63 protein-coding genes and 1 tRNA gene (1 of these 64 only partly in view) are annotated in these 53,940 nt (G+C 64.3%); 53 read left to right on the forward strand and 11 right to left on the reverse strand.

The genetic code is table 11. The annotated features are described in order from the left end of the window. On the reverse strand, positions 1-1,249 hold a 1,249-nt coding region (locus MTBLM5_RS05215), incomplete at its 3' end, for a zinc metalloprotease (RefSeq protein ID WP_173974734.1). Positions 1,250-1,641: 392 nt separating this feature from the next. Between MTBLM5_RS05215 and rpsJ the strand changes: the two genes are divergently transcribed. The 27 genes from rpsJ (at position 1,642) to rplQ (ending at position 15,813) form a co-directional block, all read left to right on the forward strand. Further along, positions 1,642-1,950, forward strand: a complete 309-nt coding sequence (gene rpsJ, locus MTBLM5_RS05220; RefSeq protein ID WP_002725423.1) for a 30S ribosomal protein S10 — start codon at positions 1,642-1,644, stop codon at positions 1,948-1,950. Between the two features lie 12 nt (positions 1,951-1,962). After that, a complete protein-coding gene (rplC, locus tag MTBLM5_RS05225) occupies positions 1,963-2,634 on the forward strand; it encodes a 50S ribosomal protein L3 (RefSeq protein WP_068497443.1) in 672 nt (223 codons plus the stop codon). A gap of 11 nt (positions 2,635-2,645) precedes the next feature. Next, the gene (gene rplD, locus MTBLM5_RS05230; RefSeq protein ID WP_173974735.1) at positions 2,646-3,266 is read left to right on the forward strand and encodes a 50S ribosomal protein L4; all 621 of its coding nucleotides are present in this window, start codon (positions 2,646-2,648) and stop codon (positions 3,264-3,266) included. Further along, positions 3,263-3,571 carry a 50S ribosomal protein L23 gene (locus MTBLM5_RS05235; RefSeq protein ID WP_068497439.1) on the forward strand — a complete coding sequence of 103 codons (309 nt, stop codon included), beginning with the start codon at positions 3,263-3,265 and terminating at the stop codon, positions 3,569-3,571. Before rplD ends, MTBLM5_RS05235 begins: the two co-directional genes overlap by 4 nt. A 4-nt stretch (positions 3,572-3,575) precedes the next feature. Beyond that, on the forward strand, positions 3,576-4,403 hold the full coding sequence (gene rplB / locus MTBLM5_RS05240; protein ID WP_173974736.1) for a 50S ribosomal protein L2: 828 nt from the start codon (positions 3,576-3,578) through the stop codon (positions 4,401-4,403). Between the two features lie 12 nt (positions 4,404-4,415). After that, positions 4,416-4,694, forward strand: a complete 279-nt coding sequence (gene rpsS / locus MTBLM5_RS05245) for a 30S ribosomal protein S19 (protein ID WP_068497437.1) — start codon at positions 4,416-4,418, stop codon at positions 4,692-4,694. A gap of 3 nt (positions 4,695-4,697) precedes the next feature. Then, on the forward strand, positions 4,698-5,084 hold the full coding sequence (gene rplV, locus MTBLM5_RS05250; protein ID WP_068497436.1) for a 50S ribosomal protein L22: 387 nt from the start codon (positions 4,698-4,700) through the stop codon (positions 5,082-5,084). Positions 5,085-5,088: 4 nt separating this feature from the next. Then, entirely contained in the window at positions 5,089-5,775 is a 687-nt protein-coding gene (rpsC, locus tag MTBLM5_RS05255; protein ID WP_173974737.1) for a 30S ribosomal protein S3, read from the forward strand. An 18-nt stretch (positions 5,776-5,793) separates the two neighbouring features. Further along, a complete protein-coding gene (rplP, locus tag MTBLM5_RS05260) occupies positions 5,794-6,207 on the forward strand; it encodes a 50S ribosomal protein L16 (RefSeq protein ID WP_068497430.1) in 414 nt (137 codons plus the stop codon). A 5-nt stretch (positions 6,208-6,212) separates the two neighbouring features. Next, positions 6,213-6,419 (forward strand): 50S ribosomal protein L29, encoded by a 207-nt coding sequence (gene rpmC / locus MTBLM5_RS05265; RefSeq protein WP_068497428.1) that lies wholly within the window; start codon positions 6,213-6,215, stop codon positions 6,417-6,419. A gap of 13 nt (positions 6,420-6,432) precedes the next feature. Beyond that, entirely contained in the window at positions 6,433-6,669 is a 237-nt protein-coding gene (rpsQ, locus tag MTBLM5_RS05270; RefSeq protein ID WP_173974738.1) for a 30S ribosomal protein S17, read from the forward strand. Positions 6,670-6,712: 43 nt separating this feature from the next. After that, complete coding sequence (gene rplN / locus MTBLM5_RS05275; RefSeq protein WP_068497425.1) at positions 6,713-7,081, forward strand: 50S ribosomal protein L14; 369 nt, start codon at positions 6,713-6,715, stop codon at positions 7,079-7,081. After that, positions 7,081-7,401: a 50S ribosomal protein L24 gene (rplX, locus tag MTBLM5_RS05280; protein WP_217424976.1), complete on the forward strand. Its 321-nt coding sequence runs from the start codon at positions 7,081-7,083 to the stop codon at positions 7,399-7,401. Before rplN ends, rplX begins: the two co-directional genes overlap by 1 nt. 17 nt (positions 7,402-7,418) lie before the next feature. Next, entirely contained in the window at positions 7,419-7,961 is a 543-nt protein-coding gene (gene rplE, locus MTBLM5_RS05285; protein WP_173974739.1) for a 50S ribosomal protein L5, read from the forward strand. Positions 7,962-7,974: 13 nt separating this feature from the next. Then, positions 7,975-8,280, forward strand: coding sequence for a 30S ribosomal protein S14 (gene rpsN / locus MTBLM5_RS05290; protein WP_173974740.1), 306 nt, complete (start codon positions 7,975-7,977; stop codon positions 8,278-8,280). Positions 8,281-8,293: 13 nt separating this feature from the next. Then, complete coding sequence (rpsH, locus tag MTBLM5_RS05295) at positions 8,294-8,692, forward strand: 30S ribosomal protein S8 (RefSeq protein WP_173974741.1); 399 nt, start codon at positions 8,294-8,296, stop codon at positions 8,690-8,692. A 13-nt stretch (positions 8,693-8,705) separates the two neighbouring features. After that, the gene (rplF, locus tag MTBLM5_RS05300; RefSeq protein WP_173974742.1) at positions 8,706-9,242 is read left to right on the forward strand and encodes a 50S ribosomal protein L6; all 537 of its coding nucleotides are present in this window, start codon (positions 8,706-8,708) and stop codon (positions 9,240-9,242) included. Between the two features lie 11 nt (positions 9,243-9,253). Next, positions 9,254-9,616, forward strand: a complete 363-nt coding sequence (rplR, locus tag MTBLM5_RS05305) for a 50S ribosomal protein L18 (protein WP_068497413.1) — start codon at positions 9,254-9,256, stop codon at positions 9,614-9,616. A gap of 12 nt (positions 9,617-9,628) precedes the next feature. Continuing rightward, on the forward strand, positions 9,629-10,273 hold the full coding sequence (gene rpsE, locus MTBLM5_RS05310; protein ID WP_173974743.1) for a 30S ribosomal protein S5: 645 nt from the start codon (positions 9,629-9,631) through the stop codon (positions 10,271-10,273). An 18-nt stretch (positions 10,274-10,291) separates the two neighbouring features. After that, positions 10,292-10,477 (forward strand): 50S ribosomal protein L30, encoded by a 186-nt coding sequence (rpmD, locus tag MTBLM5_RS05315; protein ID WP_068497507.1) that lies wholly within the window; start codon positions 10,292-10,294, stop codon positions 10,475-10,477. A 62-nt stretch (positions 10,478-10,539) separates the two neighbouring features. Next, on the forward strand, positions 10,540-11,019 hold the full coding sequence (rplO, locus tag MTBLM5_RS05320; RefSeq protein WP_068497411.1) for a 50S ribosomal protein L15: 480 nt from the start codon (positions 10,540-10,542) through the stop codon (positions 11,017-11,019). Between the two features lie 70 nt (positions 11,020-11,089). After that, complete coding sequence (gene secY, locus MTBLM5_RS05325) at positions 11,090-12,436, forward strand: preprotein translocase subunit SecY (RefSeq protein ID WP_173974744.1); 1,347 nt, start codon at positions 11,090-11,092, stop codon at positions 12,434-12,436. A gap of 58 nt (positions 12,437-12,494) precedes the next feature. Then, positions 12,495-13,154 (forward strand): adenylate kinase, encoded by a 660-nt coding sequence (locus MTBLM5_RS05330; protein WP_173974745.1) that lies wholly within the window; start codon positions 12,495-12,497, stop codon positions 13,152-13,154. Positions 13,155-13,334: 180 nt separating this feature from the next. Beyond that, entirely contained in the window at positions 13,335-13,712 is a 378-nt protein-coding gene (gene rpsM / locus MTBLM5_RS05335) for a 30S ribosomal protein S13 (protein WP_173974746.1), read from the forward strand. Between the two features lie 12 nt (positions 13,713-13,724). Beyond that, positions 13,725-14,120 carry a 30S ribosomal protein S11 gene (rpsK, locus tag MTBLM5_RS05340; RefSeq protein WP_173974747.1) on the forward strand — a complete coding sequence of 132 codons (396 nt, stop codon included), beginning with the start codon at positions 13,725-13,727 and terminating at the stop codon, positions 14,118-14,120. Positions 14,121-14,227: 107 nt separating this feature from the next. After that, positions 14,228-15,244 (forward strand): DNA-directed RNA polymerase subunit alpha, encoded by a 1,017-nt coding sequence (locus tag MTBLM5_RS05345; RefSeq protein WP_068497402.1) that lies wholly within the window; start codon positions 14,228-14,230, stop codon positions 15,242-15,244. Positions 15,245-15,393: 149 nt separating this feature from the next. After that, positions 15,394-15,813 carry a 50S ribosomal protein L17 gene (gene rplQ, locus MTBLM5_RS05350; RefSeq protein ID WP_068497401.1) on the forward strand — a complete coding sequence of 140 codons (420 nt, stop codon included), beginning with the start codon at positions 15,394-15,396 and terminating at the stop codon, positions 15,811-15,813. A 245-nt stretch (positions 15,814-16,058) separates the two neighbouring features. On the opposite strand, the gene MTBLM5_RS05355 is transcribed toward rplQ, so the two are convergent. Then, complete coding sequence (locus MTBLM5_RS05355) at positions 16,059-17,420, reverse strand: GH1 family beta-glucosidase (protein ID WP_173974787.1); 1,362 nt, start codon at positions 17,418-17,420, stop codon at positions 16,059-16,061. Between the two features lie 126 nt (positions 17,421-17,546). Here MTBLM5_RS05355 and MTBLM5_RS05360 point away from each other — a divergent pair, with 126 nt between their 5' ends. From MTBLM5_RS05360 to MTBLM5_RS05410, 11 genes are all read left to right on the forward strand, one after another. Then, the gene (locus tag MTBLM5_RS05360) at positions 17,547-18,269 is read left to right on the forward strand and encodes an ATP12 family protein (RefSeq protein WP_173974748.1); all 723 of its coding nucleotides are present in this window, start codon (positions 17,547-17,549) and stop codon (positions 18,267-18,269) included. Positions 18,270-18,534: 265 nt separating this feature from the next. Beyond that, complete coding sequence (locus MTBLM5_RS05365; RefSeq protein WP_068497396.1) at positions 18,535-20,073, forward strand: acyl-CoA carboxylase subunit beta; 1,539 nt, start codon at positions 18,535-18,537, stop codon at positions 20,071-20,073. Between the two features lie 14 nt (positions 20,074-20,087). Continuing rightward, positions 20,088-22,076 carry an acetyl-CoA carboxylase biotin carboxylase subunit gene (gene accC / locus MTBLM5_RS05370; protein WP_173974749.1) on the forward strand — a complete coding sequence of 663 codons (1,989 nt, stop codon included), beginning with the start codon at positions 20,088-20,090 and terminating at the stop codon, positions 22,074-22,076. Positions 22,077-22,186: 110 nt separating this feature from the next. Next, positions 22,187-24,664, forward strand: coding sequence for a PAS domain S-box protein (locus MTBLM5_RS05375; protein ID WP_173974750.1), 2,478 nt, complete (start codon positions 22,187-22,189; stop codon positions 24,662-24,664). A gap of 2 nt (positions 24,665-24,666) precedes the next feature. Further along, the gene (locus MTBLM5_RS05380) at positions 24,667-25,134 is read left to right on the forward strand and encodes a response regulator (protein WP_173974751.1); all 468 of its coding nucleotides are present in this window, start codon (positions 24,667-24,669) and stop codon (positions 25,132-25,134) included. A 214-nt stretch (positions 25,135-25,348) separates the two neighbouring features. Next, a complete protein-coding gene (gene soxX / locus MTBLM5_RS05385; protein ID WP_173974752.1) occupies positions 25,349-25,804 on the forward strand; it encodes a sulfur oxidation c-type cytochrome SoxX in 456 nt (151 codons plus the stop codon). Between the two features lie 24 nt (positions 25,805-25,828). After that, positions 25,829-26,290, forward strand: coding sequence for a thiosulfate oxidation carrier protein SoxY (soxY, locus tag MTBLM5_RS05390; RefSeq protein WP_173974753.1), 462 nt, complete (start codon positions 25,829-25,831; stop codon positions 26,288-26,290). A 22-nt stretch (positions 26,291-26,312) separates the two neighbouring features. Further along, entirely contained in the window at positions 26,313-26,633 is a 321-nt protein-coding gene (gene soxZ / locus MTBLM5_RS05395; protein ID WP_173974754.1) for a thiosulfate oxidation carrier complex protein SoxZ, read from the forward strand. A 29-nt stretch (positions 26,634-26,662) separates the two neighbouring features. Next, positions 26,663-27,481 carry a sulfur oxidation c-type cytochrome SoxA gene (gene soxA / locus MTBLM5_RS05400; RefSeq protein ID WP_173974755.1) on the forward strand — a complete coding sequence of 273 codons (819 nt, stop codon included), beginning with the start codon at positions 26,663-26,665 and terminating at the stop codon, positions 27,479-27,481. Between the two features lie 61 nt (positions 27,482-27,542). Then, the gene (gene soxB / locus MTBLM5_RS05405) at positions 27,543-29,228 is read left to right on the forward strand and encodes a thiosulfohydrolase SoxB (protein ID WP_173974756.1); all 1,686 of its coding nucleotides are present in this window, start codon (positions 27,543-27,545) and stop codon (positions 29,226-29,228) included. 4 nt (positions 29,229-29,232) lie between these two features. Continuing rightward, positions 29,233-29,955: a cytochrome c biogenesis CcdA family protein gene (locus tag MTBLM5_RS05410; RefSeq protein ID WP_173974757.1), complete on the forward strand. Its 723-nt coding sequence runs from the start codon at positions 29,233-29,235 to the stop codon at positions 29,953-29,955. 55 nt (positions 29,956-30,010) lie between these two features. Here MTBLM5_RS05410 and MTBLM5_RS05415 read toward each other — a convergent pair whose 3' ends face one another. The 4 genes from MTBLM5_RS05415 to MTBLM5_RS05430 form a co-directional block, all read right to left on the reverse strand. Beyond that, positions 30,011-30,451, reverse strand: a complete 441-nt coding sequence (locus tag MTBLM5_RS05415; protein ID WP_173974758.1) for a flagellar biosynthesis repressor FlbT — start codon at positions 30,449-30,451, stop codon at positions 30,011-30,013. A gap of 65 nt (positions 30,452-30,516) precedes the next feature. After that, a complete protein-coding gene (locus MTBLM5_RS05420; protein ID WP_173974759.1) occupies positions 30,517-31,119 on the reverse strand; it encodes a 2-hydroxychromene-2-carboxylate isomerase in 603 nt (200 codons plus the stop codon). 11 nt (positions 31,120-31,130) lie between these two features. Continuing rightward, positions 31,131-31,799: an SDR family oxidoreductase gene (locus MTBLM5_RS05425; RefSeq protein ID WP_173974760.1), complete on the reverse strand. Its 669-nt coding sequence runs from the start codon at positions 31,797-31,799 to the stop codon at positions 31,131-31,133. An 82-nt stretch (positions 31,800-31,881) separates the two neighbouring features. Continuing rightward, entirely contained in the window at positions 31,882-32,520 is a 639-nt protein-coding gene (locus tag MTBLM5_RS05430) for a hypothetical protein (RefSeq protein ID WP_173974761.1), read from the reverse strand. Between the two features lie 170 nt (positions 32,521-32,690). On the opposite strand from MTBLM5_RS05430, the gene MTBLM5_RS05435 reads away from it, so the two are divergent. Next, positions 32,691-33,374, forward strand: coding sequence for an HAD family hydrolase (locus MTBLM5_RS05435; RefSeq protein WP_173974762.1), 684 nt, complete (start codon positions 32,691-32,693; stop codon positions 33,372-33,374). Then, positions 33,365-35,374 (forward strand): AsmA family protein, encoded by a 2,010-nt coding sequence (locus MTBLM5_RS05440; RefSeq protein ID WP_173974763.1) that lies wholly within the window; start codon positions 33,365-33,367, stop codon positions 35,372-35,374. Before MTBLM5_RS05435 ends, MTBLM5_RS05440 begins: the two co-directional genes overlap by 10 nt. Here MTBLM5_RS05440 and MTBLM5_RS05445 read toward each other — a convergent pair. Beyond that, positions 35,366-36,556: a D-alanyl-D-alanine carboxypeptidase gene (locus MTBLM5_RS05445; RefSeq protein ID WP_254430920.1), complete on the reverse strand. Its 1,191-nt coding sequence runs from the start codon at positions 36,554-36,556 to the stop codon at positions 35,366-35,368. The genes MTBLM5_RS05440 and MTBLM5_RS05445 overlap by 9 nt on opposite strands. A gap of 202 nt (positions 36,557-36,758) precedes the next feature. On the opposite strand from MTBLM5_RS05445, the gene MTBLM5_RS05450 reads away from it, so the two are divergent. The 6 genes from MTBLM5_RS05450 to MTBLM5_RS05475 all read left to right on the forward strand — a co-directional run bounded on the left by MTBLM5_RS05450 (position 36,759) and on the right by MTBLM5_RS05475 (position 43,873). Continuing rightward, positions 36,759-37,433 carry a hypothetical protein gene (locus tag MTBLM5_RS05450; RefSeq protein WP_173974765.1) on the forward strand — a complete coding sequence of 225 codons (675 nt, stop codon included), beginning with the start codon at positions 36,759-36,761 and terminating at the stop codon, positions 37,431-37,433. Positions 37,434-37,602: 169 nt separating this feature from the next. Further along, positions 37,603-38,301: a phasin family protein gene (locus MTBLM5_RS05455; RefSeq protein WP_173974766.1), complete on the forward strand. Its 699-nt coding sequence runs from the start codon at positions 37,603-37,605 to the stop codon at positions 38,299-38,301. Positions 38,302-38,454: 153 nt separating this feature from the next. Continuing rightward, positions 38,455-38,787, forward strand: coding sequence for an ATP-dependent Clp protease adapter ClpS (gene clpS, locus MTBLM5_RS05460; protein WP_068503584.1), 333 nt, complete (start codon positions 38,455-38,457; stop codon positions 38,785-38,787). A 19-nt stretch (positions 38,788-38,806) separates the two neighbouring features. Continuing rightward, the gene (gene clpA, locus MTBLM5_RS05465; protein WP_173974767.1) at positions 38,807-41,098 is read left to right on the forward strand and encodes an ATP-dependent Clp protease ATP-binding subunit ClpA; all 2,292 of its coding nucleotides are present in this window, start codon (positions 38,807-38,809) and stop codon (positions 41,096-41,098) included. Between the two features lie 507 nt (positions 41,099-41,605). Then, positions 41,606-43,066, forward strand: a complete 1,461-nt coding sequence (locus tag MTBLM5_RS05470; protein WP_254430921.1) for a DUF6880 family protein — start codon at positions 41,606-41,608, stop codon at positions 43,064-43,066. Positions 43,067-43,228: 162 nt separating this feature from the next. Beyond that, complete coding sequence (locus MTBLM5_RS05475) at positions 43,229-43,873, forward strand: hypothetical protein (RefSeq protein WP_173974768.1); 645 nt, start codon at positions 43,229-43,231, stop codon at positions 43,871-43,873. Here the strand turns inward: MTBLM5_RS05475 and MTBLM5_RS05480 are convergent. Then, complete coding sequence (locus tag MTBLM5_RS05480; protein ID WP_173974769.1) at positions 43,856-45,403, reverse strand: hypothetical protein; 1,548 nt, start codon at positions 45,401-45,403, stop codon at positions 43,856-43,858. The two genes, MTBLM5_RS05475 and MTBLM5_RS05480, sit on opposite strands and share 18 nt — an antisense overlap. Further along, the gene (lipB, locus tag MTBLM5_RS05485) at positions 45,390-46,028 is read right to left on the reverse strand and encodes a lipoyl(octanoyl) transferase LipB (RefSeq protein ID WP_173974789.1); all 639 of its coding nucleotides are present in this window, start codon (positions 46,026-46,028) and stop codon (positions 45,390-45,392) included. Before lipB ends, MTBLM5_RS05480 begins: the two co-directional genes overlap by 14 nt. A 102-nt stretch (positions 46,029-46,130) precedes the next feature. On the opposite strand from lipB, the gene MTBLM5_RS05490 reads away from it, so the two are divergent. From MTBLM5_RS05490 to MTBLM5_RS05505, 4 genes are all read left to right on the forward strand, one after another. After that, positions 46,131-46,215 (forward strand) — tRNA-Leu (locus tag MTBLM5_RS05490). 227 nt (positions 46,216-46,442) lie between these two features. Beyond that, the gene (locus MTBLM5_RS05495) at positions 46,443-48,725 is read left to right on the forward strand and encodes an NADP-dependent malic enzyme (protein WP_173974790.1); all 2,283 of its coding nucleotides are present in this window, start codon (positions 46,443-46,445) and stop codon (positions 48,723-48,725) included. Between the two features lies 1 nt (position 48,726). Continuing rightward, positions 48,727-50,121, forward strand: coding sequence for a magnesium transporter (gene mgtE, locus MTBLM5_RS05500; RefSeq protein ID WP_254430922.1), 1,395 nt, complete (start codon positions 48,727-48,729; stop codon positions 50,119-50,121). Between the two features lie 109 nt (positions 50,122-50,230). Further along, positions 50,231-50,920, forward strand: a complete 690-nt coding sequence (locus MTBLM5_RS05505; RefSeq protein WP_173974771.1) for an RluA family pseudouridine synthase — start codon at positions 50,231-50,233, stop codon at positions 50,918-50,920. Here MTBLM5_RS05505 and MTBLM5_RS05510 read toward each other — a convergent pair. Next, positions 50,910-51,122 (reverse strand): hypothetical protein, encoded by a 213-nt coding sequence (locus MTBLM5_RS05510; protein WP_173974772.1) that lies wholly within the window; start codon positions 51,120-51,122, stop codon positions 50,910-50,912. The genes MTBLM5_RS05505 and MTBLM5_RS05510 overlap by 11 nt on opposite strands. Before the next feature lie 90 nt (positions 51,123-51,212). Then, on the reverse strand, positions 51,213-51,740 hold the full coding sequence (locus tag MTBLM5_RS05515) for a hypothetical protein (RefSeq protein WP_173974773.1): 528 nt from the start codon (positions 51,738-51,740) through the stop codon (positions 51,213-51,215). Positions 51,741-51,898: 158 nt separating this feature from the next. On the opposite strand from MTBLM5_RS05515, the gene MTBLM5_RS05520 reads away from it, so the two are divergent. From MTBLM5_RS05520 to MTBLM5_RS05530, 3 genes are all read left to right on the forward strand, one after another. Beyond that, positions 51,899-52,327 carry a response regulator gene (locus MTBLM5_RS05520; protein ID WP_173974774.1) on the forward strand — a complete coding sequence of 143 codons (429 nt, stop codon included), beginning with the start codon at positions 51,899-51,901 and terminating at the stop codon, positions 52,325-52,327. Positions 52,328-52,333: 6 nt separating this feature from the next. After that, the gene (locus MTBLM5_RS05525; RefSeq protein WP_173974775.1) at positions 52,334-52,708 is read left to right on the forward strand and encodes an Hpt domain-containing protein; all 375 of its coding nucleotides are present in this window, start codon (positions 52,334-52,336) and stop codon (positions 52,706-52,708) included. A 68-nt stretch (positions 52,709-52,776) separates the two neighbouring features. Beyond that, a protein-coding gene (locus MTBLM5_RS05530; protein WP_254430924.1) for a DegQ family serine endoprotease crosses the window boundary here: on the forward strand, positions 52,777-53,940 show its 5' portion. The gene runs 234 nt beyond the window's last position; 1,164 of the gene's 1,398 nt are visible here — the first part of the coding sequence; it begins with the start codon at positions 52,777-52,779; its stop codon lies beyond the right edge, outside the window.

Here is a 53,940-nt window from a genome sequence, read left to right on the forward strand (position 1 = left end):
GAATCCACATGGTGCCAGTGCCCGGCCGGTACAGGGCCATGTGGTCCAGCTTGCCGGAACTGTCGTAGTCGAAGGCGAAGGCCCGGTCCGCCGCCGACCGCAGGTCGTAGCCGCCGATGCCCTGCCCGGGGGAGTCTTGCTGGTAGACCGGGGTGAACGAGGTGCCCGAGCGCTTCAGGATCCACATGGTCCCGGTGCCCGGACGATAGAGCGCCATATGGTCCAGCTTGCCGGTGCCGTCGTAATCGAAGGCGAAGGCTCGGTCGTTGCCGGATTTGAGGTCGTAGCCGCCGATGCCCTGACCGGGATCGTCCTGCTGGTAGACCGGAGTGAACGGCGGCGAGAGCCCGGCACGGCTATTATTGAGCGCGTCACGCATCCGCGCCACCTGGCCCTGGGTGAACATGAACATCGCCGAATCGTGGGTATAGTCCATGTAGTTCATGAACATGTCGCCGTTGGGTCCGTTGGTGCAGGTGACGTGCGGGAAGGCCGGCGTGCCGTAGTTCGGGCCGGCTGCGTTGGGGGTGTCATCGACCCGGTCGGTTCCAAAGCAGGCGTCGCCGTCGTCGCCCCAGATGTGGAACAGGTCGAGCCAGTGGCCGACCTCGTGGGTGGCTGTGCGTCCCAGGTTGAAGGGCGCCGCCGCCGTCCCGTTGGTGCCGAAGGCGGTGTTGACGATCACCACGCCGTCGGTGGCCGCCGGCCCGCCGGGAAATTGGGCGTAGCCGAGCACGTTGTTATTCAGCGCGGGGGCTACCCAGATGTTAAGGTAGCGATCGGCCGGCCACGGAGCGATACCGCCGGTGGCGGCGGCCTTGATGGGGTTGCCGGCCTGCCCAAACGAGGCGACCGCGGTCTGTGTGCGCGTGATGCCGGTGGTGGACTGACCGTCGGGGGCCACCTTGGCCAAGTCGAACTCGATCATGGCGTCGGCGGCGAGCTCTCGCCACACCGCCGGAACGCCGCCGATGTCGCCGTTGCGCTTGCGGAAATCGGCGTTCAGCACGGCGATCTGGCTTTCCACCTGGGCGTCGGAAATGTTCTGTTCCGGCCGGTTCCACACGACGTGAACCACAACCGGAATGCGGGTGACCTGGCCGGGCGTGGTGCGGGCGGTCCCCCGTGCCGCCCAGGCGGCACTCTCTATTCTCTGACGCGCCGCAAGATAGGACGGATCCTCGGCCAGAAGGCGGTGATGCTCGGCATGTGCGCCGCACGAGCGCTTAATCGGATTGCTATCGGTCATATGGGATGCCCTCCCCTTTTCACAGAAGCAACTGCGGTTTAGCAACCAAGATGCGATGACTGAATACAAGCACATCCTAAAAAATTTCGTATCGGGTGGCTAACCCGGTTTTCGGGAAAAAATACAAGAACAACTCTACCATCTTTTATAATCGACAGGTTCGGCGGTGCCTGCGCGGCACGCGATTCTCGCCCGCAATTTGGTCCCAAGAATCGCCTTGCCAATCGGGAATGCTGGGGGTATAAGCACGCCCTCGGCTACGGCCTGTTCCGCAAGAGTGTGTGTCCCCAACGGGGCGCGGGCTGACTGCGGAAGGTTATTTGAACCGACAAGTTTCACCGATCGGCGCTCCGATAAGGGGGCGCCGATCCGATTTAACGGATGAAGTGAATATGGAAAGCCAAAACATCCGTATCCGCCTCAAGGCGTTCGACCATCGCGTGCTGGACCAGTCCACCCGCGAGATCGTCAACACCGCCAAGAGGACCGGTGCTCAGGTGCGCGGACCGATCCCGCTTCCCAGCAGGATCGAAAAGTTCACCGTCAATCGCAGCCCGCATATCGACAAGAAGTCGCGCGAGCAGTTCGAAATTCGCACGCATAAGCGTCTGCTGGACATCGTCGATCCGACTCCGCAGACCGTGGACGCGCTGATGAAGCTCGACCTGGCCGCCGGCGTCGACGTCGAGATCAAGCTCTAAGGAAACCAATCGATGCGATCCGGTCTCATCGCCCAGAAGGTCGGCATGACGAGGATCTTCACCGAGGACGGAACTCATGTTCCCGTCACCGTGTTGAAGGTCGACACCTGCCAGGTGGTCTCGACCCGCTCTGTGGAAAAGGACGGCTATGTCGCCGTTCAGCTCGGTGCCGGCCAGGCCAAGGTGAAGAACGTGGCCAAGCCTCAGCGCACCACCTTCGCCAACGCCAAGGTCGAGCCCAAGAAGCAGCTCGCCGAATTCCGTGTCGACCCCGAGAACGTTCTCGAGGTTGGTGCCGAATTGTCGGCCGCCCATTTCATCCCCGGCCAGTTCGTGGACATCACCGGCACCACCATCGGCAAGGGTTTTGCCGGCGGTATGAAGCGCTGGAACTTCCGCGGCCTGGAAGCGACCCACGGCGTCTCGGTCTCGCACCGTTCGCATGGTTCGACCGGTCAGCGCCAGGACCCCGGCAAGGTGTTCAAGGGCAAGAAGATGGCCGGCCATATGGGTGACGTTCAGGTCACCACCCAGAACCTCAAGGTGGTTTCCACCGACACCGAGCGCGGCCTGATCCTGATCAAGGGTTCGGTTCCCGGTTCCGAGGGTGGCTGGGTGCTGATCAAGGACGCGGTGAAGCGCAAGCTGCCCGAGGGCGTGCCGTTCCCGGCCGGCCTGAAGTAAGGAGCACCGCGATGAAGACCAAGGTTATCAGCCTGGACAACAAGGACGTCGGCGAGATCGAACTCTCGGACGCCGTGTTTGGCCTGGCCGCCCGTACCGACCTGCTGCACCGCATGGTGACCTGGCAGCTGGCCAAGCGCCAGTCGGGCAACCACAAGACCAAGGGGATCAGCGAGATCTCCGGCACCACCAAGAAGCCGTTCGCCCAGAAGGGTGGCGGTCGCGCCCGTCAGGGTTCGATGCGCAGCCCGCAGTTCCGCGGCGGCGCCACCATCTTCGGCCCGGTCGTTCGCTCGCATGCGTTCGACATGCCCAAGAAGGTGCGTAAGCTGGCTTTGAAGGTGGCTCTGTCGGCCAAGGCCGCGTCGGGCAAGCTGATCGTTCTCGATCAGGCCACCGCCGCCGCCCCCAAGACCAAGGACCTGGCCACCCGCCTGAAGGCGCTGGGCTGGAACTCGGTGCTGGTGATCGACGGCGCCAAGGTGGACGACAATTTCGCCCTGGCGTCTCGCAACATCCCGCATGTGGACGTGCTGCCGGAAATCGGTGCCAACGTGTACGACATCCTGCGTCGCGACACCCTGGTCCTGACCAAGGATGCCGTCGCCGCCCTGGAGGCTCGCCTGAAATGAGCAAGGTCACTCTCTCCAAGGAGCAGATGTACGACATCATCCGCGCTCCCGTGATCACCGAGAAGGCCACGATGGGTTCCGAGCACAACCAGGTCACCTTCAAGGTGCCGCTGGAAGCCTCGAAGCCGGAAATCAAGGCTGCCGTCGAAGGCGTGTTCGGGGTGAAGGTCACCGCCGTCAACACCATCGTCTCGAAGGGCAAGGTGAAGCGCTTCCGCGGCCGTATCGGTCAGCGTTCCGACGTCAAGAAGGCGATCGTGACGTTGGCCGAAGGCCAGAGCATCGACGTGACGACGGGAGTCTGAAGTCATGGCACTCAAGACGTTCAAGCCCACCACTCCGGGCCGTCGCCAGCTGGTGCTGGTCGACCGTTCCGAACTGTGGAAGGGTAAGCCCGAAGCCAGCCTGACCGAAGGTCTGCGCAAGTCGGGCGGCCGTAACAACACCGGCCGCATCACCGTCCGCTTCCGTGGCGGCGGGCACAAGCGCCGCTATCGCGTCGTCGATTTCAAGCGCGACAAGTTCGATATGCCGGCCACCGTCGAGCGGCTGGAATACGATCCGAACCGCACCGCCTTCATCGCTCTCGTCAAGTACGAGGACGGCGAGAAGCGCTACATCCTGGCCCCGCAGCGTCTGCAGGCCGGCGACGTGGTGATCGCTGGCGAGAAGTGCGACATCAAGCCGGGCAACGCGCTCCAGCTGAAGAACATCCCGGTCGGCACCGTGGTCCACAATGTGGAGCTGAAGGTCGGCAAGGGTGGTCAGATCGCTCGCTCGGCCGGCACCTTCGTCCAGCTGGTCGGCAAGGATCAGGGCTATGCCCAGCTCCGCCTGTCGTCTGGCGAGCTGCGCATCGTTCGCGCCGAATGCATGGCCACCATCGGTGCCGTGTCGAACCCCGACCAGCAGAACGTGTCGATCGGCAAGGCCGGTCGCATGCGCTGGCTGGGCTTCAAGCCGCATGTCCGCGGTGTCGCCATGAACCCCATCGACCACCCGCATGGTGGTGGTGAAGGTCGGACCTCGGGTGGCCGTCATCCGGTCACTCCTTGGGGCAAGCCGACCAAGGGCAAGAAGACTCGTTCCAACAAGAAGACGGATGGCCTGATTATGCGCCGCCGTCACGCTCAGTAAGGAGGGACGAGAATGGCTCGTTCCGTTTGGAAAGGACCGTTTGTCGACGGTTACCTGCTCAAGAAGGCGGACAAGTCGCGTGCGTCCGGCCGCAACGAGGTCATCAAGATCTGGTCGCGTCGGTCCACCATCCTGCCGAACTTCGTGGGTTTGACCTTCGGCGTTTACAACGGCCAGAAGTACATTCCGGTCCTGGTGACCGAGAACATGGTGGGACACAAGTTCGGCGAGTTCTCGCCGACCCGCACCTACTTCGGCCATGGCATCGACAAGAAGGCGAAGAGGAAGTAAGTCATGGGCAAGAAGCCTGCTGAACGCGTCCTCTCGGACATCGAGGCCAAGGCCTTCTCGGCGACCATCCGCACCAGCCCGCGCAAGCTGAACCTGGTTGCGGCGTCGATCCGGGGAATGGCTGCGGAAGCCGCCCTGCACAGCCTGACCTTCTCGCGCCGTCGCATCGCGCAGGACGTGAAGAAGGTGCTGCAGTCGGCCATCGCCAATGCGGAAAACAATCACCAGCTGGACGTTGACCGGCTGTATGTCGCTGAAGCCTATGTGGGCAAGGCGATGGTGATGAAGCGGTGGGCGGCACGTGCCCGCGGCCGCGGCACCCGCATCGAAAAGCCGTTCTCGAATCTGACCGTCATCGTGCGCGAACGCGCCGAAGCGACCGGGGAGTAACCAGATGGGTCAGAAAGTCAATCCGATCGGCTTGCGCCTCGGCATCAACCGCACTTGGGACTCCCGTTGGTTCGCCGACGGCGACTACGCCAAGATGCTGCACGAGGATCTCAAGCTGCGTAAGTATCTGCGCGAGAAGCTGGCCCAGGCCGGTGTGTCGCGTGTGATCATCGAGCGTCCGGCCAAGAAGGCCCGCGTGACCATTCACACCGCCCGTCCGGGCGTGGTGATCGGCAAGAAGGGCGCCGACATCGAGGTGCTCCGCAAGGAGCTGTCGAAGATGACCGGCGGCGACGTTCACCTGAACATCGTCGAGATCCGTAAGCCCGAGCTGGACGCCCAGCTGGTGGCCGAAAGCATCGCTCAGCAGCTCGAGCGTCGCGTGTCGTTCCGTCGCGCCATGAAGCGGGCCGTTCAGTCGGCCATGCGTCTGGGCGCCCAGGGCATCCGCATCAACTGCTCGGGTCGTCTGGGCGGCGCGGAAATCGCCCGTATGGAATGGTATCGCGAAGGCCGTGTGCCGCTGCACACGCTGCGCGCCGACATCGATTACGGAATCGGCACCGCCAAGACCACCTATGGGACCTGCGGTATCAAGGTGTGGGTGTTCAAGGGCGAAATCCTGGCGCACGACCCGATGGCGCAGGACAAGCGCGCCGCCGGCGAGACCGCCCCGGCTGAACGCCGCTGATGGTGAAGGAAGAAAGAGATGCTTTCGCCCAAGCGAACTAAGTTCCGCAAATTCCACAAGGGTCGCATTCATGGCGACGCCAAGGGTGGATCAAGCCTCAATTTCGGCGCCTTCGGCCTGAAGGCCCTGGAGCCCGAGCGTATCACCGCCCGCCAGATCGAGGCCGCCCGTCGTGCCCTCACCCGTCACCTGAAGCGTCAGGGCCGTGTGTGGATCCGCGTTTTCCCGGACGTTGCCGTTTCGACCAAGCCGGCCGAAGTGCGCATGGGTTCCGGTAAGGGTACGCCGGAATACTGGGTCGCCAAGATCAAGCCGGGTCGCGTGCTGTTCGAAGTCGACGGCGTGCCGGAAGATCTGGCCCGTCGTGGTTTTGAACTGGCCGCCGCCAAGCTGCCGATCAAGACCAAGTTCATCGTCCGGATCGGGGAGTAACCGCCATGGCGAGCAAGGCTAAGGAACTTCGCGCCAAGTCGGCCGATCAGCTGTCCGAGCGTCTGGTGGAGCTGAAGAAAGAGCAGTTCAATCTGCGCTTCCAGAAGGCTTCCGGCCAGCTGGAGAACACTGCCCGGGTGCGCACGGTGCGTCGCGAGATCGCCGCGATCAAGACCGTTTTGGGCCAGATGGCCCGCACCGCCGCGGCCTAAGGAGTAGCAAGCAATGCCGAAGCGCATTCTTCAGGGCGTGGTCGTCAGCGACAAGATGGAAAAGACCGTGGTGGTCAGCGTCGAACGTCGCGTGATGCACCCGATCTACAAGAAGTTCATCCGTCGTTCGAAGAAGTATCACGCGCACGACGAGAACAACTCTTTCAAGACTGGCGACACCGTGAAAATCCGCGAGTGCCGTCCGCTCTCGAAGACCAAGACCTGGGAAGTGATCGTCGAACAGGCTTGATGCCTGATCGCCGATATCGACCTGGAAAGAAAGGAAACTCGACATGATCCAGATGCAATCCAACCTGGACGTCGCCGATAATTCGGGTGCCCGACGGGTGCAGTGCATCAAGGTTCTGGGCGGCTCGCACCGCACCATCGCCAACGTCGGCGACATCATTGTGGTGTCGATCAAGGAAGCGATTCCGCGCGGCCGCGTGAAGAAGGGTGACGTCCATCGTGCCGTCATCGTTCGCACCGCCAAGGAAATTCGTCGCCCCGACGGCACCGCCATTCGGTTTGACACCAATGCGGCCGTTCTGATCAACAAGCAGAACGAGCCCATCGGGACCCGTATCTTTGGCCCCGTGACCCGTGAGCTTCGTGCCAAGAAGTTCATGAAGATCATCTCGCTGGCGCCGGAGGTGCTGTAATGGCCGGTCTGAACGTCAAGAAGGGCGACAAGGTCGTCGTCATCACCGGTAAGGACAAGGGCAAGTCCGGCGAGGTTCTCGCGGCTTACCCGAAGGAAGACCGGGTCATCGTCCAGGGCGTGAACAAGGTCAAGCGGCACACCCGCCCGACCCAGACCAACGCCGGCGGCATCGTCGAGAAGGAGGCGTCGATCCACGTCTCCAACGTCGCTCATGCCGACCCCAAGGACGGCAAGCCGACCCGCGTCGGCGTCAAGATCCTCGAAGACGGTCGCAAGGTCCGCGTTGCCAAGCGGTCCGGCGAAGTCATCGACCGGTAATGGGGAGCACGAAGACCATGACCGCGCGTTTGCGTACGCACTACGACACCAAGGTCCGGCAGGCTCTGCAGGAGGAATTCTCCTACGCCAACCCGATGCAGGTGCCGAAGCTGGAAAAGATCGTCATCAACATGGGTGTCGGCGAAGCCGCCCAGGATTCGAAGAAGATCGAGGCCGCCGTGGCCGAACTGACCGCCATCGCCGGTCAGAAGCCGGTGGTGACCAAGGCCAAGAAGTCCATCGCTCAGTTCAAGCTGCGCGAGGGCCAGGTGGTCGGCTGCAAGGTGACCTTGCGCGCCGATCGCATGTACGAATTCCTGGACCGCCTGATCAACATTGCGCTGCCGCGCGTCCGCGACTTCCGCGGCGTCCCGGCCAAGAGCTTCGACGGCCGCGGCAATTATGCCCTGGGTCTGAAGGAGCAGCTCGTGTTCCCGGAAATCAACTACGACAAGGTTGATGCCACCCGGGGCATGGACATCATTTTCGTCACGACGGCCAAGTCCGACAAGGAAGCCAAGGCGCTTCTCAAGGGCTTCGACATGCCGTTTGCTGGCTGATGGGAGTTTAGCAATGTCGAAGATCAGCTCCGTCGAGCGCAACAACAAGCGCGCCAAGATGGCCAAGCAAATGGCCAACAAGCGCGCGCGCCTGAAGGCGGTCGTGATGAACCGTGACGCCAGCCCCGAGGAACGCTTCGAAGCGTCCATGAAGCTGGCCGAGCTTCCCCGCAACTCCGCCAAGAACCGCGTCCGCCTGCTGTGCGAGATCACCGGTCGCCCGCGTGGCAATTACCGGAAGTTCAAGATCTGCCGCAACAAGCTGCGTGAACTTGGCAACCTTGGCCAAATCCCCGGCCTCGTCAAGTCGAGCTGGTAAGGAGGCATAACCCATGGCTATGACCGATCCGCTCGGCGATATGCTCGCCCGCATCCGTAACGGGCAGCGCGCCAACAAGGCGAGCATCTCCTCGCCGGCGTCCAACCTGCGTATGAACGTCCTTGAAGTGCTCAAGCGCGAAGGCTACATCCGCGGCTACACCAAGCAGGACGTACGTCCCGGTGTGTCTGAGCTCACCATCGAGCTCAAGTACCACGAAGGCAAGGCGGTGATCTCGACGATCTCCCGCGTGTCGACCCCGGGCCGCCGCGTCTATTCGAAGATTGCCGACCTCCCCCGCGTGGCGAACGGTCTGGGCATCACCATCCTGTCCACCCCGCGTGGCGTGATGAGCGATACCGAGGCCCGGACCGCCAATGTCGGTGGCGAAGTTCTGTGCCAGGTGTTCTAAGGAGGAACGACAGATGAGCCGAGTGGGCAAATACCCCGTGCCGGTGCCGTCTGGCGTCACCGTCCAGATCGCCGGCGATGAATTCATCGCCAAGGGCAAGAATGGTGAATCGCGCATGCCGCTGTCGCTCGACCTGGTGGACACCACCATCGAAGGCGACAAGGTGTGGGTGAAGCCGAAGACCGAGGCCAAGCAGTCGCGCATGATGTGGGGCACCACCCGCGCGCTGATCAACAACTTGGTCAAGGGCGTTTCCGAGGGCTTCACCGTCAACCTCGAGATCAACGGCGTCGGTTACCGCGCCGCGGTCGAGGGTAAGGTTTTGAAGCTGGCCCTTGGTTACTCGCACGACATCAATTATCCGATCCCGGATGACATTGCGATGAAGTGCGACAAGCCGACGGCTATTTCGATCACCGGCCGCGACAAGCAGCGGGTGGGGCAGATTGCGGCGGAGATCCGGTCTTATCGTGGTCCCGAGCCCTATAAGGGCAAGGGTATCAAGTACGAGACCGAGACGATCCTGCGCAAGGAAGGCAAGAAGAAGTAAGGGGCACCGCCATGATGACGCCGAAGGAACTTTTCGAGCGCCGCAAGCGGCGCGCTCGTGCCAGCATCGCGAAGAAGTCGGGCGGCCGTGTCCGCCTGTCGGTCTTCCGGTCCGGCAAGAACATCTATGCCCAGATCATCGACGACCTCCAGGGCGTGACCCTGGCTGCCGCCTCGACCCTGGACAAGGACATCAAGGGCCAGATCAAGACCGGCGCGACCGTCGATGCGGCGACCGCTGTTGGCAAGTTGATCGCCGAACGGGCCATCAAGGCCGGCATCACCGAGGTGGTGTTCGATCGCGGTGGTTACATCTATCACGGTCGGGTCAAGGCCCTGGCCGAGGCGGCCCGCGAAAGCGGCCTGTCTTTCTAAGGGAACGAGATCATGGCACGTACTCCCAATACTGAAGCTGAGGGCGCCGGTCGGCGTGGTCGTGGTCGCGGTGGCGACGGCGAGCGTGAGGGCCGCGCCCCGCGCGGCCGTGGCGAAGCCCCGCGTCAGGAGCGCGAGGAAAGCGAGTTCGTCGACAAGCTCGTCCACATCAACCGCGTCGCCAAGGTCGTCAAGGGCGGACGTCGCTTCGCCTTCGCTGCCTTGGTGGTGGTTGGTGACGCCAAGGGCCGCGTCGGCTACGGATCGGGCAAGGCCCGTGAAGTGCCGGAAGCGATCCGCAAGGCGACCGAGCAGGCCAAGCGTAACCTGATCAAGGTTCCGCTGCGCGAGGGTCGCACCCTGCATCACGATTGCACCGGCCACTTTGGCGCCGGCCGCGTCGTGCTGCGCGCGGCACCTCCCGGTACCGGCATCATCGCCGGCGGCCCGATGCGCGCCGTTTTCGAGACCATGGGCGTGGCCGACGTCGTCGCCAAGTGCCTGGGTACCTCGAATCCGCACAACATGATCAAGGCGACCTTCGACGCTCTGCTGAGCCTGAACTCGCCGCGCTCGATTGCCGCCAAGCGTGGCAAGAAGGTGGGCGAGATCATCGGTCGTCGTGACGGTGCCGCCGCCGCGGCCGCCGTCGCCTAACGCCAAGGGGTGAACGACATGGCTGCCAACAAGACCGTTCGCGTGACCCAGGTGGGAAGCCCCATCGGCCGTCCCGACGACCAGCGCGCCACCCTGATCGGGCTGGGCCTGAACAAGATGCATCGTACCAAGGAGCTGGAGGATACTCCGGCGGTGCGTGGCATGATTGAAAAGGTCAAGCACCTGGTTAAGGTCGAGGCCTAATATTATAAAGTTCCCCCCCCCGCCCGGAGACGGGCGGGGGGCGGATCACAAGGATCAAGACGATGACGAAGCTCAACGATCTGCGCGACAACGAAGGCGCGCGCTACAAGTTCAAGCGCATCGGCCGCGGCATCGGCTCGGGCAAGGGCAAGACCTCGGGCCGTGGCGTCAAGGGTCAGGGCTCGCGCACCGGCGTTTCGCTGCACGGCTTCGAAGGCGGTCAGATGCCGATCTATCGGCGCCTGCCCAAGCGCGGTTTCAATAACGTCAATGCCCGCGAGTTCTCCGAGGTCAATCTCGGTCGCTTGCAGGCCGCCATCGAGGCCGGCAAGGTCGACGCTGGCCAGCCCATCACCGAGACCGTGCTGCGCGCGGCCGGCCTGATCGGCAAGCAGCTGGACGGCGTGCGTCTGCTGGCCCGTGGCGAGTTGAAGACCAAGGTGACCATCGAGGTGACCGGCGCCTCCAAGGCCGCGATCGCGGCTGTCGAGAAGCTGGGCGGTTCCGTGAAGGTTGCCGAAGAGGCCGTTGCCGAGGGCTGATCGCCCTCGGCAAACCTTCTTCTTTCCGCTATAACGCGCACCGGACCTTTTTTAATCGGAGCCAAGGCACATGGCCTCTGCCGCCGAGCAGCTTGCCGCGAACGTCAATTTTGGTGTCTTTGCGAAGGCGACCGACCTCAAGAAGAGGATCTGGTTCACCGTCCTCGCCCTGGTGGTCTACCGCCTGGGCACCTGGATTCCGATTCCCGGCGTCGATCCGCACGTCATGGCCGACCTGTTCAAGCAGTCGGGCGGCGGCCTTCTTGGCATGTTCGACATGCTGGCCGGTGGCGCGTTGCAGCGCATGACCATCTTCGCTCTGGCGATCATGCCGTACATCTCGGCATCGATCATCATGCAGCTGATGACCACCATCGTTCCCTCGCTTGAGCAGATCAAGAAAGAGGGCGAGGCCGGTCGCAAGAAGATCAACCAGTACACCCGCTACCTGACGGTGCTGATCGCCGCCATGCAGGCCTATGGCATTGCCGTCGGCCTGGAAGGCATGACCGGTTCGACTGGCGCGGCGGTGATGATGGACAACCATCTCTTGTTCCGCTTCTCGACGGTGGTCACGCTGGTCGGCGGCACCGTGTTCCTGATGTGGCTGGGCGAGCAGATCACTGCGCGCGGCATCGGTCAGGGCACCTCGCTGATCATCATGGCCGGTATCGTGGCGGAACTGCCCGGTGCCTTGGCCGGCACCCTGGAACTGGGCCGGACCGGCGCGCTTCCGGTGCTGCTGATCATCGCCTTGCTGCTGCTGTCGGTGGCGATCATCTATTTCATCGTCTTCGTCGAACGCGCCCAGCGCCGGATCATCGTTCAGTATCCGAAGCGCCAGGTGGGCAATAAGATGTATGGCGGCGAATCCAGCCATCTGCCGCTCAAGATCAACACCCCGGGCGTCATCCCGCCGATCTTCGCCAGCTCGCTTCTGCTGATGCCGGTGACGGTCGCCCAGTTCGCCACTGCCGGCGGGCCGGAATGGCTGACCACCTTCACGGTGCTGATGGGCCGCGGCCAGCCGCTGTACCTGGCGCTCTACACCTTGTTGATCGTGTTTTTCGCGTTCTTCTATACCGCCGTCGTCTTCAATCCGGTGGATACCGCCGAGAATTTGAAGAAATATGGCGGTTTCATTCCGGGCATTCGGCCGGGTAAGAACACATCCGATTATCTGGATTATGTTCTGACCCGCCTGACGGTACTGGGCGCCGCCTACCTAACTGCGCTCTCTGTCCTGCCCGAACTGCTGATTGCCAAGTGGTCTGTGCCCTTTTACTTTGGCGGCACCAGCTTGTTGATTGTCGTCTCGGTGACCATGGATACCGTCGCCCAGGTTCAATCTCATTTGCTGGCCCACCAATATGAGGGGCTCATCAAGAAGGCCCGCCTGAGAGGTCGTCGCGGCTGACCCAACCCCCTAATAACGTGACAAGGGCAGCCGCGGGATAAAGGGGAGAACAGCAAAAATGAACCTGGTCCTGTTGGGGCCGCCCGGTGGCGGCAAGGGTACGCAAGCCAAGCGCTTGCAAGATCGGTATGGCCTGATTCAACTGTCCACCGGCGACATGCTGCGTGCGGCGGTGGCCTCGGGCTCGGAGGTCGGCAAGAAGGCGAAAGCCGTCATGGATGCCGGCCAGCTGGTGTCCGATGACATCGTCATCGCCATCATCGACGAGCGGCTGGATCAGCCCGACACCTTGAACGGTGTCATTTTTGACGGTTTCCCGCGCACGGTCGCCCAGGCCGAGGCGTTGGACGAGATGCTGGTGAGGAAGAAGCGCAAGCTCGACTTCGCCATCGAAATCCGCGTCCCTGACGCGCCGATCGTCGAACGCATCACCGGCCGCTTCACCTGCGGCAAGTGTGGCGCCGGCTATCATGACAAGTTCCAGCGGCCGAAGGCCGATGGTGTCTGCGACAGCTGCGGTTCGACCGAATTCGTCCGCCGTGCCGACGACAATGCCGAGACGGTCAACAAGCGACTGGCCGCCTATCACGAGCAGACCGCTCCCCTGCTGCCTTATTACGACAAGCAGGGTGTCTACAAGTTGGTGGACGGGACCCAGGATATTTCCGCGGTCACCCGTTCGCTGGAAGCCCTGTTGGACCCGGTGCGGGGCCAATAAGATTTAGGGGGGAATGGTTCAAGAGTCCCGGTTGACTCTTGGTCGATTCCCCCTATAATCGCGCACCTTCGCTTTCCCCCATGCCGGGCTGGGCTCGGTGTGGTGTGGTCTTTTTTTTGTTGGAGTGGGTTGTGGCGCCAAGCCAGGCCCGGATCACCTTGACTTAAGGAGTAACCAGCTTTGGCCCGTATCGCTGGCGTCAACATTCCGACCAACAAGCGCGTCACCATCGCGCTGACCTATATTCATGGCATTGGCCGCAGCAAGGCTGCCGACATTTGCGTCAAGCTGGGGATCCCCGCCGAGCGCCGTGTCAATCAGCTGACCGACGACGAAGTCCTGAAGATCCGCGAAATGATCGACCGCGACTATCAGGTCGAAGGTGATCTGCGTCGCGAAGTGGCGATGAACATCAAGCGTCTGATGGACCTGGGCTGCTATCGCGGCCTGCGGCATCGTCGCGGCCTGCCGGTTCGTGGGCAGCGCACGCATACCAATGCGCGCACCCGCAAGGGCCCGGCCAAGCCGATCGCCGGTAAGAAGAAAGCCACGAAGTAAGGATCACCTCAGATGGCCAAGCCTGCTGCTACCGCGCGTCCTCGTCGTCGCGAGCGTAAGAACATCACCTCGGGTGTTGCCCACGTGAACTCCACGTTCAACAACACCATGATCACCATCACCGACGCCCAGGGCAACACGATCTCGTGGTCGTCTTCGGGCATGCAGGGCTTCAAGGGCTCGCGCAAGTCGACCCCCTATGCCGCCCAGGTGGCTGCCGAGGACGCTGCCCGCAAGGCGGCCGAGCACGGCATGCGCACCCTGGAAGTCGAAGTGAAGGGCCCCGGTGCCGGCCGCGAGAGCGCTTTGCGCGCGCTGCAGGCTGCTGGTTTCTCCATCACCTCGATCCGCGACGTCACCCCGATCCCGCACAACGGCTGCCGTCCGCGCAAGCGTCGTCGCGTCTGATCGGAGGCCCGTTCTGGCAATGCCGTCGCCTTCCCCAAAGGGCCGGGGATGGCGGCGGTCCTTGCCGTTTCGGTCCATCGTTTTGTTCCTAGCATGAGGTCACGCTCGTGATTCAGAAGAACTGGCAGGAACTGATCAAGCCCTCGAAGCTCCAAGTCGAGCCCGGGGCCGACGCTGCCCGCGTCGCTACCGTCGTCGCCGAACCGCTGGAACGCGGCTTCGGCATGACCCTTGGCAACTCGCTGCGTCGTGTTCTGCTGTCGTCCTTGCAGGGCGCGGCGGTCACCGCCATCCAGATCGACGGGGTTCTGCATGAATTCTCGTCGGTGCCGGGTGTGCGCGAGGACGTCACCGACATCATCCTCAACATCAAGAACCTTGGCCTGCGCATGCATGGCGAAGGTCCGAAGCGGATGCACCTGAAGGCCACCGGCCCGGGTGAAGTCACCGCCGGGATGATCGAGGTCGGTCACGACATCGAGATCATGGACCCCGACCTGGTGCTGTGCACCATGGACGAGGGCGCCAAGCTGAACATCGAGTTCACGGTCGAGACCGGCAAGGGTTATGTGCCGGCCTCGCAGAACCGCGCCGAGGACGCGCCGATCGGTCTGATCCCGATCGATGCCATCTTCTCGCCGGTCAAGAAGGTCGCCTACAAGGTCGAGAACACCCGCGTCGGGCAGGTCACCGACTACGACAAGCTGTCGATGGTGGTCGAGACCAACGGCGCCGTCCGTCCCGACGACGCGGTCGCCCTGGCGGCCCGCATCCTGCAAGACCAGCTGCAGCTGTTCATCAACTTCGACGAGCCCAGCGCGGTGGTCGAGGAAGAGCGCAAGGACGAACTGCCCTTCAACAAGAACCTGCTGCGCAAGGTTGACGAGCTCGAGCTGTCGGTCCGTTCGGCCAATTGCTTGAAGAACGACAACATCATCTATATCGGCGATCTGGTCCAGAAGACCGAGGCCGAGATGCTGCGCACCCCCAATTTCGGCCGCAAGTCCTTGAACGAGATCAAGGAAGTGCTGTCGACCATGGGTCTGCACCTGGGTATGGAAATCACCAACTGGCCGCCCGAGAACATCGAGGACCTGGCCAAGAAGTTGGAAGAGCCCTACTGAGGTTCGCCGTTCCAACCCCTCCCCCGGACCGGGGGAGGGGTTGAGCTTTAGGGCCGCACCGGCCCGACCGCGCCGTACTCCGGGTTTCGGGGGCGGTGTCGGCGTGAAATCGGTTCTCGCGCCGCGAGACCAAGCCAAAGGAGAGAACGATGCGTCACGGCATGTCCGGTCGTAAGCTCAACCGCACCAGCTCGCACCGCAAGGCGATGTTCGCCAACATGGTGGTGGCTTTGCTGAAGCACGAGCAGATCAAGACCACCCTGCCCAAGGCCAAGGACCTGCGTCCGATCGCCGAGAAGATCATTTCGCTGGGCAAGTCCGGCACCCTGCACGACCGCCGCCGCGCCTTCGCCATGCTGCGCGACGACGCCGTGGTGGCCAAGCTGTTCTCGACCCTGGCCGAGCGTTACAAGGGCCGTCCGGGTGGCTATTGCCGCGTCCTGAAGGCCGGCTTCCGTTATGGCGATTCGGCTCCGATGGCGATCATCGAGCTGGTCGACCGCGATCCGGCCGCCAAGGGCCTGGATTCCGGCCCGACCGCCGAGAAGAAGGACGAGTCCGAGGAATAATCCTCAGGCCTTGACCCGATGACGAAAAGGGCGCCCCCAGGGGCGCCCTTTTTTATTAAATAAATCAACCACAGAGACACAGAGGCATTTCCCAGGAGGTGAGGGATCTGCCTCAGGAGCGGCCTCTCTCTGTGCCTCTGTGTCTCTGTGGCTAATTCTTTCTCTTTCTCAAGTATGCGTCGGGTAAGGGCGTTACAGGAGGACGCGCCAAAACTGCGATCAAATAGCAGCTTGGGCGCAAGTGGCTAAATCCCCCGTGCCTGCTTGATAAAGCTGGCGAACCACTTGTAGCTGTCCTTGGGCGTGCGCTTCAGGGTGTCGTAATCGACGCGGACGATGCCGAAGCGCTTCGACAGGCCGAAGGCCCATTCGAAATTGTCCAACAGGCTCCAGGCCAGATAGCCCTTCATGTTGACGCCGTCCTTCAGCGCGCGGGCCACCTGGGCGACGTGCTCCTGGATGAACAAGGTGCGGTCCGCGTCATGGACGGCGCCGTCGGGGCTGACCACGTCGTCATAGGCGGCGCCGTTCTCGGCGACATACATCGCCGGATTGCCGTACAAGGTCTTCAGCTCCATCAAGATGTCGTAAAGCCCGTCGGGCTGGACCGGCCAGCCCATGCCGGTATAGCGCTCGGCCTTGGGGTCGCCCCAGCCGGCGTTGAACGGGCGGCCGGGCTCGTGCTTCATGGTGTTGCGGCCGTAATAATTGAGGCCCAGCAGATCGACCGGGAACTTGGCCAGTTCCAGGTCGCCCGCGTGGACGAACGGGCGCATCTGCTCGGCGACGATGTCGGGCAACTGGCCGCGCAGCAGGCCGTCGAGGGTGACGCGGTTCCAGGCGGCGTCCCACAGCAGGGCGGCGCGGACGTCTTCCGGCTTTTGGCTTTCCGGCCGGCACGGGCTGACATTGGTGACGGTGCCCAAGGTCGCCTTGGGCAGCACCGAGCGGATGGCGCGAAGCCCGGTACCTTGCGCCAGGTTCTGGTGGTGCAGCGCCTTCAAGATACCGATCTCGCCCAGATTGTGGCCCGGCGCATGGTCGGTCAGGCCATAGCCGAAGATCGCCACCACGTTGGGTTCGTTCAGCATCATCCAGGTATCGACGCGATCGCCGAAGCGCTTGGCGCAGATGGTGGCGTAATCGCCGAACGGGCCGGTGACCTCGCGGCCCTGCCAGCCGCCCTTGTCTTCCAGCGGCTGCGGCAGGTCCCAATGGTACAGGCAGGCCATCGGCTTGATGCCGGCTGCCAGCAACTCGTCGATCAGGCGGTCATAGAAGTCCAGGCCCTTGGGATTGACGGCGCCGGTGCCGGCCGGAACGATGCGCGGCCAGGCCAGCGAGAAGCGATAGGCGTTGAAGCCGGCCGCCTTCATCAGTGCCACGTCTTCCTTGTAGCGGTGGTAATGGTCGCAGGCGACCTTGGCCGAGCTGCCGTCGGTGATGCGGCCCTGTTCGGTATAGGTGTCCCAGATGTCCTTGCCGCGCCCGTCGACATCAAGCGCGCCCTCGATCTGATAGGCCGAGGTCGAGGCCCCCCACAGGAAATCCTTGGGGAACAGTTTGGCATCCAGAGGGGCGGCGGCGGAAGCGGGCAGGGCGGACATGGCGGCGGCTCCGGCAAGGAATTGGCGGCGAGACAGTTTCATCCCTCTATCCTCGCGCAGATCGGAAAATTGGCAAGCGGGAAACCCGGTCCTGTGGCATGATCCGGCCCCGTTTCGGTCAAGGAGATGGAACCCGTGCTGGGCAAGAGCATCAAGCGTTTCTACAAGCAGGCCGCCGCAGTGGCGGGCGAGGGCGGTTTCGTCATTCAACTGGACGGCAAGCCGGTCAAGACCCCCCTGGGCCACCGGCTGGCCCTGCCGAGCCTGGCCCTGGCCGAGGCGGTGGCCGCCGAATGGCAGGCGCAAGAGACCGAGATCAAGCCGCACACCATGCCGCTGACCCAATTGTCCAGCACCGCCATCGACCGGATCGGCCCGGAACGAGGCGCCATCACCGCCCAGCTGATGGCCTATGCCGGCACCGATTTGTTGTGCTATCGCGCCGATTTCCCGCCCGAGCTGGTCAAGCGCCAGGCGGCATCGTGGCAGCCGCTGGTGGATTGGGCGCGCACTACCCTGGGGGCCGAACTGGCGGTGACGGAAGGCGTGATCGCCATCGCGCAAGCCCCGGCCGCCCTGACGGCCCTCCAGGCCCATCTGGACGGGTTGGATGTCTGGGTGCTGACCGCCGCCCAATCGGCCTGCGCCGCCACCGGATCGCTGGTGCTGGCCCTGGCCCTGGCCGCCGGCCGCGTCGATGCCGAAGCCGCCTTCGCGGTGTCGCAGCTGGACGAGGATTTCCAGATCGAGCAATGGGGCGAGGATTACGAGGCCGCCGACCGCCGCGCTGCCCTGAAGGCCGATTTGGCGGCGGCCGAACGGCTGCTGAATCTGTGCCGGACCGCGTAATATTGTTGCGGGGCGCCAATCCCGCGCGAAATCGATGAAATCCGCAGAAAACTGCCGAATTCGGCTTGTTACAAACTGCAATACAACGTGAGGAACGGCCGTCCGTTTTTCGGTGGCACGGAAACACGAGTAATGGTATTTCAACCGCCCTGACCAGAAGGGTGGGACAGCCGCCCGATGGGGCTCGCGCTTTTGCCGATCAGGCATTAGTGTGGGCGACCCACGTCGCTAACCAGTGCGGTCACACCGCACGAGGGGGAACCGGATGCAGGAAATCATTCGCCAGCTCGAAGAGAAGAGGAACCGCGCCTATCTGGGCGGCGGTCAGAAGCGCATCGACGCGCAGCATTCCAAGGGCAAGCTGACGGCGCGCGAACGCGTCGAATTGCTGCTGGACCCCGATTCCTTCGAGGAGTGGGATCTGTTCAAGGAACACCGCTGCACCGACTTCGGCATGGCGGAAGAAAAGAACCTGATTCCCGGCGACGGCGTGGTCACCGGCTACGGCACCATCAACGGCCGTCTGGTCTTCGTGTTCAGCCAGGATTTCACCGTCCATGGCGGCTCGCTGTCGGCGGCCCACGCCGAGAAGATCTGCAAGATCATGGACAAGGCGGTCCAGGTCGGCGCCCCGGTGATCGGCCTGAACGATTCGGGCGGTGCCCGCATCCAGGAAGGCGTGGACAGCCTGGCCGGCTATGCCGAGGTGTTCCAAAGGAACGTCGAAGCCTCGGGCGTGGTGCCGCAGATCTCGATGATCATGGGCCCGTGCGCCGGCGGCGCCGTGTACTCGCCGGCCATGACCGACTTCATCTTCATGGTCAAGGACAGCTCGTACATGTTCGTGACCGGTCCGGACGTGGTCAAGACCGTGACCCACGAGACCGTCACCGCCGAGGAACTGGGCGGCGCCATCACCCACTCGACCAAGTCCGGCGTCGCCGACCTGGCCTTCGAGAACGATGTCGAGGCGCTGCTGCAGCTGCGCCGCTTCATGGATTTCCTGCCCGGCTCGAACCGCGAGAAGCCGCCGGTGCGTCCGACCGCGGACCAGCCCGACCGCATCGAGATGAGCCTGGACACCCTGATCCCGGACAACGCCAACAAGCCCTACGACATGAAGGAACTGATCCTGAAGGTCGTCGATGAGGGCGAATTCTTCGAGGTGCAGCCTGGCTATGCCGGCAACATCATCGTCGGCTTCGCCCGCATGGAAGGGGCTACCGTCGGTGTCGTCGCCAATCAGCCGATGGTGCTGGCCGGCTGCCTGGACATCGCGTCCTCGATCAAGGCCGCCCGCTTCGTGCGCTTCTGCGACGCCTTCAACATTCCGATCCTGACCTTCGTCGACGTGCCCGGCTTCCTGCCCGGCACCGCCCAGGAATATGGCGGCATCATCAAGCACGGCGCCAAGCTCTTGTACGCCTATGCCGAATGCACCGTGCCGAAGATCACCGTCATCACCCGCAAGGCTTACGGCGGCGCCTATGACGTGATGAGCTCGAAGCACCTGAAGGGCGACGTCAACTTCGCCTGGCCGACCGCCGAAATCGCGGTGATGGGTCCCAAGGGCGCGGTCGAGATCATCTTCCGCACCGACATCGGTGATTCCGAGAAGATCGCGGCGCGGACCGAGGAATATCGCCAGAAGTTCGCCAACCCCTTCGTCGCCGGCCATCGCGGCTTCATCGACGACGTGATCATGCCGCACTCGACCAGGAAGCGCATCTGCCGCTCGCTGGCGATGCTGAAGGATAAGAAGCTCGAACGGCCGGTGCGCAAGCACGGCAACATCCCGCTCTAAGGGGGGCTGGCAGAATGTTCACCAAGATTCTGATCGCCAATCGCGGCGAAATCGCCTGCCGCGTCATCAAGACCGCCCGCAAGATGGGCATCAAGACGGTGGCCGTCTATTCCGACGCCGACAAGGACGCCCTGCATGTGCAGATGGCCGACGAAGCGGTGCATATCGGCGCGGCCCCTTCGGCCCAGTCGTACCTGCTGATCGACAAGATCGTCGATGCCTGCGTCAAGACCGGCGCCCAGGCGGTGCATCCGGGTTACGGCTTCCTGTCGGAAAAGCGCGAGTTCCAGGAAGCGCTGGCCAAGGCCGGCATCGCCTTCATCGGTCCCGACGCCCACGCGATCTTCGCCATGGGCGACAAGATCGAATCGAAGAAGCTGGCCCGTGAAGCCGGCGTCAACACCGTGCCCGGCTATCTGGGCGTCATCAAGGACGCAGACGAGGCGGTCAAGATCGCCAATGAAATCGGCTATCCGGTGATGATCAAGGCTTCGGCCGGCGGCGGCGGCAAGGGCATGCGCCTGGCCTGGAACGATGCCGAGGCCTTCGAAGGCTTCACCTCGGCCACCAACGAGGCCAAGGCCTCGTTCGCCGATGACCGCGTCTTCGTCGAGAAGTTCATCGAGCAGCCGCGCCACATCGAAATCCAGGTCCTGGCCGACGGCCACGGCACCGTGCTGTATCTGGGCGAGCGTGAATGCTCGATCCAGCGCCGCCACCAGAAGGTGATCGAAGAGGCCCCGTCGCCGTTCCTGACGCCCGAGACCCGCAAGGCGATGGGCGAGCAGGCCTGCGCCCTGGCCCGCACCGTGCAGTACAAGTCGGCCGGTACGGTGGAATTCATCGTCGGTGGCGCCACCGGCGAGTTCTACTTCCTGGAAATGAACACCCGCCTGCAGGTCGAGCACCCGGTCACCGAAATGATCACCGGCATCGACCTGGTCGAGCAGATGATCCGCGTCGCCGCCGGCGAGAAGCTGGCCTTCGGCCAGGACGACATCAAGCTGAACGGCTGGGCGATGGAATCCCGCGTCTATGCCGAGGATCCGTTCCGCAACTTCCTGCCCTCGACCGGTCGCCTGACCCGCTACATGCCGCCGGCCGAGACCGCCCATGTGCGCGTCGATACCGGCGTCTACGAAGGCGGCGAGATCAGCATGTTCTACGATCCGATGATCGCCAAGCTGATCACCTATGGCCCGACCCGCGACGCCGCCATCGCCCACATGCGCGACGCCCTGGATGCCTATTACATCCGGGGCCTGTCGCACAACATCCCGTTCCTGGCCTCGCTGATGAGCAAGGAGCGCTTCGTCAAGGGCGCTCTGACCACCAACTTCATCGCCGAGGAATATGCCAACGGCTTCCACGCCGACGATCTGCCGGCCGATGACCCGACCGTGCTGATCGCGGTGGCTGCGGCGGTCAACCTGGCCTCGTCGGCGCGGGAATGCAAGATCTCGGGCCAGTTCCCCGGCCATGAGGTGAAGGTGCAGACCGCCTGGACCGTGGTGTTCAACGGCCAGTATCACGAGATCGAGGCCCGCCCGGCGGAAGGTGGCTTCGCCATCGTCATCGGCAAGGACGTGGTCGACGTCAAGACCGACTGGCAGCTGGGCCAGCCCTTGTTCCGCGGCACTGTCGATGGCCGGACGGTCTGCGTGCAGGTCGATCGCGAGGGGGTGGCCTATGTGCTGGCCCACGCCGGCAGCCGGGCCAAGGTGCTGGTGCTGACCCGTCATGCGGCGGCCATGAACAAGCTGATGCCGTTCAAGGCGCCGCCGGACATGTCGAAGTACCTGCTGTCGCCGATGCCGGGCCTGCTGCGCGCCGTCGAGGTGGTGGAAGGCCAGGAGGTCAAGGCCGGCGAGCCGCTGGCCATCGTCGAGGCCATGAAGATGGAAAACATCCTGAAGGCCGAGCGCGACGGCACGGTCGCCAAGATCCACGCCAAGGCCGGCGAGTCGCTGGCTGTCGATCAGAAGATCATCGAATTCGGCTGATCGCAGACGACAAGAAATCCCCTCGGGAGTGAGCTCCCGGGGGGATTTTGCCTTTTTTACGGGGGGCTTTGGTGGTCTAATCGGCCAGCGACACTTACGCCCCGAGACCTATGACCTTCGTTTCCGTCTCCAGTTCCAAAAGGTCTGTTGCCGCCGCCTTGGTGGTCATGTTGGGGCTGCTGGCGGCGTCGGCCTTGCGGATCCACGAAGTCTACGACAGCGCGGTCGAGAACGAGGTCCAGCGCCTGACCCAGGCGGCTCAGTCGGCCGAGACCCGGGTGGCCGAAAGCGATCAAGCGGTCCAGCGATTGCTTGAGTCCGTGGCCCAGGGCAACGCGGCCGGCGATTCGGCCTGGCTGCGAACTTTGGTCCATCCCTTCAAGGAAGTTCGCCAGGCCTTTCTGGTCGGCCCCGATGGGCGGGTGGTCGCCTCGTCCTTGCCCGATCTGCTCGGTCGCGACGTTTCACACCGCCCCTATTACACACAATTGCTTGAGCAGGGCGGGACGCGGCGCTTCTTCATGACGCCGCCCCTTCGCACCATGGACGGCGGTCCGGACGTGATTTTCGTCTCGATGCGAATCGATCGCCCCGACGGAAGCTGGGGCGGGGTGGCGGTGGCCGCCCTGGATCTGGAATTCTACAACGCCGTCGCCGAGCGGATCGTCTTGCCCGGCGGGGGCAGCAGCGCAGCCCTGGTGAGCCGCACCGGCATCATCATCGCCCGCCATCCCGATCCCGTTTCCTTCTTCGGCAAGAATATCGCCGACGGCAAGGCCTTCGTCGGTCACGTGGAAAGCGGCAAGGTCCAAAGCGTGCATCGCACCCAGGCGGCCACCGACGGGCGTGACAAGCTGATCGTGGCGCGGACCTATATGGCCGGGGGCACGACTCCCGTGCTGATCTTCCTGACGCGCGACATGGACGATGTGCTGGAGCCCTGGCGGCGCGGCACGGTGATCGAGCTGGCCGTGCTGGTGGTGACCTGCATCGGCGTGGGCGTCCTGGGGTGGTTGGCCGCCCGACGAGAAAGCCGCCTGCGCCAGGCTCGGGCGGCCATCGAGGAAAATGCCCGTCTGGTATTGGCGATGGAACAAAGCCCCGCCTCGGTGGTCATCACCGACCTCGAGGGCCGCATCGAATTCGTCAACCCGGCCTTCACCCGCGTCACCGGCTATGACATTACCGAGGCCCGCGGCGAGAATCCGCGCATCTTGAAGTCCGGTCACACTCCGGATGACGAATACCGGGCGATGTGGGCGGCCTTGCGGGCCGGCGATCCGTGGTCGACGGTGTTCCTGAACAAGCGCAAGGATGGCTCGACCTATTGGGAACAGGCGCAGATCTCGCCCATTCGCGACGCGCGCGGCCAGATGACCGGCTATATCGCGGTCAAGGAAAACATCACCGACCGCATGATCGCCGAACAGACCATTCGCCGGCTCAATCAGCGACTGCAATCACTGCTGGACGCAGCGACCCAGGTGGCGATCATTGCCACCGACCCCGATGGGCTGATCACCACCTTCAATCGCGGCGCCGAGCTGATGCTGGGATATTGCGCCGACGAGATGGTCGGGCGATCGACGCCCCTGGCATTTCATGATCCCGCCGAGGTGGACGCGCGCTCTTCCCCCGGAAATGGCGGCTTTCGCACCTTCGTCCATCGGGCCGACCGCGAAGGCCATGATTGCGGCGAGTGGACCTGTATCAGGAAGGATGGCACCCGGTTCCCGGTGTCGCTGATGGTGTCGCCGGTCCGTGGCGACGATGGCGATATCGTCGGTTATCTTGGCCTGGCCATCGACATCAGCAACGAATTGCGGATGAAGGCCGAGTTGATCGAGGGCAACCAGCGCCTTGATCGCCAGGCCCGCGAACTGGCCCGGGCCAACGAGGAACTGGCCGAGTTCGCCTATGCCGCCAGCCACGATTTGCGCCAGCCCTTGCGCATGGTCAGCGCCTATCTGACCCTGATTGCCCGCAAGCTGAGCGATCAGCTGGACCCGGAAAGCCAAACCTATTTCGGTTTCGCCATCGATGGGGCAAAGCGCATGGACGCCCTGATCCTTGGCTTGCTGGATTATTCCCGTGTCGGCCGGGCCGGGGGCGCTTTCGAACCGGTCTCGCTGCGGACCGTGCTGGAGACCCAGATCCGGACCTTGGCCTTCACGCTGGAAGAGGTCGGAGGCCAGATCGAGGTTGCCCCCGACCTGCCCACCATCCAAGGCGACGAGCCGGAACTGAACCGGCTGGTCGGCAACATCCTGGGCAACGCGATCAAGTATCGCGCGCCCGACCGACCATTGCGTGTTTCGGTCGGGTGGAATATCGCAGACAGAGAGACTATCTTGTGGATTAAGGATAACGGGCGCGGTATGGACCCCAAGGACCACGAGCGAGCGTTCCGGGTGTTCCAGCGTTTGGTTCCGCAGGGCGAGGTCGAGGGGACGGGTATCGGCCTGGCGATTTGCCGCAAGATTGCCCAACATCACGGCGGGCGCATGTGGATTTCTTCAAGCATCCAGGATGGATGCACCTTCCATGTAGCCTTTCCGGCCGAGGCCGGAACAGGTGAGAGGGCATGACGATGGGGCAGCAAGTTTTGGGTAAACAGCACAATGATCGCGGGCGCCCGTTCGAGGTTCTGGTCGTCGAGGACGAGCCCGCCGATATCGAGCTGATCCGCATGGCCCTGGACAGCGGTCCCTATCAATGCAACGTCGCCGTCGCCGCCAACGGTCTCGAGGCGATGACTTTCCTGCACGCCCATCCGCCCCATAGCGGCCAGGCCCCCGACCTGGTCCTGCTCGACCTCAACATGCCGCGCATGTCAGGCCACGAGGTCCTGCGCGAAATGAAGGCCGACCGCAGCCTGGCCGCCATCCCGGTGGTGGTGCTGACGACCTCTGAAGCCGAAAAAGACGTGGTCTCCTGCTATGGCTTAAGGGCAGGGGGGTATGTTACCAAACCGGCCGACGTCAACGAACTGGTGAACGCCGTCCATTGCGTTGAAGAATATTGGTTCTCGACGGTCCGGCGGCCGCCCAGGCTCTAACTCACCCCCACCCGTTTGCCTGAAGTTGAAACAACCCGCTTGGGTGGGGGTATGGGTATTTTAAACAGTGAAACCTCGTGTTTTGCTGCGCTTGCACAATAGAATGAGTCTTGAATTATATGCATGAGTGTTGAACTATGGTCGCAAGAGCGGGTTCTTCGCTGATTGTGCAATGCAATATAGTGGATGGCCCAACAACGCCGACGGAGGATTCATGCGCTCTTCCTTTTTGACGGTCGCCGTGGCCGCCGGAATTGCGGTGGGACTTGTGAGCGGGGCCGATGCCGCCGCCCGCAAGAAGGCGCCGGATCGGGAATATTTCGAAGTCTCGCGCATGGCGCCGTTGACCGACAAGCCGGGCGATCCGGTGAACGGCAAGAAGGTCCTGCGGACCACCGGGCTGTGCCTGTCGTGCCACACCGCCCCCATCCCCGAAGAACCCGATCATGGCGACGTCGCCCCCGATCTGGCCGGCGTTGGCAGCCGACTGCAGCCGGCCGAGATGCGGATGCGGATCGTCGATCCCAAGGTGCTGTTCCCCGACACCATCATGCCGTCCTTCCATAAGAAGGAAGGGCTGAACCGGGTCGCCAAGGCCTGGGAGGGCAAGACCATCCTGACCGCGCAAGAGGTCGAGGACGTCGTCGCCTACCTGTCGACCCTGAAATAATTCAAGACAAAGGAAGAATCGTCCATGCGTACAGTCAAGACCGGCGTGACCCGCCGATCCGTCCTGGCCGGCATCGGCGCCGGTGCCGCCGCCACCCTGGTTGCCCCGAAGATGGCGTTGGCCGACAAGGCCGCCACCGACGAAGCCATCGCCAAGCTGGCCGGCGGCGCCAAGCCGCAGGAAGGCAAGGTCAAGATCCAGCTTCCGCAGATCGCCGAGAACGGCAACACCGTGCCCTTCACGGTGTCGGTCGACAGCCCGATGACCGAAGCCAGCCACGTCAAGGCCATCCACGTCATGGCCGAGGGCAACCCTAGCCCGCAGGTCGCCAGCTTCTTCTTCACCCCCACCGGCAAGGCCACGGTGTCGATGCGTCTGCGCCTGGGCAAGACCCAGGACGTGCGCGCCATCGCCCTGATGAGCGACGGCTCGGTCTGGGAAGCCAAGCAGGAAGTCAAGGTCACCATCGGTGGCTGCGGCGGCTGATTACCTAGGAAGGATTTGAAAGATGCCCACACCCCGCGTCAAAATTCCCGCCCAGGCCGCCAAGGGCGAGGTGTTCGAGGTCAAGACCACCATCGACCACGACATGGAATCCGGCCAGCGCAAGGATTCGGCCGGCAAGCCGATCCCGCGCAAGATCATCAACAAGTTCGTCTGCACCTATAACGGCAAAGAGGTGTTCAAGTCGGATTGGGCCGCGGCCATCTCGGCCAACCCCTATCTGTCGTTCTTCCTGACCGCGACCGAAAGCGGGCCGATCGAGCTGAAGTGGCACGACGACGACGGACAGGTCTATTCGGCGAGTCACGCCATCACGGTGGCGTGACGCCAGTCTTGGCCAAAGGGAGACCGGAGATGAGGAAAAGCGTTCTCGCCGTCAGTGTCGCACTGGTCGTCGCCGCCGTGACCGGCAAGGCGCTGGCCGACCCGCCGTTCGATCCCAAGGACCCGAAGATGGCGCCCTATATCGCGGGCGACAAGCGGTCCGGCTACACCTTCGCCGAGCCGGAAACCCGGGCGATGCAGGATGACGACTTCACCAATCCCGGCTTCCTGTGGGTCGAGGAAGGCAAGAAGCTGTGGTCCAAGGCCGAAGGTGCGGCCGGCAAGGCCTGCAAGGATTGCCATGGCGACGCCGAAAAGTCGATGAAGGGGGTGGGCACCGTCTATCCTCGCTTCGACCCGCACGTCAATTCGGTGCTGATCCTCGAGCAGAAGATCAACCAGTGCCGCACCGAGCGGATGAAGGCGGACGAGTGGAAGTGGGATTCCAAGCCGCTGAACGCCATGACCACCTTCGTCAAGCACCAGTCCCGAGGGCTTCCGCTGGCGGTGCAGGCCGACGGCCCGGCGGCGCCCTATTTCGAAATGGGGCGCAGGCTTTACCTGCAGCGGCGCGGCCTGAACGACGTCGCCTGCAAGCATTGCCACGAGGATTACTGGGGCCAGCATTTGCGCACCGAACTCCTTAGCCAGGGCATGCCCAACGGCTTCCCGCAATACCGTCTGAAGTGGCAGACCCTGGGGACCGCCCAGAAGCGTATCCGCGGCTGCAACGAGGAAGTCCGGGCCGAGCCCTATCCGTGGGGCTCGATCGAGAACGTGGCGCTGGAGCTTTACGCCACCTGGCGGGCCAACGGCCTGAAGGTGGAAAGCCCGGCGGTTCGCAAGTAATACCTGGCGCGGCCGGTGATCCCGGCCGCGCCACTTTCCTTTTCCCCCTGAGGAGCATTCGATGCTGACTCGTCGCGACTTCTTGCAAGTGGCGGCCGCGGCCGCCGTGCTGACCGGCGGTCCGGGCCTGGCCCGCGCCGCCGCCCGCCAGACCATCACCCAGGACGCGCTGCTTGAGTTCAAGCCGGTCGGCCAGGTGACGCTGCTGAATTTCACTGACATCCATGCCCAATTGATGCCGCTCTATTTCCGCGAACCGTCGGTCAATTTGGGTGTCGGCGCGGCCAAGGGATTGGTGCCGCATCTGACCGGCAAGGATTTCCTGAAGGCCTATGGCCTGAAGGCCGGCAGCCCCGAGGCCTATGCGCTGAGTTGCGAGGATTTTTCCGGCCTGGCCAAAAGCTATGGCCGCATCGGCGGTCTGGACCGCATGGCCACCCTGGTCAAGGCGATCCGCGCCCAGCGGCCCGGCAACACGCTTCTGGTCGATTGCGGCGATACCTGGCAGGGCAGCTACACCTCGCTGAAAAGCCGGGGCGAGGACATGGTCGATGCCATGAACGCGCTCGGCGTCGATGTCATGGTGCCGCACTGGGAGTTCACCTATGGCGAGGCCCGGGTCAAGGAACTGATCGCCAAGCTGAAATTCCCGTTCCTGGCCCAGAACGTCAAGGACACCGAATGGGAGGAAGACGTCTTCCCGCACACCGCCTTCTTCGACCGCGGCGGCGTCAAGGTGGCGGTGATCGGCCAGGCCTTCCCCTATACCCCGGTGGCCAACCCCCGCTACATGATTCCGAAATGGAGCTTCGGCGTTCGCGACGAGGAAATGCAGAAGCGGATCGATGCCGCCCGCGCCCAAGGCGCCGATCTGGTGGTGGTGGCCAGCCACAACGGCTTCGACGTCGACCGCAAGATGGCCAGCCGGGTCAAGGGCATCGACGTCCTGCTGACCGGTCACACCCACGACGCCATCCCCGGCGTGGTCAAGGTCGGCGACACCCTTCTGGTGGCCTCGGGCTCGCACGGGAAGTTCCTGGCCCGGCTGGATGTCGAGGTCAAGGACAAGCGGGTGGTCAACCATGCCTTCCGCCTGATGCCGGTCTTTTCCGACGCAATCGCTGCCGATGCCGACATGGCGGGGCTGATCGCCAAGATTCGCGCGCCGCATCAGGACGTGCTGGGCAAGGTGCTGGCCCGCACCGACGGTCTGCTGTACCGGCGCGGCAATTTCAACGGCAGCTTCGACGATCTGATCTGTCAGGCGTTGCTGGATGAACGCGACGCCGAAATCGCCCTGTCGCCGGGCTTCCGCTGGGGCTCGTCGCTGCCGCCGGGTGCCGACATCACCATGGAAGACGTCTACAACCAGACCGCCATCACCTATCCCAACGCCTACCGGTCGGAAATGACCGGCCAGCTGTTGAAGGACATCCTGGAAGACGTCGCCGACAATCTGTTCAACCCCGACCCCTATTACCAGCAGGGTGGCGACATGGTCCGCGTCGGCGGCCTGTCGTACCGCATCGACATCAACAAGCCGATCGGGGCGCGCATTTCCGACATGACCCTGCTGCGGTCCGGCAAGAAGCTGGATGCCGCCAAGACCTATACGGTCACCGGCTGGGCCAGCGTCAATGAAGGGACCGAAGGCCCGCCGGTATGGGACGCGGTGGCGTCGTGGCTGACCAAGAAGAAGGTGGTCAATTTCGGCGACAACAAGACCGTCAAAGTGGTCGGGGCCTGATCCGATGGAGGGGTTCGACGTTTCCTATTGGGCGGCGTTCGGGGCAGGCGCGTTGTCGTTCCTGTCGCCTTGCGTGCTGCCGTTGATCCCCGCCTATTTGTGCTTCCTAGGCGGCGTCGGACTGGATCAGCTGGACGGGGCCAAGCGCAGCGTGCGGTTGTCGGCGTTGGCCTTCGTGCTGGGCTTCTCGACGGTGTTCGTGGCCATGGGGGCCGGCGCCTCGGCGCTGAACCGGCTGATCACCGACAATATCGAAACCCTGTCGGTGGTGGCGGGTCTGGTTATCATCGCCTTCGGCCTGCATTACATGGGGGTGATGCGCATCGCCTTCCTGAATTTCGAGAAGCGGGTGCATGTGCAAAGCCGGCCGGCCGGTCTGGCCGGCGCCTTCTTGCTGGGCCTGGCCTTCGCCTTCGGCTGGACCCCCTGCGTCGGCCCGATCCTGGCGACCATCTTGATGGTGGCGGCGTCGGGCAGCACCATGGCCTATGGCACCAGCCTGCTGGCCGCCTATGCCGCCGGCCTGGGCATCCCGTTCCTGCTGGCGGCGCTGGCGGCCAAGCCTTTCCTGGCCTTCCTGGCCCGGTTCCGCCGCCACATGCGGATGGTCGAACTGGCCATCGGCGGATTGCTGATCGCCACCGGACTGCTGATCCTGACCGGCAGCATGAACCTGATCGGCAACGGCTTGCTGGACCTGATGCCGGCCTTCGGGCGGATCGGTTAGGGTGTTGTTCGTGTAAAAGTCCTTCGCTTCGCTCAGTGGACTTTTCCCCCGAGGACTAGGATTCGGACTTTTCGCCGGTGACGGCTTCGCTCCAGATGTGGGCGTCCTTTTCCAGGCGGCCCAGCAGCTCGGATTCGTGCTTGAGCAGCTTGCGCGAGGCTTTGAGGGCCTTGTAATAGTGCCCTTCCATCACGTCGTTATAGATCTCGTTGCCGATATCGATGGCCGACGGGCAGGCGCCCAGATATTCGGCCAGGAAATGGTTGTACAGCTCGAGATAATGGTCGCGCTTGTCCGGGAAGATATAGGCGCACTGCAGGCAGAAATAGATCCGCGAGGCCGGCGTCGAGACGTCCTGGTCCGTCAGAATCTCCTTCTGGCGAAGGATGTTCGATTCGTTATGAACCCGAAGCTTGGTGTTGGCCCCGGCATTTTCCAGCACGGCACCGTTGATGATCACCTTCTCGCCGGGTTTCAGATCGATCAGCAGGGGCAAGGGGGGTCTCCCAGAAGCGATTTGTCGTCAAGCATTATACCCTTCGGCGCCAAGGCGCAATCACCCTACCAGCCGCCGCTCTCCAGCCATTCGGCCAGCATGCCCAGCCGGTCGGCGCCCCAGAACCCCTCGCCATCGACGAAGAAGAAGGGCGATCCGAACACGCCGCGGGCGATGGCCGCGTCGGTCTCGGCCCGGCACTTGTCCTTCCATACCGGGTCATCGATGGCCGCCGCCATGGCCTGGGCGTCGCAGGCCTGGGCCGCGCCGATGGCGATGATTTCGGCCTTGGCGGAAATATCGCGGCCGCCCTCGAAATAGGCGGCGAATACGGCGCGGGCGAAGGTCTTGGCCGCAAGCGGATCCGTGGAATCCAGCCACCAGAAGGCGCGGGCGGCCGAGGTGGTCGCCACCGGGAACGGGTCGGGCAGGCGATAGGGGACCTTCATCCACCGCGCCAGGCGTTCCCAATCGTGGGTGGAATAGGCCCCTTTCAGCGGCTGGTCGATCAGTCGCTGGTTGCCCGAGGCCTTGAAGGCCGGTCCCAGCAGCATCGGCTTCCACAGGCAGTCACGGCCGAAGCGGGCCGCCAATGCATCGATCCGGTGGCTGGCGAAATAGGCATAGGGCGACGAGAAGTCGAAGAAGAATTCGATGGGGGCGGGCATCGGGCGTTCTCCTACCAGGGAACCTCGGTGCCATCGTAATGCAGGAACTTGCCGCTGTCCTTCAAGGTGGCGCCACCGATCACCGTGCGCATGCCGGCGACGGCGGTTTGCGCATCCAGCGGCGCCGTCGGGCCGCCCATGTCGGTGCGCACCCATCCCGGCGACAAGGCCAGGGCGATCACGCCGCTGGCCGCCAGATCCACCGACAATCCCTTGATCACCATGTTCAGGGCCGCCTTCGAGGCGCGATAGGCATACGCGCCGCCAGAGGTGTTGTCGGCCATCGACCCCATTTTCGACGACAGTGCCGCGATGATCTTGGGGCCGCACAATTGGTCGGCGAAGGCCTCGGCCATCTTCAGGGGTGCTACGGTGTTGGTGCGCACCACCCGCAGGAAGCCCTCGACATCGATTCCGCCGAATTCCTGGTTTTCGCCGTAGATGCCGGCATTGTTCAGCAAGACGTCGATGGCGGTTCCGGCCAGCGAGCCCTTCAGACGGCGGATCGAGGCTTCGTCGGTGACGTCGGCGACATAGACCTCGGCCCCGCAATCCGAGGCGGCGCGCCCGGACAGCGGATCGCGCACGGTGGCCAGCACCCGCCAGCCGTCCTTGGCATATTGTCGGACGAATTCCAGGCCCAGGCCGCGATTGGCGCCGGTGATCAGGATGGTCGGCATCTCGCGTGCTCCTTATCCTAAAAGACGAAGGGCGGCCGGGGCGTCATGCCGCCGGCCGCCCCCGTACCGCAATGAATGGCGCCTACTTGACCTTGTGGGTCAGGCTGCCCTTGCCGTCGGCGGCGAATTCCACGCCGATGTTGGTCTTCTTGCCACAGGCGTTGAACACCCAGGTTTCCTTCCAGGCGCCCTCGGTCAACATGCCCTTGGCGTCGATCTTGCGCGGCTTGATTTCCTTGTCCAGCTTGCTGTCGACCGGGATGATCTTGGTCTGGTCGGAGCACTTGCCCTTGGCCAGGCTGGCCAGCACGTCGGTCATCACCGCGTCCTGCATGGGCGGGTTGGCCGAGGTGGCGCCCGGCATCTTCAGCTGCATCTGCGGCGGCTGACCGTTGGCTTGCGCCCGCACCAGGATGTTTTGCATGACCGGCGTGCCGCAGCGGCTCATCTTGATGCGGTCCATCCACAGGCCATCGACCGGATGCAGACCCTCGCCGAACAATGCCGGCTTGAAGATGGTGACGGCGGCCCGCTCCATCGGCTTGTGCTCTTTGCACTCGGGCGCCGAGATCGAATCGCCGATGGTGGCGATCTGGCTGACCGTCTTCTTATACGCGTCGCTGGTGGCATAGGCCTGGAAGCGGCGCAATGCCTCGGGGACGCCCTGCTGGTCGGCCGGGGCTTGCTGTGCCAGCGCCTGCGAGGCGGCAAGGGTTCCCATCACAAGCGCAAAGGACAAAACGCGCATCGTCGTCGGTACTCCCAAATCGAAACAGAGGCCGCACCTTACCCTGCTTTTGCGCGCCTGTCACCCGATCGCCCATCCTGACGGTTGGTTGGCAGCCATGCATGGGGTAAGCTACTCGACCCACAAGCTTTTGCGGTCGGTCCATGAGTGAACCACGCCTTGTCGTTTTCGACGTCGACGGAACCTTGATCGATTCCGAGCACAACATCGTTGCCGCCATGACCGAGGCGTGGTCGCACATGGAGCTGGGGGTGCCCGAGCCGTCGGACGTCCGGCGCATCATCGGCCTGTCGCTGGTCGAGGCCTGCTCGGTGCTGCTGCCCTGGGCCACCCACGAAATGCACCGCCAGGTCGCCGAAGCCTATAAAGAGGCGTTCCGCGGTCTGCGCCTGCTGCCCGACAACGAGGAACCGCTGTTTCCCGGCGTCCTCGAGGCCTTGGACGCCCTGGACCAGGCCGGCTGGCTGCTGGGCCTGGCCACCGGCAAGTCGCGGCGCGGCGTGCAGGCCATGCTGGACATGCACGACTTGCACGGCCGCTTCCTGACCATCCAGACCGCTGACGACAATCCCGGCAAGCCCAATCCGGCCATGCTGGTCCGCGCCGCCGCCGAATGCGGGGTCGAACCCGCCAACATGATCATGGTCGGCGACACCGCCTACGACATGATGATGGCCAAGTCGGCCAAGGCGATCGGGCTGGGGGTGTCTTGGGGCTATCATGCCATCGACGAGTTGCAAGGCGCCGGCGCCCATCTGGTGATCGACGATTTCGACAATCTGACCGAGGTCGCGGCACGGCTGATCGGGGCGCCCGAATGCGGCTGAGCACCCTGCTGAAGGTGGCGGTGGTCGGCGGTTTCGGGATCGCCGCGCTGTCCATCGCCGCGGCCAAGTCGCTGGATCTCGGGCGGATCAAGACCCTGCTGGTGGCCGAGGTCAAGGCCGCCACCGGGCGTGACCTGGCCATCAATGGCGGTCTGCGGCTGCGGGGTGGGCTGGTGCCGGCCCTGGTCGCCGACGGGGTGTCGCTGGCCAACCGCCCGGGCGGTTCGCGCGCAGACATGCTGCGGGTCGATCGGGTCGAAGCCGAACTGGCCTTGCTGCCGCTGTTGCGCGGCGACGTCCGCGTGGTCCGGCTGGTGGTTTCGGGGCCGGACATTGTTCTGGAAACGGGGGCCGACGGGATCGGCAACTGGGTTCCGAACCCGCCGCCTGCCGCCGCCGGCAAATCGGACAAGGCCACCGCCCGCCTCAACCTGCGCGAATTCAAGATCAAGAACGCCCGCGTCACCGTGGTCGGCGCCGACCGGGTGGGCGACACCTACAATGTCCACAAATTGTCCATCCAACCCGAACGGCCTGGTGCCGGCCCGGTCTCGATCCAAATGGTCGCCGACCATTCCGGCAAGACCTTCGAACTGACCGGCAGCCTGGGCAGCCTTGCCGGCCTGGGCGACGGCAAGCCGTGGCCGATCCGGCTGAAGGCCTCGGGCCGTGGGATCCAGGCCGCCTTGGATGGCACGTTGACGGCACCGCTGGCCGGCAAGGGCGCGGATATCAAGGTCGGGCTGCAGGCTGACGAATTCGCCGACCTGGCCCGGCTGGCCGGCCGCCATGTGCCGCCGGTGGGACCGTTTCGGCTGAACGCCCGCCTGACCGAGGTCGGCGGCCATCTGGGGCTTGCCGACCTGGATGCCGCGCTGGGTCGACGCGACATGGTGTTTGTGTCGGCCAGGGGGGCGGTGCGCAACCTGTGGCCGCTCCACGGAATCGAGCTGGCGGTGGCGGCGGAAAGCGACAATCTGGCCGGCCTGTCCCGTCTGGTTGGTTTCGATGTCCCGTCGATGGGGCCGGCCCGGGCGTCGGCGCAATTACGCGGAAGCTTGGACGATTGGCGGCTTTTGGACCTCAAGGCGGCGGTCGCGGCCAGCGAGCTCGTCGGCGAATTGGCCTGGTCGGACGGCCGCCTCCCCAAGGTATCCGCCCAACTGAGCGCGACCGCGCTGGCGTTGGCCGACTTCACCACGCCGGCCGTTCGTCCCGGTGAAAAGCTGGAAGCCCGTGGGCCGGTCAAGGGGGCCAACGGCCGGTTGGTTCCCGACTGGCCGGTCCCGGTCGATCTGTTGCGAAGCGTCGATGCCGACATCGCCCTGCATGTCGGCGCCTTGGCGCTGGGCAGCGTGCGGCTGACCGACACGGCGATCGGCTTGCGTCTGGGCGGTGGCCGGCTCGAGCTGGCGCCGATGCGGGCCGGCCTGGCCGGTGGCGCCCTGGACGGGTCGCTGGACCTGCGGACCAATGGGGGCATCCCGTCGGTGGTGGCCTCGCTGCGGGGTATGCATGTCGAGTGGGGGCGCCTGGGCCACGAACTGGGATTGACCGGCAGCCAGGCGGCGCGCGGCGATTTCACCCTGGCCCTGGCCGGACGCGGCGAGGATTTGCGGACGATGCTGGCGGTCGCCGAAGGGGGCTTGGTGGCCGATGTCGGCTCGGGCTTTCTTCCCGGTGGCGACGAACTGCGCTGTGCTGTGGCGCGGGCGACCATCAATGGCGGCGTGTTCCAGACCGAGCGGGGCCTGGCGGTCGAGACAGCGAGCCACGCGCTGCTGGGCGGCGGTTCCCTTGATCTGTCCCATGAAACGGTCGAGCTGACATTGCTGCCGCAAAATCGCGGCGGGCGCGGTCTGATCCTGAGCGGCCCGCTGGCCGAACCGACGCTGTCCTGGCGCGAGACCGCCCCGATCGAGGCGGATGGTTCGGTCTGTCAGGTGGGACGCGGGCAGCTCAAGCCGGCCAAGCCACGGCCGGCCAAGCCGTCACGATGACGGCTGGACCAGCTTGCAATCCTTCTTGGCCTTGGCCAGACGCTTGCACGCGGCACGGGCCTGATCCTCGGTGAAGCCGGTCAGGCGGGCACGGAAGGTGTGGGCCTTGCCGGCCTTGACCTTGTCGATGTCGATGGTCGCCCGCGAAACCAGGCCGCCCAGCTTGGACGCCGCCGCGCTGGCCGCCTGGTGTGCCGGCTTCTGACTGCCGAACGCGCCAACCTGGATCGCCCAATTGTCGGATTCCAGATCGCCCGAGCCCAGATCCTCGCCATGGCGGGTGCCGGCCATGGCCAGGCTCTTGCCGGCGGCCTTGTTCGATTGCGTCGCCGCGATCAGCCGGTCGAGGTCGGCGCGGTCCTCGTCCTCGGCCTGGGCCGAGCGGATTGCGTGGTTGCCGGCTTTGACGCGGGCGAAGCCCTTGTCGAGAATCTGCGCCATGTTGCGGTCACGCCCGGCGGCGGTGTCGCCGCCGAACACCACGCCGACGATGCGGTGGCCGTCGCGCTTGGCCGAGGCGATCAGATTGAAGCCCGAGGCGTTGATATAGCCGGTCTTGATGCCGTCGGCGCCCTGATAGCGCAGCATCAGGCGGTTGTGGGTCGAAATCGGCTGGCCGCGCCACTTGAACTGGCGGGTCGAGAAATAATGGTAGTGGCGGGCATGGTTGCGGGCGATGGCCCGGCCCAGCAAGGCCTGGTCGCGCGGTGTCGAGACCTGGTCAAGATCGGGCAGGCCCGAGGCGTTCTGATAGGTGGTCGCGTGCATTCCCAACTGGCGCGCCTTGCGGGTCATCATGGCGGCGAAGGAATCTTCGCTGCCGCCCAGCGCCTCGGCGATGACCACGGCGACATCGTTGGCCGACTTGGTGACCAGGGCCAGCACGGCATCTTCCACCGAGATGCGATCGCCCGGCCGCAGCCCCAGTTTCGACGGCGCCTGGGCCGCCGCGTGCGCCGATACCGGCATCGTGGTCGCCAGCGACATCCGCCCGGAATCAAGCGCGTCGAACATCAGGTAAAGGGTCATGACCTTGGTCAGCGACGCCGGGTAGGAACGGCGGTCGGGGTTGACGGCGTACAGCACGTCGCCGTCGTCGGCGTCGATGACAATGGCCGCATAGCGGCTTTCGCGCGGCTGCGCGGCGGCAGGCTGCGGCGCCAACATCGTCGCCGCGAACAAAATGAACGACCCAATGGCCGTGGAAATTATCCGGGTTGCCGCCACCGTTGCCGACCTTCCTTGATCATCAGACCCCATCAGGATAGACCGGCACCTTAAAGAAATGATGACTCCCTGTCCAGTTTACGGCGTCATACGCTTGCCATCTTTTCCCGGCATCAGGGTGAGATAAGATGGCCCCCGACCAACAGGATGAGAAACCATGCGCAAGACCTTGACCATCATTGCCGCGGCGATGACCCTGGCCGGAACCCTGTCAGCCTGTGCTTATCGGGGCGGCGACATCGGCGACCCGGTGGTCCGGAAGTTCTATTGGTACTCGTTCCTCGCCGGCGACGATATCGACGAGCACTGCACCGCCGGCATGCCGGACCGGTTCCGGATGGTCTATAACGGGGTCTATTCCGAACAGGTGCGCATCTACCAGCTGGATTCGCTGCAGAAGGTGCTGTCGGTCAAGGTGGTGGGCTCGGGCAATGCCGGCAAGCTCAGCTCGGACGACCTGCTCGGTCCGTGGCGGGCCGAAGAGTCCAAGATCGCCCTGGACCAGGAAACCTATGATCGGCTGGTGGCGTCGTTCAAGGGCGACGGCATGTTCGGCCCGCCGCCGGTCGGCCTGCGCCTGCCGTCGCAATCCTTCTACTGGACGGCGGCGAGCTGCCTGAACGGAAGCTATCATTTCACCGCCTGGAAGCACCCGTCGGATTCCTTCGATCGGCTGGTGTTCAGCAGCAATCTGTTCGCGCTGGATACCACGGCAATTCCGGTCAAGGCCGCCGGTCCCGTCCCGTTCGACCCGCAGCGGGCCGACAGCGCGCGGCGCGGCGAGGTCACCGACTTCACCCTGGAGGTCGGGCCGCGCGGGCTGCGGCGCTAGGGCATTGGTGACGCATATGATTGGTGTCGATGACGCTTATGTTGCACTGCACAAAAATCCTTGACGAAGTGGGCTCGGCTGGGCATTATAACGATGCTGCGCCGCAATATATCCGGTTCCGGGTTGCGGCCGAACCAATCAAGTCCTTTCGTTTCAGGAGCACCAGCAGATGACCACCGCCGCCAAGACCAAGGTTGCCGCCAAGAAGATCGAACAGGCCGTCGCCGCCGGCCAGGAAACCATCGAAAGCGCCGTCAAGGTCGGCCAGCAGGCCGCCCAGAAGGTCGCCGCCGCCGGTCAAGAGACCATCGAGAGCGCCGTCAAGGTCGGCCAGGAAGCCGCCCAGAAGGTGGTCGCCGCCGGTCAGGAGACCATCGAGAGCGCCGTCAAGGTCGGCCAGGAAGCCGCCCAGAAGGTGGTCGCCGCCGGTCAGGAAACCATCGACACCGCCGTCAAGGCTGGTCAGGAAGCCGCCCAGAAGGCCCAGGCCGTCGCCGAGAAGGCCCAGGCCGCCGCTCTGAAGTCTTACGAGGACGCCCAGGTTTCGACCAAGGACGGCATCGACGCCGTCATCAAGTCGAGCGAGATCCTGACCTCGGGTCTGCAGGAAATCACCCAGGCGGTGGTCTCCCTGACCCAGACCAGCATCGAGGAAAGCGTCTCGGTCTCGAAGCAGATCCTGGCCGCCAAGTCGATCCGCGAGTGGGCCGACCTGCAGTCGACCCTGTCCAAGGCTCAGGTCGATCGCCTGGTCGCCGAGACCACCCGCCTGTCCGACCTGTCCTTGAAGCTGATCGAGGACGCCTTCGCCCCGATCACCGCCCAGGTCAATGCCGGCATCGACCGCATGGTCAAGCTGGCCGCCTAGGCCTTTACGCCTTCAAGAAAGCCCGGCGGGGGAACCTGCCGGGCTTTTTTTGTGGCTTTTCCGGCCTTCCTGCCAATGAGGGGCTTTTCGTTCGCCACTTCCGCCCAATATGATAGGCGTATACCTGTGGCCAAAACCCTAGCTAGCGTGATCATGAGCGACAACAAAGACGACCGGCGCAACGAGGACGGACCCCAGACCGGTGTGGTCATCAAGACCCGCCCGAAGACCAAGAAGCCCTCGATGTACAAGGTCTTGATGCTAAACGACGACTACACGCCGATGGAGTTCGTCGTGCACGTCCTGGAACGGTTCTTCGGCAAGAACCGTGAAGAGGCGACGCGCATCATGTTGCACGTTCATACCAGGGGGGTCGGCATCTGCGGCGTGTACACCTATGAGGTGGCGGAAACCAAGGTGACCCAGGTCATGGATTTGGCCCGGCAGAACCAGCATCCGCTGCAATGTACCATCGAAAAGGAATAGCCGCGGAAGGGGTACGGCCATGCTGTCTCGCAATCTGGAGCAAAGCCTGCATCGGGCGCTGGCTCATGCCACCGAGCGCCACCACGAATACGCCACCCTGGAACATCTGCTGCTGTCCTTAGCCGACGACCAGGACGCGGTGGCGGTGCTTCGGGCCTGCAACGTCGATGTCGAACGCCTGAAGAAGGATCTGGTCGAGTTCATCGACACGTCTCTGGCCGATCTGGTGGCGCCGCAAGCGGGCGACCCCAAGCCGACCGCCGGCTTCCAGCGGGTGGTCCAGCGCGCCGCCATTCATGTCCAATCCTCGGGCCGCGAAGAGGTGACCGGCGCCAACGTCATCGTCGCCTTGTTCTCGGAACGTGAATCCCACGCCGTCTATTTCCTGCAGACCCAGGACATGACCCGTCTGGACGCGGTCAATTACATCAGCCATGGCGTCGCCAAGGCGCCCGGCCGCAGCCAGGCCAAGCCGGTGCACGGCGCCGACGACGAAGCCGGCGCCGAGAAGGTGGTCAAGAAGGGCCAGGAGGCGCTGACCGCCTATTGTGTCAACCTCAACAAGAAGGCCAGCCAGGGCAAGATCGACCCGCTGATCGGCCGCGAGCCGGAAGTCGAGCGCACCATCCAGATCCTGTGCCGCCGTTCGAAGAACAATCCGCTTTATGTCGGCGATCCCGGCGTCGGCAAGACCGCCATCGCCGAGGGTCTGGCCCTGAAGATCGTGCGCGGCGAGGTGCCCGACGTCTTGAAGGACGCGACCATCTTCGCGCTGGACATGGGCACGCTGCTGGCCGGCACCCGTTATCGCGGCGATTTCGAGGAACGGCTGAAGGCGGTGGTGACCGAGCTCGAGAATTATCCCGGCGCCATCATGTTCATCGACGAGATCCACACGGTGATCGGAGCCGGTGCCACCTCGGGCGGTTCGATGGATGCCTCGAACCTGTTGAAGCCGGCCCTGGCCGCCGGCGTGCTGCGCTGCATCGGCTCGACCACCTACAAGGAATACCGCAACCATTTCGAAAAGGACCGCGCCCTGGTGCGCCGGTTCCAGAAGATCGATGTCAACGAGCCCTCGGTCGAGGATTCCATCAAGATCCTGACCGGCCTCAAGCCCTATTACGAAAGCCATCACCGGGTGAAGTACCTGCCCGAGGCGATCCGGGCCTCGGTCGAGCTGGCGGCCAAGTACATCACCGACCGCAAGTTGCCGGACAAGGCCATCGACGTCATCGACGAGGTCGGCGCGGCGCGCATGTTGCTGCCCGAATCCAAGCGGCGCAAGACGGTGACCGTCAAGGATGTCGAGGAAATCGTCGCCAAGATCGCCCGCATCCCCCCCAAGTCGGTGTCGGTCAGCGACACCGAGGCGCTCCGCACCCTGGATCGCGACCTGAAGACCCTGGTGTTCGGCCAGGATCAGGCCATCGACGCGCTGTCGGCGGCCATCAAGCTGGCGCGTGCAGGCCTGCGCGAGCCGGAAAAGCCGATCGGCTGCTATCTGTTCAGTGGCCCGACCGGTGTCGGCAAGACCGAGGTGGCCCGCCAGTTGGCCCGTATCCTGGGGATCGAGCTGACCCGCTTCGACATGAGCGAGTATATGGAGCGCCATTCGGTGTCGCGTCTGATCGGTGCGCCGCCCGGCTATGTCGGCTTCGACCAGGGCGGCCTGCTGACCGACGCCATCGACCAGCACCCCCATTCGGTGCTGCTGCTGGACGAGATCGAGAAGGCCCATCCCGACCTGTTCAACATCTTGCTGCAGGTGATGGACCACGGACGCCTGACCGACCATAACGGCAAAAGCGTCGATTTCCGCAACGTCATCTTGATCATGACCACCAATGCCGGCGCCGCCGACCTGGCCAAGCCGGCCATCGGCTTCGAACGCGAGGTCCGCGACGGCGACGACAAGGAAGCGATCCAGCGCATGTTCAGCCCCGAGTTCCGCAACCGGCTGGACCAGACCATTGCCTTCGCCAATCTGTCGCCGGAAGTGGTGGCCCAGGTGGTCGATAAGTTCATCATCCAACTGGAAGCCCAGCTGAGCGACCGCGACGTCCATATCGAACTGTCCGACGAGGCCCGGGCCTGGCTGGCCAAGAAGGGCTATGACCGCCAGTTCGGCGCCCGCCCGCTGAGCCGCGTCATCCAGGAGCACATCAAGAAGCCGCTGGCCGAGGAATTGCTGTTCGGTCGGCTGGCCAAGGGCGGGCTGGTCCGTCTGGATATGGTCGATGGCAAGATGGTCTTCACCTATGGAGACGATGCCAAGTCCGCGCCAAAGGTTCCGGCTCTGGTCGAATAGATCAGCCCCAAAGACTTGACAGAGGACGGGCGGATCGGCATAATATGTCTACAGTGAACGAAAGGGAGGGGTGCTTCCCCTGGTACAGTCTCTAGCGAACCAGTACTTCTAACAACCCCCGGTGGGGTAGGGAATCTGGTCAGGAGGGTGTGTAACGGCATGACGCCGCCGGGTAAGAAGAAAGGGGATGTCGCCTAGGATGACGTCTCTGAGCTTTGACAATTCGGAGTTCCTGTATCGGCATCTTGCCGAATGATCGGGCCGCGTGGCCCACACAAAGACGAAAGCCCCGCGACGAGCGCTGATCCGCCCGCGGGGCTTCGCTTTTGTCCGGCGCAATGAAATTTGGCTCCTCGACGCCTCACGTCGATTTGAAGAGTTCGCCGAGGGGCGCGGCGATCAGGTAGATCATGGTTATGAAGGTGCGGACGTTGCGGAAGCCGCACGGGCTTTCTGGTGCAACCTGCAAATCAGGGCTACGTTGGGAGGGATATCCGTGTTGCTGGAATGGAATCGGAGATGGCTTCCAAAACCACGTTGAGCGTCAAGAACCTGGAAGCCCTGGGGGCCGAGCGTCTGGCCGAATTGCTGATGGAGATCAGCACCGGCGATGCGGCGGCCAAACGCATGCTGCGGTTGGAACTGGCGGGGGCTCAAAGCCCGTTCGAATTGGCGAAGGAGGTGCGCAAGCGCCTGACCACCGTTGCCCGCTCGCGATCTTTCGTGGATTGGCAGGGCGTGCGTTCCCTGGCTAATGACCTGGACATCCAGCGCCGCGCCATCGTTGAAACGGTGGCCAAGGCCGACGCCAAAGAGGCGTTGGATCTGCTGTGGCGTTTCTTGGCCCTGGCCAGTTCGGTCTATCAGCGATGCGACGACAGCAACGGTGTTGTCGGAGACGTCTTTCGCGCCGCCTGTCCCGCCATCGGTGATTTGGCGCTGAAGGCGAAAATGCCCCCTGAACGTCTGGCCGATCAGGTTTATGAAGCGTTGATCGCCAATGATTACGGTCAGTTCGACGGATTGATCGGGATCACCGCACCGGCTTTGGGGAAAGATGGGCTCGCCCACCTCAAGCGGCGTATGGTCGAATTGTCCAATACCCCTGTTCCCCGTCCGGCGGATAAGGATCGGGTCAAGATCGGCTGGTCATCCTCCGGCCCCATTTACGAGGATCAGATCGCGGAAAGCTCCCGCGCCAGTACGGTGCGCTATGCCTTGCAGGAAATTGCCGACGCCGAAGGCGACGTGGAGGCCTTCATGGCGCAGTATAAGCCGGAAGCCCGCAAATTCCCGCCGGTTGCCGCCGAGATCGCCCGCCGTTTGCTGGCGGCGGGCCGGGCCGAAGATGCCTTGCGGATCATCGAAGAGGCGGAGCACCGTAAGTCACGTCTCTGGGATTGGCCGGATGTGGAGTGGGTGGACGCTCGCATCGACACCCTGGATGCTCTGGGGCGGGGCGACGATGCTCAAGCCGCCCGCTGGGAGTTCTTCCTGCAATCCCTGTCGCCCGAGCATCTGCGGGCCTATCTGAAGCGCCTGCCCGATTTCGACGATGTGGAGGCCGAGGACAAGGCGCTGGACCATGCGCAACAGGCACCCAACCTGACTCATGCTCTGGCGCTTCTGGTGTCGTGGCCCGCCTTGGATCGGGCGGCCGCCATGGTGCTGCGGCGGGCGGGGGATGTGGATGGCGACCGCTATGAGGTTCTGCCGCAAGCGGCGAAGGCGCTGTCCGCCCGCCATCCTCTGGCGGCGACGGTGCTGCATCGGGCACTGATCGACTTTGCCCTGACCCGCAACCGCACCGGCCGTTACAAACACGCGGCGCGGCACCTGCTGGAATGTTCCAGCCTGTCGTCCGCCATCGACGATTTTGCGGTGTTCGAGGCGCACGATGCCTATGTGACCCGCTTGAAGCGGGAGCACGGCAAGAAGTCGTCGTTCTGGTCGCTGGTGACGCTATAGGGGGGCTGCGAAATGTATTGTTGACCGGATACATTTGGCGACGCACCTTACGGCGCACGCTCCCTTTAGTTGATACATTTGTGGCTGCCCCCACTATCGAGGCTGCATGTCGATGGTCAATGGCAGGACGCTCTAGATGTGAAGTCGCAGGAGGTTGGCGACATGGCCGACGCAGAGCTGGGGCATGCGTTCCAAGAAGCGCAAGACGCCGTTCAGAAAGCCCTTGACGCCCTTCCTCTCAGTGATCGGTGGGCCATCATGCCGCGGGTGGTCCGCGTCACGGCCGTACGGACATCGGCCTATATCGATGAAGAGATCTGGAGCCAGGGGGCTGACGGGAATGATGAGGGGCTGGGGCTGTCGGGACAGACGATCGAGGCCCGGATCGGCCATGTCGTCAGTGTGGTCACGGTCTTCGCAAGAAACAGCGGCCGCACCCGTCCGGTCTTGCTTTACAATCACGGCAATGGACTGCCGGAAATCCTGACAGGAAATTTCGCCCCCTTGCTGAGAAGCCCTTTCGAGAAGTGGGTGTTGATCGCTGGCGGCGCAGGAATGATCGCATCCTTCATGTCTTTGCCGTGGCTGAGCAAAGTCATCCCGCGGCCCGGCCGTCTGGGAGCCTTGGTCATCCTGGCCGGCGGTGGCCTGTTGGGGATGGGGATCGCGTTCCCCACCCGAAGGAGGCGGCGATTGCGCCACTCTCTCGACGCCATGTGCCGGATGCTGATCGAGCGATTGGTGCGTCACGGTCGCATCGACGACATGACCATAGATATCAGTCCCGAATCACTCCCCCAGTCGTAACCTCCTGGCGTCGGCGATGTCGGCGCGCTGCCAGGCGGCGACCAGGTCCAGGGTGGCGTTGAAGGCGTCGGTGACGTCGGGGCCTTCGGCACGGGTCGGGTGGCCGTCGGGGGCCAGTTCCACCGTGAAGGCGTGTTTGCCGGTGCGGCTCATCGCCGCCAGGCGGCCGTCGCTCCAGGTCAGGCGGACTTGGGCGCCCTGGCTGTCACTCAGATGGGTCAGGCGGGTGCCGTCTTCATCCCACACCGCTTCCAGTTTGTCGAAGCCCTCGACCAGACGAATCATCCGGCCGGTGCGCGGGTGGACCTTGGCTTCGATCGGTGGCGAGTTGGCGGGACTTAAGCGCAGCCGGGCCAGGTCAAGGTCGATGTCGGTGATCCGCCCCAAGAGCGCCAATCGGGCAACGATCTGGTCGCGGATCGCCTGGCCGGCGGCGACGCTGGGATTGCCCGATTCCCCCAGTCGGCTCAGGTGATGCGAGTGGATCAAGGCCAACACCGCCGATCCACCGCTCCCGGCGTGGGCCTGCAAGGCCAGCAAGCGACGGTCGGGATCGTCGGGGTCGCGTTCGACCAACCGGGCGACTTGGGCAAACACATGTCCCCAGCCCAGCCGCTCGGCGATTTCGGGCCGCAGCAGGGTGGAAATCGCCTCGGGCTCGTCGGGCCGGATCCGCACCCACTCGGCCGCGGACGTCGCCGCCCGCGGCCAGTCGCCCCGATCGATCGCGGTGCGGGTCTGGTCGCGGATGGCGTCGCCCAGCAAGGCGGTGGCCGGACGGGCCGGCCCCTTGGGCGCTCGCAAACTCTCGGCGGCCTGGCGGCGCTCGGCCGCCTTGGTCGAGGACCCGACCGCCTCCAGCGAAATGGCCAGCCGGGTCAGCAAGGCCGGGGTGGCGACGCCGCCCTGGTCCAGATAGCGCTCGGCCAGCTTCACCGCCTGGCGGTGGTCGCCGAAGCTTTGCAGGGCGCCGATGTCGGCCTCCATCAATTCGGGGCCGATATCCATGCGGGCGGTGCGCATCGCCTCGACCGCCTGATGCACTCGGACCGGCATGCCGGCCACCAGCAAGGCGCGGACCAGGGCTAGGCGGGCGCCGGGGTCCATGGGGGCCAGTTCGACCACCCGGGCCAGATAGGGCAGCGCCTTCAGCGGGCGCTTGCCCTGCAGTTCCAGCGCGCCCCTCCGGGCCATCAGGTCGGGATCGGTGGGCCATTGGGCCAGCCCGGCTTCCAGCAGGCGGGCGGCGCGGCCGCGTTCCCCGGCGGCGGTCAGGGCGGCGGCGCCCTTCATCACCGCAAGATAGGGATCGACGTCGTCGGTCAGCATCTGCGCCTCGCCGTCGCGGCCCAGGCGGATCAAGGCGGCGGCGTGGGTAATGGCGTCGCCGCCCTGGCGGGCGAAGGCGATGGCCGCCTCGGCGAAGCGTTCCTGGGCATAAAGCTGATAGCCGTCCTCGGCCCGGGCGCCACCGCCGGACGGCGCGGCAACCAGCAGCAAACCAAGAAGGGCGGCTCTAGCCTTGATCATGACTGGGGTCGAACACCTCGTCGAAACTGGCCATCAGGGCCGAATCGACCTCGGGCATGGTGGGTGTCAGCCCCAGGTCCCACAGCGACGTCACCCCATATTGACTGATCCCGCACGGCACGATGCCGGAAAAATGCGAAAGCTCGGGATCGACATTCAAGGCGACGCCGTGAAAGCTGACCCAATGGCGGACCCGCACGCCGATGGCGGCGATCTTGTCCTCGCGGCCCTGGCCGCGATCTACCCAGATGCCGACCCGGCCGTCGCGCCGCTCGCCCTTGACGACGAAGCGGTCCAGGGTGCGGATCAGCCATTCCTCGAGATCGTGGACGAAGGCGCGGATGTCGGCGCCGCGCTTCTTCAGGTCCAGCATGACATAGGCCACGCGCTGGCCGGGGCCGTGATAGGTGTACTGGCCGCCGCGTCCGGTCTGGTAGACCGGGAAACGGTCGGGGTCGAGAAGGTCCCTGGGGTCGGCGCTGGTGCCGGCGGTGTAAAGGGCGGGGTGTTCCAGCAGCCAGACGCATTCCGGCTGGGTGCCGGCACGGATGGCCGCGACCCGGGTCTCCATGAAGTCCAGGGCCTCGGGGTATGTGACGGGCTCGTCGCTGATGCGCCATTCGATCGGGTCGGGCATGGGAAAGTCCGCTTGAATATCTGAGACCGATTTGGTATTCCGGCGTCTCCCCGTTGGCAAGAGCATTTGCGGCGGGTGTTTGCCAGCTATGCGACCGTGGCGGAACTGGTAGACGCGCACGCTTGAGGTGCGTGTGGCTTATGTCGTGGGAGTTCGAGTCTCCCCGGTCGCACCAAATCGAAAACCCCGCAGCCCCTGGCTGCGGGGTTTTTCGCGTCAAGGTCGGGTTGATTGCCCTGACATCACCAGGGGTCGTCTCGCGGAGCCTTTTACGTTCGGATATCCGCAAGCATGCCGATGCCGGGCTTGAGCTTTCGGACGGATCGGCGTATGCGATGAATCCCACCCGCATGGGCGGACTCGAAAAGTAATAAAATTACCGAGGCAGCGACCCCTATGAGCATGTCGGATGAACTGCGCGACAGCGCCCTGGAATACCATCGCCTTCCGGTTCCCGGAAAGATAAGTGTCAATCCGACCAAGCCCTTGGCGACCCAGCGCGACCTGGCGCTGGCCTATTCGCCGGGCGTCGCCGCCGCCTGCGAAGAGATCGTCAAGGACGCCGATTCCGCCGTCGAGTTCACCGCCCGGGGTAATCTTGTTGCGGTGGTGACCAACGGCACCGCCGTCCTGGGGCTGGGCGCCATCGGTCCGCTGGCCGCCAAGCCGGTGATGGAAGGCAAGGGCGTGCTGTTCAAGAAGTTCGCCGGCATCGACGTCTTCGACATGGAACTGGCCGAGCTTGATCCCGACCGGCTGGTCGACATCATCGCCGCCATGGAGCCGACCTTCGGCGCCATCAATCTGGAAGACATCAAGGCCCCGGAATGTTTCGAGGTCGAGCGCAAGCTGAAGGAACGCCTCAAGATTCCGGTGATGCACGACGACCAGCACGGCACCGCCATCGTGGTCGCCGCCGCCATGGTCAACGCGCTGCGCATCGCCGGCAAGGATATCGGCAAGGTCAAGCTGGTGGCCTCGGGCGCTGGCGCCGCCGCGCTGGCCTGCCTGAACCTTCTGGTCAGCGTCGGCATCAAGCGCGAAAACATCTGGGTCACCGACATCAAGGGCGTGGTCTATAAGGGCCGCAACGAGCTGATGGACCCCTACAAGGAAATCTTCGCACAAGAGACCGACGCCCGCGTGCTGGACGAGGTGATCGGCGGCGCCGACATCTTCCTGGGCCTGTCGGCGCCGCGCGTGCTGACGCCCGAGATGGTGGCCAAGATGGCCCCCAAGCCGATCGTCTTCGCCCTTGCCAATCCGACGCCCGAGATCCTGCCCGACGAGGTCAAGAGCGTGCGGCCCGACGCCATCATCGCCACCGGGCGCTCGGATTACCCCAACCAGGTCAACAATGTCCTGGTGTTCCCCTACATTTTCCGCGGCGCCCTCGATGTCGGCGCCACCCAGATCAACGAGGAAATGAAGCTGGCGGCGACCTATGCCCTGGCCGAGCTGGCCATGGCCGAATCGGACGAAAGGGTGCGCGCCGCCTATGGCGAGCAGCCTTTGTCGTTCGGGCCGGAATATCTGATCCCCAAGCCGTTCGATTCGCGCCTGATCCTGAAAATGGCGCCGGCCGTCGCCAGGGCCGCGATGAATTCCGGGGTCGCGCGCCGCCCGATCATCGATTTCGACGCCTATCAGGAAACGCTGTCGCAGTTCGTCTTCCGCTCGGGCCTGGTGATGAAGCCGGTGTTCGACCGCGCCCGCCAGGACCTGCGCCGCATCGTCTATTGCGAGGGCGAAAGCCGCCGGGTGCTGATGGCGGTCCAGACCGTGGTCGATGACGGCCTGGCCTATCCGATCCTGATCGGCCGGCGCGACGTGGTGACCAAGCGCATCGTCGAATTGGACCTGCGTCTGAAGCTCGGCGAGCATTTCGACCTGTGCGATCCCAACGACGATCCGCGCTATAACGATTATTGGCGGCTTTACCATTCGATCCAGGAACGCAACGGCGTCAGCCCGGAATATGCCCGCACCATGGTCCGCACCCGCAGCACGGTGATCGGCACCTTGATGGTGCGCCGTCGCGAGGCCGACGCCCTGATCTGCGGCACCATCGGCCGCTATGACAAGCACCTGGCCCATATCCGTGACGTCATCGGGCTGAAGGCCGGGGTCAACCGGCCGGCGGCAATGAATCTTTTGATCATGCCGCAGGGCACCTTCTTCATCTGCGACACCTATGTCACCCCCGATCCCAGCCCCGAGCAGATCGTCGATTCCGTCCTTCTGGCCGCCGAGGAAGTGCGGCGCTTCGGTATCGAGCCCAAGGTCGGCTTGTTGTCCCATTCGAACTTCGGCTCGCGCCAGACCGATTCGGCCCTGAAGATGCGCGCCGCCCTGGCGATGCTGCACGAACGGGCGCCGTACCTGGAAGCCGAGGGCGAGATGCACGGCGACGCCGCGCTGTCGGAAGAGATCCGCACGCGAATTTTCCCAAACTCGCGCTTGAAGGGACAGGCCAATCTGTTGATCATGCCGAACCTGGACGCGGCGAACATTTCCTTCAACCTGTTGAAGGTTCTCGGCGAAGGCCTTTCGGTCGGACCGATTCTGATGGGCGCCGCGTTGCCGGCCCATATTTTGACGCCTTCGGCGACGGTGCGGAACATCATCAATATGACCGCACTGGCCGCCGTCGACGCCCAGATGGTTGCCCATCAGCGGGGATAGAGTGCAGGACAAGGCGAACGGCGCGAATTCGGGAAGTCTGGAAGTCGAAGACGATCTTTACGGTCTCGACCCCGAATTCGTGCGTTCGGTCGAGGAGGCCTTGGCCGAGGGCCGCATTGACGCCGCCCGCGAGCTGACCGAGCCCCTGCATTATTCCGACGCCGCCGACTTGCTGGAGCGCCTGGACGCCGAGGATCGCGCCAAGCTGGTCGAGGTGTTGCGCGCCGATTTCGAACCCGAAATCCTGACCGAGCTGGACGAGGGCGTGCGCGACGAGGTGATCGAGGCCCTGGGCTTCGCCGACCTTGCCACCGCCATCGCCGAACTGGATTCGGACGATGCCGTCTGGCTGGTCTCGCAGTTGGACGAGGACGAGCGGGCCCGGGTGATGGAGGCGCTGCCGTCGGAAACCCGCGCCATCGTCGCCCAAGGCCTTTCGTATCCGGAATATTCCGCCGGCCGAATGATGCAGCGGGAATTGGTGGCGGTGCCGGCCTATTGGACGGTGGGCGAGACCATCGATTATCTGCGCGCCGCCCATTCGGTGCCCGACGAGTTCTATGATCTGTACGTGGTCGATCCGCGTCACCGCCCCATCGGCAAGATCGGCCTGGCCCGGCTGGTGCGCGGGCGTCGGCCGCAGCGCCTGCGCGAGATCATGGACGATGAAAGCCTGACCGTGCCGGTGGCCGCCGACCGCGAGGAAGTGGCCTTCCTGTTCCGCCAGCAGGATCTGGTCTCGGCCCCGGTGGTGGACGGGGCGGGCCGTCTGGTCGGCGTCATCACCATCGACGACGTCGTCGACGTCATCGACGAGGAAGCCGCCGACGACATGCTGCGCCTGGCCGGCGTGCCCGACACCGACCTTTACCGCGCCGTCAAGGACACCGTGCGCTCGCGCATTCCGTGGCTGCTGGTCAATATGTGCACGGCCATCGTCGCCTCCAGCGTCATCGGCCTGTTCGAGCACACGCTGGAACAGATCGTCGCCCTGGCGGTGCTGATGCCGATCGTCGCCGGCCTGGGCGGCAATGCCGGCACCCAGACCCTGGCGGTGGCGGTGCGCGGCCTGGCCACCAAGGAACTGGATTTCGACAACGCGCTGCAGGTGATCGGCAAGGAAGTGCTGGTCGGCATGATCAACGGCGTGGTCATCGCCTGTCTGATCGGCCCGGTGGCGTGGGCATGGTTCGGCCAGCCGACCATCGGCCTGGTGATCGGCGCGGCCTTGGTATTCAACCTGTTCATCGCCGGCCTGATGGGGTCGGTGATCCCGTTGACGCTGGAAAAGTTCGGAATCGATCCGGCGGTGGCCAGCTCGATCTTCCTGACCATGTGCACCGACAGCCTGGGCTTCTTCGCCTTCCTGGGGCTGGCGACGATGTTCTTGTTGTGAAACGCCCTCAGGCGCCGGGCGCTCGCCTCCGCTCGGCTAGGCTTCGCTCGCATAAGCTCGCGGGCCCTCAACGGGCCAGTCCCTCGCTGCGCTCGCTCCGTACCAGCCCATGACGCCTGAGGAAATCCAGGCCCGCATCCTCTACAAGGATCAGGACGTCATCGTCCTGGACAAGCCGCCCGGGCTGGCGGTTCATGCCGGCCCCAATTCTCCCGACCATCTGGAACTTTATCTGCCGCAGCTTTGCTTCGGCTGGGCCAAGCCGCCCCGGCTGGCCCATCGGCTGGATCGCGACACTTCGGGCTGCCTGATCCTGGGCCGTCACGACAAGGCCATCTCGCGGCTGGGCAAGCTGTTCATGGCGCACCGGATCGGCAAGGCCTATTGGGCGGTCACCATCGGCGCCCCCGACACCGATTGCGGCACCATCGATGCGCCGTTGTTGAAGCTGACCGGCAAGGGCGGCTGGCGCATGGTGATCGACCCGGCCGGGCAGCCAGCCGTCACCGACTGGCGGGTGCTGGGCCGCGGCGACGGCATGGCCTGGATCGAATGCGTGCCGCGCACCGGGCGCACCCACCAGATCCGGCTGCATCTGAAGGCGCTGGGTTGTCCGCTCCGCGGCGACGCTTATTACGGACCCGATCCGAATCCGCCGATGCGACTGCATTTGCATTCGCGCATGGTGTCGATCCCGCCGCTATCGGCGGGCAAACCCCCGATCCACGCCGAAGCCCCGCCACCCGACCATATGCGGGCGGCGCTGGCGGCGTGCGGCTGGTCCGAACCTAGACCGTGATGTTGACGTTGTGTCCGCCGCCGCCAACATTGATGGCGGCGGTCGAGGGGGCGACCGGCTGACCCTGGGCGGCGGCGGTGACCAGATGAAGCGCCGTGGCCTCCTGCATGGCCGCCTGCTTCAGCATGCGGGCCGCCATATCGTGACCGAACTGCTCGCGCCGCATGACCAAAGCCATGTCGGCCACCGATCCGATGTCCATGACCGAAACCCTCGGGTTAAGGAACAATGAAGAACTATAGCACGAAACGCGCCCGGATGTCACGAAACGCACAGGGGCTGGGCTTCAGGTCTATTGCGGATTGCCGAACAATTCGCGGGTGACCTGGCCGATCAGCCGGCGGAAGCGGGAATCGGTCGGGCCGTCGATTCGGGCGACCCAGCCCTTGACCGAGGCCAGCATCTGGCCGTCGTCGCAGAAGCTGGCGATCAATGTGATTTTCTCCGCGGGCGCGCCCAGCGCCACCTTGCCGGCGCACAGGCTTTTGGGGTCGGTGGTGTCGGCGGCATTGAAGGCCAGGATCACGCGGAATTGCGGGCGCGGCGCTTGCGAGCGGTCGGCGGTGAAGGTGATCGGGCGGCCGATCAACTGGCCGGTCATGGCGTCGGCGACGTGACCGGACAGGCTTTCCGGCGACAGGTCGGCGAAGGGCTGGCCCAGCACCTCGACCAGCATCGGGCCGGCGCTGCTGGCATAAACCATGGTGCTCCAGGTCGCCGGGCTGCGCCAGGTGCCCGACACCGTCGCCGGGCCGTCCTCGCACGCGGCGACCACCGAGGCGATCGCGGCGGCGCCCAAGGACAATAGTCGTTTCAACATCGCCGGCTCTCCGTGAATTTTGCCCTCTAAAGGTGCCATGGAGCGCCCAAGTGGACAATCAGTGGAATCTGTTCCCGTTGTGCGTAAGGTCCAGACCCGATATAAGTAAATTTAACAAAATATAATCAACCCCCCGCAGCTGCGGAAGGGAGCATGGGATGGCTGTCGTCGAGGAGAGGTCCCGTCGGGTGCTGGTGATCGATTCCAGCCAACATATCCGGCGTCTGTTCGTAACGCTTCTGGCCGCGGTCGAGGTCAAGGACGTCGCCGAGGCGCGCACCCCCAATCAGGCGGTGGCCCGTCTGATGGGCAACGACATCGACCTGATCATCCTGGATCTGCCGCGCGATTCGACCGAGGCGCTGCTGTTCGTCCATCGCCTGCGCAAAGGCGAGTTCGGCAATGCCCGCCTGCCGGTTCTGGCGCTTTCGGCCACCACCCACCATGCCGTGCTGGAAACCGCCTGGGAAGCCGGCATCGACGACGTCATCGCCAAGCCGTTGTCGGCCATCGACATCATCCACCGCGCCGGCTGGCTGTTGGAAAAGCGCGAGGACAACACCGCCATCGCCAAAGCGGCGGAGTAGGCCGGGGTGTCTGATGATCCGCCGATCGATGCCGATGCGCTGGCACGCGCCGAAGCCGCCTTGGCTGCCCTGTCGAAGGACTATCTGAGCTGGGCCGAGGCCGATCTGACGGCGTTGCGTCGCGCCCTGGCCGACCGCGACTGGGACGGTCTGCACCGGATCGCCCACAACACCAAGGGGCAGGCGGCGACGTTCGGCTATCCCTTGCTCTCGGTTCTGGCCGGGCGCCTGTGCGCGCTGATCCTGACCCATGGGCAGCCGGAACCCGACCAGTGGCGCCAGGCCCAGGCGCTGGTGGACGGCATCGGCCAGGTGCTGGACAGCCGCCTGACCGGCGACGGCGGCGAGGCTGGCCAGCAATTGCTGGCCGAGCTTTCCTGAGCCGCGGCTTGCGCGCCGCCCTTTTGGCCCCCATAACTTTCGCACCAGAATCCTTGATGGTGCCGATGATGCGCGTGTCCCGTCTTCTGATCGCTGCCTGCCTGCTGGTTCCGGCGGCGGCCCTGGCCCAAACCGTGCCGACCTCGCGCGAGCAGGTGCGTTACTCCTATGCCCCGGTGGTCAAGCAGACCGCGCCGGCGGTGGTCAACATCTACACCAAGCGGGTGGTCCGCCAGGCCGCTTCGCCGCTGCTGTCCGACCCGTTCTTCCGCCGCTTCTTCGGCGACGTGGTGCCGCACGGCATGCCGCAAGAGCGGGTGCAGAACAGCCTGGGCTCGGGCGTGATCGTCGGGGCCGACGGCACGGTGGTCACCAACCACCATGTCATCAAGGGCGCCGACGAGGTGACGGTGGTCCTGTCGGACCGCCGCGAGTTCGAGGCCCGCATCCTGGGCTCGGACGAACGCACCGACCTGGCGATCCTGAAGATCGACCTGCCCAAGGGAACCACCCTGCCGGCCCTGCCGATGGGCGATTCCGACGCGCTCGAGGTCGGCGATCTGGTCATCGCCGTCGGCAACCCGTTCGGGGTTGGCCAGACGGTGACGTCGGGCATCGTCTCGGCGCTGGCCCGCACCAATATCGGCATCACCGACTACCGTTCCTTCATCCAGACCGACGCCGCCATCAATCCCGGCAATTCCGGCGGCGCCCTGGTCGATATGAACGGCCGGCTGATCGGCATCAATTCGGCCATCTATTCCAAGGATGGCGGGTCCAACGGCATCGGCTTCGCCATTCCCACCGCCATGGTCCGCTCGGTGCTGGCCAGCATCAAGGAAACCGGCAAGGTGGTGCGGCCCTGGCTGGGCGCCACCGGCAAGCCGGTGACCAACGATCTGGCCCAGGCCCTGCGGCTGCCGCGTCCGGCCGGCGTGCTGCTGGACACCATCCAACGCGACGGCCCGGCGGCCCGCGGCGGTCTGAAGGCCGGCGACGTCGTCACCGCCATCAACGGCCGCGAGGTCGATGACGCCGAATCCCTGCGCTTCCGCCTGGCCACGCTGACACCCGGCGCCGACGCCACCTTCGCCGTGCTGCGCGACGGCCAGCCGCAAAGCTTCACCGTCCGCCTGGTGGCGCCGCCGGAAAACCCGCCGCGCGAGATCACGGAAATCGGCGGCACCAACCCCTATACCGGGGCGACCATCGCCAATCTCAATCCGGCCTTG

The sequence above is a fragment of the Magnetospirillum sp. LM-5 genome (assembly GCF_902729445.1).
In the GTDB taxonomy this organism is placed as follows: Bacteria; Pseudomonadota; Alphaproteobacteria; order Rhodospirillales; family Magnetospirillaceae; genus Magnetospirillum.

Coding starts and splice junctions, on each gene's coding strand:
- secY (WP_173974744.1), top strand. CDS start 11,090: ATGGCCTCTGCCGCCGAGCAGCTTGCCGCGAACGTCAATTTTGGTGTC.
- MTBLM5_RS05475 (WP_173974768.1), top strand. CDS start 43,229: ATGGCCGACGCAGAGCTGGGGCATGCGTTCCAAGAAGCGCAAGACGCC.
- rplE (WP_173974739.1), top strand. CDS start 7,419: ATGACCGCGCGTTTGCGTACGCACTACGACACCAAGGTCCGGCAGGCT.
- MTBLM5_RS05440 (WP_173974763.1), top strand. CDS start 33,365: ATGCGGCTGAGCACCCTGCTGAAGGTGGCGGTGGTCGGCGGTTTCGGG.
- MTBLM5_RS05355 (WP_173974787.1), bottom strand. CDS start 17,420: ATGTCCGCCCTGCCCGCTTCCGCCGCCGCCCCTCTGGATGCCAAACTG.
- MTBLM5_RS05435 (WP_173974762.1), top strand. CDS start 32,691: ATGAGTGAACCACGCCTTGTCGTTTTCGACGTCGACGGAACCTTGATC.
- MTBLM5_RS05495 (WP_173974790.1), top strand. CDS start 46,443: ATGTCGGATGAACTGCGCGACAGCGCCCTGGAATACCATCGCCTTCCG.
- rpmD (WP_068497507.1), top strand. CDS start 10,292: ATGGCTGCCAACAAGACCGTTCGCGTGACCCAGGTGGGAAGCCCCATC.
- MTBLM5_RS05330 (WP_173974745.1), top strand. CDS start 12,495: ATGAACCTGGTCCTGTTGGGGCCGCCCGGTGGCGGCAAGGGTACGCAA.
- rpsC (WP_173974737.1), top strand. CDS start 5,089: ATGGGTCAGAAAGTCAATCCGATCGGCTTGCGCCTCGGCATCAACCGC.
- accC (WP_173974749.1), top strand. CDS start 20,088: ATGTTCACCAAGATTCTGATCGCCAATCGCGGCGAAATCGCCTGCCGC.
- rplV (WP_068497436.1), top strand. CDS start 4,698: ATGGGCAAGAAGCCTGCTGAACGCGTCCTCTCGGACATCGAGGCCAAG.
- MTBLM5_RS05480 (WP_173974769.1), bottom strand. CDS start 45,403: ATGATCAAGGCTAGAGCCGCCCTTCTTGGTTTGCTGCTGGTTGCCGCG.
- rplO (WP_068497411.1), top strand. CDS start 10,540: ATGACGAAGCTCAACGATCTGCGCGACAACGAAGGCGCGCGCTACAAG.
- MTBLM5_RS05410 (WP_173974757.1), top strand. CDS start 29,233: ATGGAGGGGTTCGACGTTTCCTATTGGGCGGCGTTCGGGGCAGGCGCG.
- MTBLM5_RS05420 (WP_173974759.1), bottom strand. CDS start 31,119: ATGCCCGCCCCCATCGAATTCTTCTTCGACTTCTCGTCGCCCTATGCC.
- MTBLM5_RS05425 (WP_173974760.1), bottom strand. CDS start 31,799: ATGCCGACCATCCTGATCACCGGCGCCAATCGCGGCCTGGGCCTGGAA.
- rplB (WP_173974736.1), top strand. CDS start 3,576: ATGGCACTCAAGACGTTCAAGCCCACCACTCCGGGCCGTCGCCAGCTG.
- rpsS (WP_068497437.1), top strand. CDS start 4,416: ATGGCTCGTTCCGTTTGGAAAGGACCGTTTGTCGACGGTTACCTGCTC.
- soxB (WP_173974756.1), top strand. CDS start 27,543: ATGCTGACTCGTCGCGACTTCTTGCAAGTGGCGGCCGCGGCCGCCGTG.
- MTBLM5_RS05360 (WP_173974748.1), top strand. CDS start 17,547: ATGGAACCCGTGCTGGGCAAGAGCATCAAGCGTTTCTACAAGCAGGCC.
- soxA (WP_173974755.1), top strand. CDS start 26,663: ATGAGGAAAAGCGTTCTCGCCGTCAGTGTCGCACTGGTCGTCGCCGCC.
- MTBLM5_RS05450 (WP_173974765.1), top strand. CDS start 36,759: ATGCGCAAGACCTTGACCATCATTGCCGCGGCGATGACCCTGGCCGGA.
- clpS (WP_068503584.1), top strand. CDS start 38,455: ATGAGCGACAACAAAGACGACCGGCGCAACGAGGACGGACCCCAGACC.
- rpsH (WP_173974741.1), top strand. CDS start 8,294: ATGGCTATGACCGATCCGCTCGGCGATATGCTCGCCCGCATCCGTAAC.
- rplP (WP_068497430.1), top strand. CDS start 5,794: ATGCTTTCGCCCAAGCGAACTAAGTTCCGCAAATTCCACAAGGGTCGC.
- MTBLM5_RS05515 (WP_173974773.1), bottom strand. CDS start 51,740: ATGTTGAAACGACTATTGTCCTTGGGCGCCGCCGCGATCGCCTCGGTG.
- rpsK (WP_173974747.1), top strand. CDS start 13,725: ATGGCCAAGCCTGCTGCTACCGCGCGTCCTCGTCGTCGCGAGCGTAAG.
- MTBLM5_RS05430 (WP_173974761.1), bottom strand. CDS start 32,520: ATGGGAACCCTTGCCGCCTCGCAGGCGCTGGCACAGCAAGCCCCGGCC.
- MTBLM5_RS05505 (WP_173974771.1), top strand. CDS start 50,231: ATGACGCCTGAGGAAATCCAGGCCCGCATCCTCTACAAGGATCAGGAC.
- MTBLM5_RS05510 (WP_173974772.1), bottom strand. CDS start 51,122: ATGGACATCGGATCGGTGGCCGACATGGCTTTGGTCATGCGGCGCGAG.
- MTBLM5_RS05380 (WP_173974751.1), top strand. CDS start 24,667: ATGGGGCAGCAAGTTTTGGGTAAACAGCACAATGATCGCGGGCGCCCG.
- soxY (WP_173974753.1), top strand. CDS start 25,829: ATGCGTACAGTCAAGACCGGCGTGACCCGCCGATCCGTCCTGGCCGGC.
- rpmC (WP_068497428.1), top strand. CDS start 6,213: ATGGCGAGCAAGGCTAAGGAACTTCGCGCCAAGTCGGCCGATCAGCTG.
- soxX (WP_173974752.1), top strand. CDS start 25,349: ATGCGCTCTTCCTTTTTGACGGTCGCCGTGGCCGCCGGAATTGCGGTG.
- rplN (WP_068497425.1), top strand. CDS start 6,713: ATGATCCAGATGCAATCCAACCTGGACGTCGCCGATAATTCGGGTGCC.
- rplQ (WP_068497401.1), top strand. CDS start 15,394: ATGCGTCACGGCATGTCCGGTCGTAAGCTCAACCGCACCAGCTCGCAC.
- MTBLM5_RS05520 (WP_173974774.1), top strand. CDS start 51,899: ATGGCTGTCGTCGAGGAGAGGTCCCGTCGGGTGCTGGTGATCGATTCC.
- clpA (WP_173974767.1), top strand. CDS start 38,807: ATGCTGTCTCGCAATCTGGAGCAAAGCCTGCATCGGGCGCTGGCTCAT.
- rplR (WP_068497413.1), top strand. CDS start 9,254: ATGATGACGCCGAAGGAACTTTTCGAGCGCCGCAAGCGGCGCGCTCGT.
- rpsN (WP_173974740.1), top strand. CDS start 7,975: ATGTCGAAGATCAGCTCCGTCGAGCGCAACAACAAGCGCGCCAAGATG.
- MTBLM5_RS05455 (WP_173974766.1), top strand. CDS start 37,603: ATGACCACCGCCGCCAAGACCAAGGTTGCCGCCAAGAAGATCGAACAG.
- MTBLM5_RS05235 (WP_068497439.1), top strand. CDS start 3,263: ATGAGCAAGGTCACTCTCTCCAAGGAGCAGATGTACGACATCATCCGC.
- rpsQ (WP_173974738.1), top strand. CDS start 6,433: ATGCCGAAGCGCATTCTTCAGGGCGTGGTCGTCAGCGACAAGATGGAA.
- rpsJ (WP_002725423.1), top strand. CDS start 1,642: ATGGAAAGCCAAAACATCCGTATCCGCCTCAAGGCGTTCGACCATCGC.
- rplF (WP_173974742.1), top strand. CDS start 8,706: ATGAGCCGAGTGGGCAAATACCCCGTGCCGGTGCCGTCTGGCGTCACC.
- rplC (WP_068497443.1), top strand. CDS start 1,963: ATGCGATCCGGTCTCATCGCCCAGAAGGTCGGCATGACGAGGATCTTC.
- rplD (WP_173974735.1), top strand. CDS start 2,646: ATGAAGACCAAGGTTATCAGCCTGGACAACAAGGACGTCGGCGAGATC.
- MTBLM5_RS05375 (WP_173974750.1), top strand. CDS start 22,187: ATGACCTTCGTTTCCGTCTCCAGTTCCAAAAGGTCTGTTGCCGCCGCC.
- soxZ (WP_173974754.1), top strand. CDS start 26,313: ATGCCCACACCCCGCGTCAAAATTCCCGCCCAGGCCGCCAAGGGCGAG.
- MTBLM5_RS05470 (WP_254430921.1), top strand. CDS start 41,606: ATGGAATCGGAGATGGCTTCCAAAACCACGTTGAGCGTCAAGAACCTG.
- rpsE (WP_173974743.1), top strand. CDS start 9,629: ATGGCACGTACTCCCAATACTGAAGCTGAGGGCGCCGGTCGGCGTGGT.
- MTBLM5_RS05365 (WP_068497396.1), top strand. CDS start 18,535: ATGCAGGAAATCATTCGCCAGCTCGAAGAGAAGAGGAACCGCGCCTAT.
- rplX (WP_217424976.1), top strand. CDS start 7,081: ATGGCCGGTCTGAACGTCAAGAAGGGCGACAAGGTCGTCGTCATCACC.